54 protein-coding genes, 6 tRNA genes, 2 other RNA genes and 2 pseudogenes (1 of these 64 running past the window's edge) are annotated in these 56,633 nt (G+C 54.4%); 24 read left to right on the forward strand and 40 right to left on the reverse strand.

The window, feature by feature from the left end:
- Both ACLW56_RS06100 and ypdK read left to right on the forward strand, forming a co-directional pair.
- Positions 1-265, forward strand: a pseudogene (locus tag ACLW56_RS06100) (hypothetical protein); the annotation flags it as partial.
- A gap of 292 nt (positions 266-557) precedes the next feature.
- Complete coding sequence (ypdK, locus tag ACLW56_RS06105) at positions 558-629, forward strand: membrane protein YpdK (protein ID WP_077777854.1); 72 nt, start codon at positions 558-560, stop codon at positions 627-629.
- Positions 630-863: 234 nt separating this feature from the next.
- Here ypdK and alaC read toward each other — a convergent pair whose 3' ends face one another.
- From alaC to glk, 3 genes are all read right to left on the reverse strand, one after another.
- On the reverse strand, positions 864-2,102 hold the full coding sequence (gene alaC / locus ACLW56_RS06110; protein WP_330982916.1) for an alanine transaminase: 1,239 nt from the start codon (positions 2,100-2,102) through the stop codon (positions 864-866).
- A 305-nt stretch (positions 2,103-2,407) separates the two neighbouring features.
- Positions 2,408-2,530, reverse strand: coding sequence for a hypothetical protein (locus ACLW56_RS06115; RefSeq protein WP_330982917.1), 123 nt, complete (start codon positions 2,528-2,530; stop codon positions 2,408-2,410).
- Between the two features lie 55 nt (positions 2,531-2,585).
- On the reverse strand, positions 2,586-3,551 hold the full coding sequence (glk, locus tag ACLW56_RS06120; protein ID WP_330982918.1) for a glucokinase: 966 nt from the start codon (positions 3,549-3,551) through the stop codon (positions 2,586-2,588).
- 204 nt (positions 3,552-3,755) lie between these two features.
- Here glk and ACLW56_RS06125 point away from each other — a divergent pair, with 204 nt between their 5' ends.
- On the forward strand, positions 3,756-4,988 hold the full coding sequence (locus tag ACLW56_RS06125) for an ion channel protein (RefSeq protein WP_330982919.1): 1,233 nt from the start codon (positions 3,756-3,758) through the stop codon (positions 4,986-4,988).
- Here ACLW56_RS06125 and ACLW56_RS06130 read toward each other — a convergent pair.
- Positions 4,982-6,643: an alpha-keto acid decarboxylase family protein gene (locus ACLW56_RS06130; RefSeq protein WP_330982920.1), complete on the reverse strand. Its 1,662-nt coding sequence runs from the start codon at positions 6,641-6,643 to the stop codon at positions 4,982-4,984. The two genes, ACLW56_RS06125 and ACLW56_RS06130, sit on opposite strands and share 7 nt — an antisense overlap.
- 173 nt (positions 6,644-6,816) lie before the next feature.
- On the opposite strand from ACLW56_RS06130, the gene mgrA reads away from it, so the two are divergent.
- Positions 6,817-7,815, forward strand: a complete 999-nt coding sequence (gene mgrA, locus ACLW56_RS06135) for an L-glyceraldehyde 3-phosphate reductase (RefSeq protein WP_330982921.1) — start codon at positions 6,817-6,819, stop codon at positions 7,813-7,815.
- Between the two features lie 123 nt (positions 7,816-7,938).
- Entirely contained in the window at positions 7,939-8,289 is a 351-nt protein-coding gene (locus ACLW56_RS06140; RefSeq protein ID WP_330982922.1) for a DUF2502 domain-containing protein, read from the forward strand.
- A gap of 118 nt (positions 8,290-8,407) precedes the next feature.
- Here the strand turns inward: ACLW56_RS06140 and ACLW56_RS06145 are convergent, their stop codons facing one another.
- Positions 8,408-9,646, reverse strand: a complete 1,239-nt coding sequence (locus ACLW56_RS06145; protein WP_330982923.1) for an Nramp family divalent metal transporter — start codon at positions 9,644-9,646, stop codon at positions 8,408-8,410.
- A gap of 345 nt (positions 9,647-9,991) precedes the next feature.
- Here ACLW56_RS06145 and ACLW56_RS06150 point away from each other — a divergent pair, with 345 nt between their 5' ends.
- Positions 9,992-11,194, forward strand: a complete 1,203-nt coding sequence (locus ACLW56_RS06150; protein WP_330982924.1) for a NupC/NupG family nucleoside CNT transporter — start codon at positions 9,992-9,994, stop codon at positions 11,192-11,194.
- A 46-nt stretch (positions 11,195-11,240) separates the two neighbouring features.
- Here the strand turns inward: ACLW56_RS06150 and ACLW56_RS06155 are convergent, their stop codons facing one another.
- The 3 genes from ACLW56_RS06155 to ACLW56_RS06165 form a co-directional block, all read right to left on the reverse strand.
- Complete coding sequence (locus tag ACLW56_RS06155) at positions 11,241-13,421, reverse strand: EAL domain-containing protein (protein WP_330982925.1); 2,181 nt, start codon at positions 13,419-13,421, stop codon at positions 11,241-11,243.
- Positions 13,422-13,644: 223 nt separating this feature from the next.
- A tRNA-Ala gene (locus ACLW56_RS06160) sits at positions 13,645-13,720 on the reverse strand.
- 41 nt (positions 13,721-13,761) lie between these two features.
- Positions 13,762-13,837 (reverse strand) — tRNA-Ala (locus ACLW56_RS06165).
- Between the two features lie 218 nt (positions 13,838-14,055).
- Between ACLW56_RS06165 and ACLW56_RS06170 the strand changes: the two genes are divergently transcribed.
- Both ACLW56_RS06170 and ACLW56_RS06175 read left to right on the forward strand, forming a co-directional pair.
- Positions 14,056-14,409 (forward strand): YfeC-like transcriptional regulator, encoded by a 354-nt coding sequence (locus tag ACLW56_RS06170; protein ID WP_330982926.1) that lies wholly within the window; start codon positions 14,056-14,058, stop codon positions 14,407-14,409.
- Positions 14,406-14,801, forward strand: a complete 396-nt coding sequence (locus ACLW56_RS06175) for a YfeC-like transcriptional regulator (RefSeq protein WP_330982927.1) — start codon at positions 14,406-14,408, stop codon at positions 14,799-14,801. Before ACLW56_RS06170 ends, ACLW56_RS06175 begins: the two co-directional genes overlap by 4 nt.
- 210 nt (positions 14,802-15,011) lie before the next feature.
- On the opposite strand, the gene gltX is transcribed toward ACLW56_RS06175, so the two are convergent.
- Positions 15,012-16,427, reverse strand: a complete 1,416-nt coding sequence (gene gltX / locus ACLW56_RS06180; protein ID WP_330982928.1) for a glutamate--tRNA ligase — start codon at positions 16,425-16,427, stop codon at positions 15,012-15,014.
- Positions 16,428-16,685: 258 nt separating this feature from the next.
- Between gltX and ACLW56_RS06185 the strand changes: the two genes are divergently transcribed.
- From ACLW56_RS06185 to ACLW56_RS06215, 7 genes are all read left to right on the forward strand, one after another.
- A tRNA-Val gene (locus tag ACLW56_RS06185) sits at positions 16,686-16,761 on the forward strand.
- A 44-nt stretch (positions 16,762-16,805) separates the two neighbouring features.
- Positions 16,806-16,881: transfer RNA gene (locus ACLW56_RS06190), tRNA-Val, on the forward strand.
- Between the two features lie 52 nt (positions 16,882-16,933).
- Positions 16,934-17,009, forward strand: a tRNA-Val gene (locus tag ACLW56_RS06195).
- A 4-nt stretch (positions 17,010-17,013) separates the two neighbouring features.
- Positions 17,014-17,089 (forward strand) — tRNA-Lys (locus ACLW56_RS06200).
- Positions 17,090-17,120: 31 nt separating this feature from the next.
- A non-coding RNA gene (locus ACLW56_RS06205) (RtT sRNA) lies at positions 17,121-17,257 on the forward strand.
- 33 nt (positions 17,258-17,290) lie between these two features.
- Positions 17,291-17,427: non-coding RNA, RtT sRNA (locus ACLW56_RS06210), on the forward strand.
- An 89-nt stretch (positions 17,428-17,516) separates the two neighbouring features.
- Complete coding sequence (locus ACLW56_RS06215; protein ID WP_330982929.1) at positions 17,517-17,861, forward strand: FlxA-like family protein; 345 nt, start codon at positions 17,517-17,519, stop codon at positions 17,859-17,861.
- Positions 17,862-17,969: 108 nt separating this feature from the next.
- Here ACLW56_RS06215 and ACLW56_RS06220 read toward each other — a convergent pair.
- Positions 17,970-18,044 (reverse strand): annotated as a pseudogene (locus ACLW56_RS06220) (hypothetical protein); the annotation flags it as partial.
- An 89-nt stretch (positions 18,045-18,133) separates the two neighbouring features.
- Here ACLW56_RS06220 and ACLW56_RS06225 point away from each other — a divergent pair.
- A complete protein-coding gene (locus ACLW56_RS06225; RefSeq protein ID WP_330982930.1) occupies positions 18,134-19,132 on the forward strand; it encodes a bile acid:sodium symporter family protein in 999 nt (332 codons plus the stop codon).
- Here ACLW56_RS06225 and ACLW56_RS06230 read toward each other — a convergent pair.
- From ACLW56_RS06230 to zipA, 3 genes are all read right to left on the reverse strand, one after another.
- A complete protein-coding gene (locus ACLW56_RS06230; RefSeq protein WP_330982931.1) occupies positions 19,129-19,347 on the reverse strand; it encodes a DUF3820 family protein in 219 nt (72 codons plus the stop codon). The two genes, ACLW56_RS06225 and ACLW56_RS06230, sit on opposite strands and share 4 nt — an antisense overlap.
- A gap of 1 nt (position 19,348) precedes the next feature.
- A complete protein-coding gene (ligA, locus tag ACLW56_RS06235) occupies positions 19,349-21,364 on the reverse strand; it encodes an NAD-dependent DNA ligase LigA (protein WP_330982932.1) in 2,016 nt (671 codons plus the stop codon).
- A gap of 69 nt (positions 21,365-21,433) precedes the next feature.
- Positions 21,434-22,456, reverse strand: a complete 1,023-nt coding sequence (gene zipA / locus ACLW56_RS06240) for a cell division protein ZipA (RefSeq protein WP_330982933.1) — start codon at positions 22,454-22,456, stop codon at positions 21,434-21,436.
- Between the two features lie 231 nt (positions 22,457-22,687).
- Here zipA and cysZ point away from each other — a divergent pair, with 231 nt between their 5' ends.
- The 5 genes from cysZ to crr all read left to right on the forward strand — a co-directional run bounded on the left by cysZ (position 22,688) and on the right by crr (position 27,546).
- Positions 22,688-23,443 carry a sulfate transporter CysZ gene (cysZ, locus tag ACLW56_RS06245; protein WP_330982934.1) on the forward strand — a complete coding sequence of 252 codons (756 nt, stop codon included), beginning with the start codon at positions 22,688-22,690 and terminating at the stop codon, positions 23,441-23,443.
- Between the two features lie 171 nt (positions 23,444-23,614).
- Positions 23,615-24,586, forward strand: coding sequence for a cysteine synthase A (cysK, locus tag ACLW56_RS06250; protein ID WP_330982935.1), 972 nt, complete (start codon positions 23,615-23,617; stop codon positions 24,584-24,586).
- A gap of 380 nt (positions 24,587-24,966) precedes the next feature.
- Positions 24,967-25,224: a phosphocarrier protein Hpr gene (gene ptsH, locus ACLW56_RS06255; protein ID WP_004936458.1), complete on the forward strand. Its 258-nt coding sequence runs from the start codon at positions 24,967-24,969 to the stop codon at positions 25,222-25,224.
- Positions 25,225-25,268: 44 nt separating this feature from the next.
- On the forward strand, positions 25,269-26,996 hold the full coding sequence (ptsI, locus tag ACLW56_RS06260; protein ID WP_330982936.1) for a phosphoenolpyruvate-protein phosphotransferase PtsI: 1,728 nt from the start codon (positions 25,269-25,271) through the stop codon (positions 26,994-26,996).
- Positions 26,997-27,036: 40 nt separating this feature from the next.
- Positions 27,037-27,546 (forward strand): PTS glucose transporter subunit IIA, encoded by a 510-nt coding sequence (crr, locus tag ACLW56_RS06265; RefSeq protein WP_000522253.1) that lies wholly within the window; start codon positions 27,037-27,039, stop codon positions 27,544-27,546.
- A gap of 62 nt (positions 27,547-27,608) precedes the next feature.
- On the opposite strand, the gene pdxK is transcribed toward crr, so the two are convergent.
- The 9 genes from pdxK to ACLW56_RS06310 all read right to left on the reverse strand — a co-directional run bounded on the left by pdxK (position 27,609) and on the right by ACLW56_RS06310 (position 38,553).
- On the reverse strand, positions 27,609-28,445 hold the full coding sequence (gene pdxK, locus ACLW56_RS06270; RefSeq protein WP_330982937.1) for a pyridoxine/pyridoxal/pyridoxamine kinase: 837 nt from the start codon (positions 28,443-28,445) through the stop codon (positions 27,609-27,611).
- Between the two features lie 5 nt (positions 28,446-28,450).
- Positions 28,451-29,362, reverse strand: a complete 912-nt coding sequence (cysM, locus tag ACLW56_RS06275) for a cysteine synthase CysM (protein ID WP_330982938.1) — start codon at positions 29,360-29,362, stop codon at positions 28,451-28,453.
- Between the two features lie 121 nt (positions 29,363-29,483).
- A complete protein-coding gene (locus tag ACLW56_RS06280) occupies positions 29,484-32,165 on the reverse strand; it encodes a family 78 glycoside hydrolase catalytic domain (RefSeq protein ID WP_330982939.1) in 2,682 nt (893 codons plus the stop codon).
- A gap of 24 nt (positions 32,166-32,189) precedes the next feature.
- Positions 32,190-33,494, reverse strand: coding sequence for an MFS transporter (locus ACLW56_RS06285; RefSeq protein WP_330982940.1), 1,305 nt, complete (start codon positions 33,492-33,494; stop codon positions 32,190-32,192).
- Positions 33,495-33,640: 146 nt separating this feature from the next.
- Positions 33,641-34,501, reverse strand: coding sequence for a helix-turn-helix domain-containing protein (locus tag ACLW56_RS06290; RefSeq protein WP_330982941.1), 861 nt, complete (start codon positions 34,499-34,501; stop codon positions 33,641-33,643).
- Positions 34,502-34,738: 237 nt separating this feature from the next.
- Complete coding sequence (gene cysA / locus ACLW56_RS06295) at positions 34,739-35,842, reverse strand: sulfate/thiosulfate ABC transporter ATP-binding protein CysA (protein ID WP_330982942.1); 1,104 nt, start codon at positions 35,840-35,842, stop codon at positions 34,739-34,741.
- Complete coding sequence (gene cysW, locus ACLW56_RS06300; RefSeq protein WP_154159265.1) at positions 35,832-36,707, reverse strand: sulfate/thiosulfate ABC transporter permease CysW; 876 nt, start codon at positions 36,705-36,707, stop codon at positions 35,832-35,834. Before cysW ends, cysA begins: the two co-directional genes overlap by 11 nt.
- Positions 36,707-37,540, reverse strand: coding sequence for a sulfate/thiosulfate ABC transporter permease CysT (gene cysT, locus ACLW56_RS06305; RefSeq protein WP_330982943.1), 834 nt, complete (start codon positions 37,538-37,540; stop codon positions 36,707-36,709). The genes cysW and cysT overlap by 1 nt, the downstream gene beginning before the upstream one ends.
- Positions 37,540-38,553 (reverse strand): sulfate ABC transporter substrate-binding protein, encoded by a 1,014-nt coding sequence (locus ACLW56_RS06310; RefSeq protein WP_330982944.1) that lies wholly within the window; start codon positions 38,551-38,553, stop codon positions 37,540-37,542. Before ACLW56_RS06310 ends, cysT begins: the two co-directional genes overlap by 1 nt.
- A gap of 182 nt (positions 38,554-38,735) precedes the next feature.
- Between ACLW56_RS06310 and nudI the strand changes: the two genes are divergently transcribed.
- On the forward strand, positions 38,736-39,161 hold the full coding sequence (gene nudI / locus ACLW56_RS06315) for a nucleoside triphosphatase NudI (protein WP_330982945.1): 426 nt from the start codon (positions 38,736-38,738) through the stop codon (positions 39,159-39,161).
- A gap of 88 nt (positions 39,162-39,249) precedes the next feature.
- On the opposite strand, the gene ACLW56_RS06320 is transcribed toward nudI, so the two are convergent.
- The 4 genes from ACLW56_RS06320 to ACLW56_RS06335 form a co-directional block, all read right to left on the reverse strand.
- Entirely contained in the window at positions 39,250-40,149 is a 900-nt protein-coding gene (locus ACLW56_RS06320) for a Dyp-type peroxidase (RefSeq protein WP_330982946.1), read from the reverse strand.
- Between the two features lie 95 nt (positions 40,150-40,244).
- Positions 40,245-40,820 (reverse strand): RpoE-regulated lipoprotein, encoded by a 576-nt coding sequence (locus ACLW56_RS06325; protein WP_330982947.1) that lies wholly within the window; start codon positions 40,818-40,820, stop codon positions 40,245-40,247.
- A 61-nt stretch (positions 40,821-40,881) separates the two neighbouring features.
- Positions 40,882-41,331, reverse strand: coding sequence for a DUF2919 domain-containing protein (locus ACLW56_RS06330; protein WP_330982948.1), 450 nt, complete (start codon positions 41,329-41,331; stop codon positions 40,882-40,884).
- Positions 41,318-41,743 (reverse strand): GNAT family acetyltransferase, encoded by a 426-nt coding sequence (locus tag ACLW56_RS06335; RefSeq protein ID WP_330982949.1) that lies wholly within the window; start codon positions 41,741-41,743, stop codon positions 41,318-41,320. Before ACLW56_RS06335 ends, ACLW56_RS06330 begins: the two co-directional genes overlap by 14 nt.
- Before the next feature lie 214 nt (positions 41,744-41,957).
- Between ACLW56_RS06335 and amiA the strand changes: the two genes are divergently transcribed.
- Together amiA and hemF are read left to right on the forward strand one after the other, a co-directional pair.
- Complete coding sequence (gene amiA, locus ACLW56_RS06340; RefSeq protein ID WP_330982950.1) at positions 41,958-42,827, forward strand: N-acetylmuramoyl-L-alanine amidase AmiA; 870 nt, start codon at positions 41,958-41,960, stop codon at positions 42,825-42,827.
- On the forward strand, positions 42,827-43,726 hold the full coding sequence (gene hemF, locus ACLW56_RS06345) for an oxygen-dependent coproporphyrinogen oxidase (RefSeq protein ID WP_330982951.1): 900 nt from the start codon (positions 42,827-42,829) through the stop codon (positions 43,724-43,726). Before amiA ends, hemF begins: the two co-directional genes overlap by 1 nt.
- Before the next feature lie 25 nt (positions 43,727-43,751).
- Here hemF and ACLW56_RS06350 read toward each other — a convergent pair whose 3' ends face one another.
- From ACLW56_RS06350 to pta, 14 genes are all read right to left on the reverse strand, one after another.
- Entirely contained in the window at positions 43,752-44,123 is a 372-nt protein-coding gene (locus ACLW56_RS06350) for a hypothetical protein (protein ID WP_330982952.1), read from the reverse strand.
- Between the two features lie 60 nt (positions 44,124-44,183).
- Positions 44,184-45,230 (reverse strand): HTH-type transcriptional regulator EutR, encoded by a 1,047-nt coding sequence (gene eutR / locus ACLW56_RS06355; RefSeq protein WP_330982953.1) that lies wholly within the window; start codon positions 45,228-45,230, stop codon positions 44,184-44,186.
- Positions 45,231-45,277: 47 nt separating this feature from the next.
- A complete protein-coding gene (eutK, locus tag ACLW56_RS06360; protein ID WP_330982954.1) occupies positions 45,278-45,808 on the reverse strand; it encodes an ethanolamine utilization microcompartment protein EutK in 531 nt (176 codons plus the stop codon).
- An 11-nt stretch (positions 45,809-45,819) separates the two neighbouring features.
- Positions 45,820-46,479: an ethanolamine utilization microcompartment protein EutL gene (gene eutL, locus ACLW56_RS06365; RefSeq protein WP_330982955.1), complete on the reverse strand. Its 660-nt coding sequence runs from the start codon at positions 46,477-46,479 to the stop codon at positions 45,820-45,822.
- Positions 46,480-46,488: 9 nt separating this feature from the next.
- Positions 46,489-47,385: an ethanolamine ammonia-lyase subunit EutC gene (gene eutC, locus ACLW56_RS06370; RefSeq protein ID WP_330982956.1), complete on the reverse strand. Its 897-nt coding sequence runs from the start codon at positions 47,383-47,385 to the stop codon at positions 46,489-46,491.
- 20 nt (positions 47,386-47,405) lie between these two features.
- Positions 47,406-48,767, reverse strand: a complete 1,362-nt coding sequence (eutB, locus tag ACLW56_RS06375) for an ethanolamine ammonia-lyase subunit alpha (RefSeq protein WP_330982957.1) — start codon at positions 48,765-48,767, stop codon at positions 47,406-47,408.
- Between the two features lie 11 nt (positions 48,768-48,778).
- Positions 48,779-50,182, reverse strand: coding sequence for an ethanolamine ammonia-lyase reactivating factor EutA (gene eutA / locus ACLW56_RS06380; RefSeq protein WP_330982958.1), 1,404 nt, complete (start codon positions 50,180-50,182; stop codon positions 48,779-48,781).
- Positions 50,179-51,411, reverse strand: coding sequence for an ethanolamine utilization protein EutH (eutH, locus tag ACLW56_RS06385; protein WP_330982959.1), 1,233 nt, complete (start codon positions 51,409-51,411; stop codon positions 50,179-50,181). Before eutH ends, eutA begins: the two co-directional genes overlap by 4 nt.
- 119 nt (positions 51,412-51,530) lie before the next feature.
- On the reverse strand, positions 51,531-52,718 hold the full coding sequence (gene eutG / locus ACLW56_RS06390) for an ethanolamine utilization ethanol dehydrogenase EutG (protein ID WP_330982960.1): 1,188 nt from the start codon (positions 52,716-52,718) through the stop codon (positions 51,531-51,533).
- On the reverse strand, positions 52,708-53,547 hold the full coding sequence (eutJ, locus tag ACLW56_RS06395) for an ethanolamine utilization protein EutJ (RefSeq protein ID WP_330982961.1): 840 nt from the start codon (positions 53,545-53,547) through the stop codon (positions 52,708-52,710). The genes eutG and eutJ overlap by 11 nt, the downstream gene beginning before the upstream one ends.
- A gap of 12 nt (positions 53,548-53,559) precedes the next feature.
- Positions 53,560-54,963: an aldehyde dehydrogenase family protein gene (locus ACLW56_RS06400; protein ID WP_330982962.1), complete on the reverse strand. Its 1,404-nt coding sequence runs from the start codon at positions 54,961-54,963 to the stop codon at positions 53,560-53,562.
- 11 nt (positions 54,964-54,974) lie between these two features.
- Complete coding sequence (gene eutN / locus ACLW56_RS06405; RefSeq protein WP_330982963.1) at positions 54,975-55,262, reverse strand: ethanolamine utilization microcompartment protein EutN; 288 nt, start codon at positions 55,260-55,262, stop codon at positions 54,975-54,977.
- A 114-nt stretch (positions 55,263-55,376) separates the two neighbouring features.
- Positions 55,377-55,670: an ethanolamine utilization microcompartment protein EutM gene (eutM, locus tag ACLW56_RS06410; RefSeq protein ID WP_330982964.1), complete on the reverse strand. Its 294-nt coding sequence runs from the start codon at positions 55,668-55,670 to the stop codon at positions 55,377-55,379.
- Positions 55,671-55,704: 34 nt separating this feature from the next.
- A protein-coding gene (gene pta / locus ACLW56_RS06415; RefSeq protein WP_330982965.1) for a phosphate acetyltransferase crosses the window boundary here: on the reverse strand, positions 55,705-56,633 show its 3' portion. The gene runs 88 nt beyond the window's last position; 929 of the gene's 1,017 nt are visible here — the last part of the coding sequence; its start codon lies beyond the right edge, outside the window — the gene reads right to left on this strand; its stop codon occupies positions 55,705-55,707.

The raw sequence follows: 56,633 nt of genomic DNA on the forward strand, positions 1-56,633 counted from the left end.
GACAAAGGCGATAGCTACAAGGGCTACTTTGGCGGTATTGGTCTGGGGGTATTCGTTCGATAAGCACAATTCGGTGAGCGGGTTTACCTACCTTCAGGACAACAACACTTATCTGGATGAGGCTGAGAAGCGTTTCCTGTTCTCTTACAAATATCAGTTCTGGTCCTTCCTGAAAGACTCACTCAGCTCACCGCTCTGGTGGGCTGAGTGTTCTCTCTTCACTAAAAACCCTATAGTTTCAATAGGGTACTACTTCGTTTTTTGATGCTTCTCTGTGCGTCGCCAGGAACAGATTTATACCCCTTCGAAATTATTGTGTCGCCGTTTCACGACAGTTGTAAGTAACTAAAAATTAATAAAAAAATCTTACTTGTCACCCCCATTTTTTAAGCGTACATTAGCGCCGTCTGGAGCGCTTGAAGCACAGAATTTTGAGGTGATGCCGAAGAGTAAAAAGGGATAAATCCCCGTGTTTATTCGAGGCGGTGTCAGCTCTCTATACTCAGTCAGGATATTTTTTCATTTGGGCGTGGCAAGACTACGCGGAGTGATGAGACGTGAAATACTTTTTGATGGGCATCTCTTTCATGGTCATCGTATGGGCCGGTACTTTCGCCCTGATGATTTAGAGCTAGCTTGCGTATGACGAAAAACAGGAGCCGATTGGCTCCTGTTTCAGACTGCTGACAAAGAAGGAAAAAGCGTGGTTTTTCCTTCTTTGTGGTTATCAGCCGAAAATCAATAAATTGATTTTCCTTGTTTTTTATTCGGTACCCTATGACAGATCTCATTCGTTAGAGGTTTGTCATCACTCTCAAACAGGAGCCGATTGGCTCCTGTTTGCGTTTTTGTTGTAGCAAAAATTACTCGGCGTCTTCCGTGCTCGGCTTTGCCGCCGCCGGTAGCAGGCCATCTGCACGGAACATCGCTTTGATACCTCGCACGGCCTGGCGAATACGATCCCGGTTTTCAATCAGGGCAAAACGCACGTGAGTATCGCCGTAATCGCCAAAACCTATGCCCGGCGATACGCAAACTTTCGCGTCCTGCAGCAATTTCTTCGCGAATTCCAGCGAGCCCATCGCCGCATACTGCTCAGGAATTTTCGCCCAGACATACATGGATGCTTTTGGTATTTCCACCATCCAGCCCGCTTCATGCAGCCCTTTTACCAGCACATCACGGCGGCGCTTATACTGCTCTGCAATATCCCGCACACACTGCTGATCGCCTTCCAGGGCAGCAATCGCCGCGACCTGCAACGGAGTGAACGTCCCGTAATCGTGATAACTTTTGATGCGTGCCAGCGCGTTGACCAACTGCGGATTACCCACCATAAAGCCGATGCGCCAGCCCGCCATGTTGTAGCTCTTCGACAGGGTGAAAAACTCTACCGCCACGTCTTTAGCGCCGGGCACCTGCATGATCGAAGGGGCTTTCCAGCCGTCATACACGATATCGGCATACGCTAAATCATGTACTACCAGCACGCCATAACGCTTCGCCAGAGCAACAACTTTCTCGAAGAAATCGAGTTCAACGCACTGCGCTGTTGGGTTAGACGGGAAACCGAGGATCATCATTTTCGGTTTGGGGTAACTTTCGCGAATCGCGCGTTCCAGTTCATTGAAGAAATCGACGCCCTCAACCAGCGGAACCGAACGAACCTGCGCCCCGGCGATCACCGCGCCATAGATATGAATGGGATAACTTGGGTTCGGCACCAGCACGGTATCGCCATGTTCGAGAGTCGCCAGCATCAGATGCGCCAGCCCCTCTTTCGATCCGATCGACACGATCGCTTCTGTTTCCGGGTCGATCTCCACATCGTACCGATCCTGATACCAGCGAGAGATGGCACGACGTAAACGAGGAATGCCGCGAGACGTTGAATAGCCGTGTGTATCTGGCCGCTGAGCCACTGTGCAAAGTTTTTCCACAATGTGCGGTGGGGTCGCGCCATCCGGGTTACCCATGCTGAAGTCGATAATGTCTTCGCCGCGCCGACGCGCAGCCATCTTCAGTTCAGCCGTGATATTGAATACATAAGGGGGAAGTCTGTCGATACGGGTAAAACGGCGTTCAGGTTTGAACTCAGCCATAGGATCCTCGGATTACGTTAGCGCCCGGACCGTCCGAGCGACGCTGCCACTTGTGTGGCATGAATACTAAATAACCCGAAAGTTTTCCTGCTGTCGAGAGGCGAAATTAAAAATAGTTGGCGGGGTAAAAGAGGAAATGATGACCCAAAAGGAAAGAACAGAGTTTCCCTGATTCGATTATTCCGCGCAGATAAAAAAACAAGTTGATATCATTTAATTTACCAACATTTTCATCTGAAATGCTTAATCTGCTTAGGATTCAGGAAAAGGATATCAATCCCCTTTTAAAATCGTGGTTTTCCCTGTTATGCCGTTGACGGGATAGCTCCCTGCTTCACCACCAGCGTTATCGTCGGGCTGATGCCTGGCTGGATTTTCAGGTGCCGGTCAGCCGCAGCAAGGTGAAGGAATGTCGCCAGTGGATGCACTTGTAAAAAAAGCGCCTTACGGCGCCTTTTTCAGTTACAGACCGACAAGCGAAGCTTACAAAGTCTGCCCTAACGTTTGGCGCAGATGCGCCCCGGAACCAAGAAGACCAGGATTGTCGTGCACAATCAGGAACACCGGAATGTCCTGCACATAAGATTTGAAGCGCCCTTTATCCTCAAAGCCGCCACGGAAACCAGAAGCTTTAAAGAATTCCAGGAAACGTGGCACGATGCCACCGGCGATATACACCCCGCCAAAAGTGCCGAGCGTCAGCGCCAGGTTGCCGCCAAAACGCCCAAGGATCACACAGAACAGTGACAGCGCGCGGCGGCAGTCGATGCAGGTATCTTCCAGCGCACGTTCGGTGACATCTTTTGGCTGCAGATTCTCCGGCAGACGCCCGTCAGACTTAACAATCGCACGATAGAGATAGACCAGCCCCGGCCCGGAAAGCACACGTTCAGCAGAAACGTGCCCCAGCTCGGCTCGCAATTCTTGCAGGATAATCCCTTCTTCTTCACTGTTTGGCGCGTAATCAACATGACCACCCTCACCCGGCAGGCTGACCCAGCGTTTATCAACGTGGACCAAATGCGCTACGCCAAGCCCTGTGCCCGCGCCGTAAACAGCGATGGGTTTTCCTTCAACCGGCTCTGTCCCCCCGAACTGGATAAGATGCTCTTTTTTCAGCATCGGGATAGCCATCGACACGGCGGTAAAATCGTTGATGATTTCCAGGTGTGTGAAGCCCAAGTTTTTTCGCATTTCCTCGATGGAAAATGCCCAGGTATGGTTGGTCATCGCCACCCAGTCGCCGGTAATCGGGCAGGCAATGGCAATACACCCCTGCTTAACGTCAACCTTCTTTTCGTCGAGATAGACGCGAACAACGGCCTCAAGGCTTGGGTAATCCAGCCCGGAGTAAGTCTTCGCTTCGGAAATTTCACCGGTGACCAGATCGCACAGCGCCAGTCGTGCATTGGTCCCACCGACATCACCTGTTAATGCAAACTTTGTCATTCTGTAACGGCTCCACTAAAGTCAGAATAAATCTTTGGCACACTGTAAATTCATGAAGGCCTAACAACAATGACCAACACCGCGACGCCCGTGAATTGTCGATCCCGGTCACATAATAACTTTACCGTTTCAGCATCAATTGCAATGAAGGCTTTGTGGTTAATAGGCAAAGTATTGCGTGCTAAGCGTTAAAAGGAAATCACTATGCTCCACCCGCGAGCCAGAACCATGCTGATGTTATCGGTTCCCGCCCTGATTATTGGTATCGCCTCCAGTCTGATTCTGGTCGTGGTGATGAAATTTGCCGACCTGCTGCAGCAGATCTTATGGACCACGCTGCCCACTCAGTTTGGCATTAGTCTGGATTCCAGCGGCTGGATTCTGTTTATGCTGACCGCAACCGGCATCGCGGTCGGTTTGGTGATTCGCTACAGTCCTGGTCACGCGGGCCCGGACCCGTCGGCCGAACCGCTGATTGGCGCGCCGATCCCACCTTCTGCGCTGCCGGGTCTGATTCTGGCACTGATTCTGGGCCTGGCGGGCGGTGTGAGTCTCGGCCCTGAGCATCCCATCATGTCGGTGAATATTGCGCTCGCCGTGGCGTTGGGTTCCCGCATTTTGCCGCGGGTGAATAAGCTTGACTGGACGATTCTTGCCGCCTCGGGGACGATTGGCGCTCTGTTTGGCACGCCTGTTGCCGCGGCGCTGATTTTCTCAGGCAGGCTCAACAGCAGTGATGATACGCCGCTGTGGGACCGGCTGTTTGCACCGCTGCTCGCCGCCGCCTCAGGTGCACTGACCACCAGCCTGTTTTTTCATCCTCAGTTCTCGCTGCCGATTGCTCACTATCACCAGATGCAGCTGGTCGATATTTTCAGCGGCGCGGTGGTCGCAGCCATTGCGATTGCCGTCGGGATGGTGGCTGTCTGGTGCCTGCCACGCCTGCACGCGCTATTGCACAAGCTGCAACATCCGGTGCTGATTTTAGGTATGGGCGGTTTTCTGCTTGGCATCATCGGGGTGATTGGCGGCCACATTACGCTCTTTAAAGGGCTGACCGAAATGCAGCAAATCACTTTTAGTCAGACGCTCACCGCCTCCGATTTTCTGTTTATCGCGCTGATGAAACTGGCCGCATTGGTGGTCGCCACTTCAGCCGGTTTTCGTGGTGGCCGCATTTTCCCGGCGGTGTTTGTCGCCGTCGCACTTGGGCTGATGCTTCATGCTCATGTCGATGCCGTCCCGCTGGCGATTACCGTATCCTGCGCCATCCTTGGCCTGGTGTTGGTGGTGACTCGTGATGGCTGGCTGAGCCTGTTTATGGCCGCCGTCGTCGTGCCAGACACCACGCTGCTCCCGTTGTTGTGCATCGTGATGCTGCCCGCCTGGCTGCTGCTGGCGGGCAGACCGGTGATGATGGCGAAGCCGCCTCATTGAGTGTTGTTGCGGGCCTCCAGCGCCTGAGTGACCGCTCTGAGAAGCTCAGGGATTTCCTGTTTCGGCAGCACGACCTCGACAAAGGCTAAGTGCTGGCGCTGAGAGGCCAGCTCCAGCACTTCTCGAAGCTGCACCGTTTGCGTTACCCGCCAGCTTTGCGCCTGACATTCAAGACTTAGCGCCTGTGGAAGCTGCGCCCAGTTCCACAGCGCGATATCGTTGTAGCGCTGCTCCGGCCCATGTATCGCTCTTTCAACCGTATACCCTTCGTTGTTGAGCAACAAAATGAGCGGCCGCTGCCCATCCCGAAGCATCGACCCAAGCTCTTGCGCAGTTAGCTGCGCCGCACCGTCACCAATCATCAGTACCACTCGCCTGTCAGGCGCTGCGGTTTGTGCGCCAAAGGCCGCCGGGAAGGTATAGCCAATCGATCCCCATAACGGCTGTACGAGGAGTGAGGCATCAGACGGAAGCACCAGCGAAGCCGCTCCAAACGCCGCTGTACCCTGATCGGCAAGCACAATATCACCAGGCTGTAGCGCCTCCTGGAACGTCTGCCAGAAACTGCTTTGTGTCAGCGTACCGTTGGTTTTCACAGGCGTGACACGCGCACGGGATTCAGGCATCAACCAGTTGCCACTGAACGCTTCGCCCAGGCTTTTTAACACCTCAACCGCCTGCTGCATGGGTAACCCGCTAAACCAGCGGGTGCCAACACGTGCGGAAAAAGGTTGAAGTTCGATTGTTTTTTCCACCGCCAGGTGATGTGTGAAGCCTGCGGTGATGGTGTCAGTGAAACGCGTGCCGATGCATAACGTGACGTCGGCGTCTTCAATCGCGGCACGAGCGCTTTCATCACTGGCGGCCCCGCTGTAAGTGCCCACAAACCCCTGTTGATGTTCATCCAGCAGTCCTTTGCCCATCAGCAGCGTGGCGAAAGCGATGGGCTGAGAGGCGACCCACTCTCTGAGGTCAGACTGCAAACCATAACGTTGAGCCAGAAAATCAGCCAGCATCGCTACTCGCTTAGCGGGTTGCAATAATGCTCTGGCTGCCTCGGAAAACGCCTGCAGCACTCCCTCATCAACTGGCGCAGGCAAAAGTGTGAGAGCGTTTACAGGCTTGCTGGCCGGGCATTTCGCCACATCGGCAGGCAGCATCAGGTAGGCCGGACGGTGCCCGGTTAACATTTCCCGCAGCACCCGGTCAATTTCCTGACAGGCATTGCTGGCGGTGAGCTTGGCCTGGGCAACGCTGATGGGCCGGCTCATCTCATAAAAATGATCGAACTCGCCATCGCCCAATGTGTGGTGCAGCAATTCCCCACGCTGTTGGCTGCCGGTTCCTGGCGCTCCCACAATATGTAAAACAGGCACATATTCAGCGAAGCTCCCCGCTACGCCGTTAAGCGCGCTGAGTTCACCGACGCCGTAGGTCGTTAGCAGTACGCCTGCCCCGTGGACTCTGGCATAACCGTCGGCGGCATAGGCGGCATTCAGTTCATTTGCGCACCCGACCCAACATAACGAGGGGTGACTAATGACATGATCGAGAAACTGTAAGTTGTAATCCCCCGGTACGCCAAACATGTGGTCAATACCGCATCCGGCAAGACGATCCACCAGATAATCAGCAATAGTGTATTGAGATTGCATAGCCAACTTCCTTTCGCCGCATAGATATTCTGAGTATTAGAGATGCGCGCTGGCTGTCCAGAAGCATAAGAATTTCATAGTGGAAAGCAGAATTTACAGCGTTGGGGAGTATACGTCGGCGAGTGCATAGATTAGTGTAAACGTATACACACTCACCCCTGTTGGAGGTTTTAATGGTTTATCAGGCAAACCCAGAGCGTTATAAAACAATGGAATACCGACGCTGTGGCCAGAGTGGACTGAAGCTCCCGGCCATTTCATTGGGCCTGTGGCATAACTTCGGCGACGCAACATTGGTGGAAACCAGCCGTCAGCTGCTGCACCACGCTTTTGATCTCGGGATGACTCATTTCGACCTCGCGAATAACTATGGCCCACCGCCAGGTTCGGCTGAGAGCAATTTCGGGCGTATTTTGCGAGAGGACCTTCTGCCGTACCGCGATGAGCTGATCATCTCCAGCAAAGCAGGCTACACCATGTGGGATGGCCCTTACGGCGATTGGGGTTCGCGCAAATATCTCATTGCGAGTCTCGATCAAAGCCTGAAACGTATGGGGCTGGAGTATGTCGACATTTTCTATCACCACCGCCCGGACCCGGAAACGCCGCTGATTGAAACGATGCGTGCGCTAGACCACGTGGTACGTCAGGGGAAAGCACTGTACGTCGGGCTTTCCAATTACCCGGCCGACCGCGCGCGCGAAGCGCTGGCGATTTTGCAGGATCTCGGCACGCCTTGTCTTATCCATCAACCAAAATACTCCATGTTTGAACGCTGGGTAGAAGACGGCCTGCTCACCCTACTGCAAGAACAAGGCGTGGGCTCGATTGCCTTTTCACCTCTGGCAGGCGGGCAGTTGACCGACCGCTATCTCAATGGCATTCCAGCAGATTCTCGTGCCGCCAGCGGCAGTCAGTTCCTGAAGCCAGAGCAACTGACCGACGCGAAAATCGCGAAAATTCGCCAGTTGAATGACATCGCGTTAAGCCGTGGGCAAAAGCTGTCGCAAATGGCACTGGCCTGGGTTCTGCGTGACGACAAAGTGACGTCGGTGCTGATCGGTGCCAGCAAAACAGCGCAACTTGATGACGCCGTTGGCATGCTCAAACAACGCCAGTTTACGCCGCAGGAGTGCGCCGCCATTGATGTCATTCTGAATAGCGCAAATTAGCACCATTTTTAGCAAAAAGTGCTGTGACCAGTTATTTAGGAGTTGCTCCAATCTTACAGGGTTGTAACGCCCCGTAAGATTGCGTTAACAGGCCCACCGAGGCTTCGAACGTAGGAGAGAGAAATGTTCAGGTCACTGATTCTGGCTGCGATACTTCTGGCAAGCGCCCCACTAGTGGCGAATGCAGGCGAACTCACCCTGCTGCCATCTGTGAAATTACAGATTGGCGATCAGGATAATTACGGTAACTACTGGGACGGCGGTCGCTGGCGTGACCACGATGACTGGCGTCGCAATTACGAATGGCGTGATGCTCGCTGGCATCGCCATGATAACGGCTGGCACCGCGGCTGGGATAAACGCAAAGCCTATGAGCGCGGCTATCGCGAAGGCTGGAACGACCGCGACGATCACCGCGGCGGCTGGGGTCGTGGCCCAGGCCGGGGCGATCATGGGCACGGACATCGCCATTAATTCCTCAACGATTTTTGCCCGGTGACGAGTGCCCGGTGGCGGCTTCGCCTTACCGGGCCTACAAACGGCATCGAGCCATCGTAGGCCCGTGCAAGCGCAGCGCCGCCGGGCAATTACCCTACAAACCTAATAACGTGCCCACCAGCAACCAGCCATTCAGCGTGACCACCAGCACCACGATTGCCCAACCCGCCCGTTTCACCCATAGCGTGTTCACCAGGTCACCCATCAGCTTTTTATCACTGGTGAACAGCAGCAGCGGCACCAGCGCCAACGCAATCCCGAAGCTCAGCAAGACCTGGCTCATCACCAGAATACGCGTTGGGTCGAGCCCCATCAGAATCACAATAAACGACGGCAGCATGGTCACAACCCGGCGGAACCACAGCGGTATGTGGAAGCGGATAAACCCTTGCATCACCACCTGTCCGGCAAGCGTTCCTACCACCGTGGAGGAAAGACCGGCGGCAATCAGGCTCAGGCCGAAAATGGTCGCCGCCGCGTGATTCAGCAGCGGTTCAAGCGTCAGATAGGCTTCATCAAGATCGGCCACGCCGGTGTGACCGTTGAAATGGAAAGCAGCCGCTGCGGTTGCCATCATCGCCAGGTTCACAAAACCCGCAATGGTCATAGCAATCGCCACATCCCAGCGGGTCGCGTTATAGCGTTCCTGCCGCGTACCGTCATGCAAATGCTGTGTCAGCGAAGAATGGAGATAAATAACGTGCGGCATAATGGTGGCGCCCAGCACCCCGGCGGCGAGGAAAACCGCCTCAGAATTGGGTAGAGAAGGCAGCACCATCCCTTTCGCAAGCGGTGCAAGCGCTGGCTGGGAAAAGACAAGCTCGACAATATAGGCCGCAGCGACAAACAGCAGCAGCCCGCCAATCACTTTTTCCAGCGGCTTTTGCCCCCGGCGTTGCAGCATCAGGATCAGGAAGGTGGCAATCCCGGTCAGTACAGCACCCTGAAGGAGCGAAATCCCCAGAATCAGCTTGAAACCAATCGCGGCGCCAATAAATTCCGCCAAATCCGTCGCCATGGCGATGATTTCTGCCTGAACCCAGTAAAACCAGACCAGAGGACGCGGATAGTGATCGCGGATTTGCTCTGCCAGGTTTTTGCCCGTGGCAATGCCGAGTTTGGCGGAGAGAACCTGAATCAGCATCGCCATCAGGTTAGCCCACACGACGACCCACAGCAGCTGGTAGCCAAAGCTGGCTCCTGCCTGAATATTAGTGGCAAAATTGCCCGGATCGATATACCCGATGGCGGCAATGAACGCAGGCCCCATTAATGCAAGTCGCATCTTGTGCGCTGCGCGACTGCTGCTACTCTCAACGCGACTGTTTGTCATTTTCTGCCTCTGAAATATAGCCTTTGCTATGTTTTATGCTATCAAAATGAGAATGATTATCAAGTTCATTTGGTGAGGTGATAATGATTTCTCTGATAGACAGAAACGATAGCCGTATCCAGCCATGTTTGCGGGTAGGTGGAGCGCCGGGTTGCCCCTTAGTCAGACTAGTACAAAAAGATAACTTTTAACACCTTTACATAACATAACGGAAATGTCTGATGGATCACCTTTTTTGAGATTGCTCACAGGTTCTAACTATAGTGCGGCACAGATCTCGTTTTCTTTCACCTTGTTGCATAGAATGTGCACGGAAACTTAACCTGCCTCATATTTGGAGCAAATATGGACCGCGTTCTACACTTTGTCCTCGCGCTTGCGGTGGTTGCGATTCTGGCGTTGCTGGTCAGCCATAACCGTAAACAGATTCGCATTCGCTATGTTGTTCAACTACTTGTCATTGAAGTCCTGCTGGCCTGGTTCTTCCTGAACTCAGATATCGGCCTCGGATTTGTGAAAGGATTCTCCGAGATGTTCGAAAAACTTCTCGGTTTCGCCAATGAAGGGACAAATTTCGTCTTCGGTAAAATGAACGATGAAGGTCTGGCATTCTTCTTCCTGAAAGTGCTTTGCCCTATCGTGTTCATCTCTGCACTGATTGGTATTCTGCAACATATCCGTATTCTGCCGATTGTTATCCGTGCTATCGGTACCGTGCTCTCCAAAGTCAACGGTATGGGTAAACTGGAGTCATTCAACGCGGTAAGCTCCCTGATCCTCGGTCAGTCTGAAAACTTCATCGCCTACAAAGATATTCTCGGCAAGATGTCCCGCAACCGCATGTACACCATGGCGGCGACGGCGATGTCTACCGTGTCGATGTCTATCGTCGGTGCTTACATGACGATGCTGGACCCGAAATATGTGGTTGCGGCGCTGGTTCTGAACATGTTCAGCACCTTTATCGTTCTGTCCATCATTAACCCGTATCGCGTTGAGCAGAGCGAAGAGAACCTGCAGATGTCTAATCTGCACGAAGGTCAGAGCTTCTTTGAAATGCTGGGTGAATACATCCTGGCAGGCTTTAAAGTGGCAATTATCGTCTCAGCAATGCTGATCGGCTTCATCGCGCTGATCGCGGCCCTGAATGCCCTGTTCGCGACCGTGACCGGCTGGTTCGGCCACAGCATCTCCTTCCAGGGGATTCTGGGCTACATCTTCTGGCCAGTGGCCTGGGTGATGGGTGTTCCTGCCGCTGAAGCGCTGCAGGTCGGCAGTATCATGGCCACCAAAATGGTCTCCAACGAATTCGTTGCGATGATGGATCTGCAGAAAATCGCCAGCACGCTTTCCCCGCGCGCAGAAGGCATTCTGTCCATCTTCCTGGTGTCCTTCGCCAACTTCTCTTCCATCGGTATCATCGCCGGTGCGATTAAAGGTCTGAACGAAGAACAAGGCAACGTGGTTTCTCGCTTCGGCCTGAAGCTGGTCTACGGTTCTACGCTGGTGAGCGTGCTTTCAGCGTCTATCGCCGCACTGGTTCTGTAAGCCAGGCAGAGGTGAAAAGCCGGGAGTGAATAGCTCCCGGCTTTTTTTATTTTACCAGCTCACTGAGCGGGCGAGGTATACCAATCAAATAGCCTTGCAGATAATCCACCCCGAGCCGGTACAACAACTCGCGCTGCGCTTCCGTTTCGACATACTCTGCTACCAGAGTGAAATTCTTGACCTTCGCCAGTTCGCATATCGATTTGACGATCATTTCATCCACCACGTCCGTGGTGATGTTACGCACGAAACTGCCGTCGATTTTAACGATATCCGCCTCAAGGCGCTTCAGCCGCTCGTAGTTCGCGTAGCCCGTGCCAAAATCATCAATCGCTATCTGGCAACCAAATTCCCGCAGACGCTGAATGTTCAGCACGCTGTTTTCAGACCCCGCAAACGCCTGCTGCTCGGTTATCTCGATAGTCACATTTTTCGGCGAAATGGCGTATTGGTCGAAGAGATCGATAATCTTGTTGGCACTCTCTTTTTGCATCAGCGTGAACGGCATCAGGTTCACAGAAAAATGCTCGCCGGGTAACGCTTGCATCGCTTTGAATAAGGTCTCAACCACCAGCAGATCGAAGCGTTTGCTCAGGTTGAATTGCGCAATAATGGGGATGAATTTATCCGGGGTCACTAACTGCCCGTCAAAACGCATACGCGCCAAGATCTCGTGGTAGCGCTCGCCCAGCTGGTTGACTATCGGCTGAGCAAAGAGCTCAATTCCCCCTTCTGCCAGCGCCTTTTTCACCCGGCTGAGCTGCATCACTCGTTCGGTAGTGTTGTCAGATACCGTCGCCAGACTGTTATCCAGCGCCAGCACGCGGCGAGCCGCACACGCTTGTTCCGACAGCCAACTCAACTGCCCGAGCGTATGGTGCAGAGCTTCCCCCTCGCCTTCAATCACGCCCCAGGCTGCACCAAACTCCACATCCAGAGAATCGCCTTGCCAGCTGAATCTATGATTGTTCAGGAAATCGACTATCGATGAGAGTCTCGCCGCGGTTTCTGCGCCCTGCAGCACTAACAACAGTTCACTGCCCGGGAGCTGGAAAAGCTTCTCACCCTGGCACAATAAAGGCTGCAGTTCGCGGGTCACGCTGCGTTTGCAATGCACTCGCATCATCATGCCGTAATGGCGGCTTAAAAATTCCAGATTATCCATTCTCAGGCAGCACACACTGACTTGCGGATGCTCAGCCAGATAGTGTTCAAAAGCGCGCAAATTCGGGAGCCCGGTCAACGGGTCCTGGTTGGCCTGTGTGTGCAGTTTCTGCTTTATCGCATCGCTTCGGCCATAGATTTGCGCGATATAAAGCATGCAAACGGTGAAGGAAATAAGCACCGACAGCACAAAGGAGAACGCATATTCCGTGCTCACGCCCTGCAGGAAATTGCGGTTATACACCACAAGGAAAAACGCACTGATGCCCCACAACAGGCTGATCAGAGGATAGCTGAAGCGGTTGATGGCGACAAAGAACAGAATGAAGATCAGCGGGACGAGATACCCGGCGATGTATCGCGATTCAAACGGCACGCACAATATCAACAGGAATGCCGTCAGCCCAAGCAGCCAGGGAAGTGTGAACAACCACTTCCGGTGACGAAACGCCGGGGCGATATTCCGCCGCCAGAACTTTTTGGCATAGCGTGGGTTGAGGATCATTCGTAGTGGATAGTAAAACAGCAGGGTGAAAATCAGCGCCGAACAGATCAGGCTCTGAATGTCGACAATGCTGTAAATCACAGAGGAAGAAACAAAAAAGCCTGCCACTGACAGCGGGAAATCAAAAAAACGCCCGGCAAGATACATCGTGCCTTTCAGCGCAAACGGCGCGAAAAAGCCCCCCCAAAAAATACGCACGCCCATATTCTGATTAGGCAATCCAAACCGCCAGCGCTTGCCCAGCATCCAGCGCAGAATGCCGCAGGAAACAAACACCGCAAAGAGCTGACAAAATAACAGCACACCGCCCTGAAGCCACGGCAGCGGGAGCAGCCAGGCATTGGTCAGCGCGAAGCCGACGATCAGCGCAAGAATGGCATGGCGCCCGAACAGCAAGAGCATCGACAGCATGACGCTTATCGGCAGCCAGGCGAGATAAATCGCGTGACCGTCAATTTGCGTGACGGGAGAAAGGAAGCGTGCAATCGGAATAGCAAACAGGCTAAGGCTCAGCGCCAGCACAAATTTTTTCACTGCGGGAGGGCGTGTTAACTTCATTTTATCAGAGCAATATTCCGGCTGGCACAGGACTGCAACGGCGGAATAGTATGTTTTTTAATCGCGCGAAGCAAGTAAAGGTGGAGCGAAAAATCCTATTCTTACTGGGGTTTTTCACGGCCCTACATTAACTGACATTATTCAACTGACATTCTTCGCGGATTTCTGACGAAACGGGAAGGCTAAAAAGCAAAAACCCCCGCCGAGGCGAGGGTTTGAATGTTGGTGGAGCTAAGCGGGATCGAACCGCTGACCTCTTGCATGCCATGCAAGCGCTCTCCCAGCTGAGCTATAGCCCCACAATGTTGTTTACGTTCCAAACTCTGATGGGTGCAGAATTTGGTGGAGCTAAGCGGGATCGAACCGCTGACCTCTTGCATGCCATGCAAGCGCTCTCCCAGCTGAGCTATAGCCCCGTAACGTAAAACGTGTCGTGTTGACGGGCGGCATAATATGAATTCCCTTGCCAGGTGTCAACGGCAAAATAGTCCCCCCTCTTTCAATCGATGAAAAAGCATGCAACTGAATGACATTGCGAGGTTTCTCGCATTCATGAGTTAAACCCGTCACGTTTTCAACTAAAAGGATGCTATAAGATGAACCACTAAGTCCACACAGGCACTCAGGAAATAGCATGATCAAGGAACGAATGACGCCGGAGGAACTCGCCCATCTGACCGGTTATAGCCGCCAAACTATCAACAAATGGGTGCGTAAAGAGGGATGGAAAACATCACCTCGTCCCGGTGTACAGGGGGGGAAAGCCCGCCTGGTGCATGTCAATGAACAGGTTCGTGACTTTATTCACAGCGCGCAACGCGCGGCAGATGTTCCAAACCCGACAGAAGACAGTTTCGATGCTTTGCTGCTGTCACTGGCAAAAGAGATGTCACACAGCGAACAAAAGCAGCTCACCAGCCTGTTGCTTCGTGAAGGGATCACTGGTTTGTTGCTTCGTCTGGGCATTCGTATGCAAGAGCCGCAATGAATATACTCCATAGCAAAATGACCACGCAGGAGCTCGCGCGCTGCGTTGGCATGGCCAACCAAACGATCAATCGCTGGATCCGCGAGCAAAACTGGATAACCGAACCGGTGCCAGGCGTAAAAGGCGGAAGGGCGAGGTTGATTCATATCACGCCAGATGTCAGAGAGTTTCTGGCCTCAACCCCTAAACTCCGGCATCTCTCGCTTTCATTACGCGTAGCGGAATCCCCTCATCCTTATCACGAGCAGGATAAAGACCCTGTCTGGCAGCAGATTTTTGGCATTATGGTGATGATGTCGCCGACGGAGAAAGAACGTCTGCATAAGGTGTTAGTGCGGGAAGGATTGAGTGAATTACTGGAACGTTTGCAGATAGCAGACGAGAGCGAGTAAAAAAACGGCAGGTGAAAAACCTGCCGTTTAGATTGCTGACAAAGAAGGAAAAAGCGTGGTTTTTCCTTCTTTGTGGTTAGCAGCCGAAAATCAATAAATTGATTTTCCTTATTTTTTATTCAGTGACCTATGACAAATCTTCATTCGTTGGAAGTTTGTCATCAGTCTCAGCGGCAGGTGAAAAACCTGCCGTTTCTCATTGAAGCTTAATTATTGCTGATTTTCACGTTCAGCAATGAACGCCAGTGCTTTGTTGATACGCGCTACGCTGCGGCTTTTACCAATCGCGTGTACGGTAACATCCAGGGCAGGAGACTGGCCTGCGCCGGTCACCGCTACGCGCAGTGGCATGCCCACTTTGCCCATGCCCACTTCCAGCTCATCAGCCGTTGCCTGAATTGCGTGATGGACGTCTTCTGCCGTCCAGTCAGTGATGGCATCCAGCTTATCACGCACCCCTTCCAGCGGTTGACGAGCGACAGGACGCAGGTGTTTTTTCGCCGCGTCGGCATCAAACTCGTCAAACTCTTCATAGAAATAACGGCAGCTTGCCGCCATCTCTTTCAATGTTTTGCAACGCTCGCCCAGCAGTTTCACCAGTTCAGCCAGCTCAGGGCCGTTGCGGGTGTCGATTTTTTCCTGCTCGATATGCCATTGCAGATGAGTAGCCACATACTCCGGTGCCATGGAGTTGATGTAGTGGTGGTTCAGCCACTGCAATTTCTCGGTATTGAAAGCACTGGCAGATTTGCTTACCGCCCCCAGTGAGAACAGCTTGATCATCTCTTCACGAGAGAAAATCTCCTGGTCACCGCTGGACCAGCCCAGACGCACCAGATAGTTCAGCAGCGCTTCCGGCAGATAGCCATCATCACGATACTGCATGACGCTCACCGCACCGTGACGTTTGGAGAGTTTTTTACCATCGTCGCCGTTAATCATGGAAACGTGAGCATAAACCGGCACTGGCGCGTTCAGCGCTTTCAGAATGTTAATCTGACGCGGGGTGTTGTTGATATGGTCTTCACCGCGGATAACGTGAGTGATTTCCATATCCCAGTCATCCACGACAACACAGAAGTTATAGGTTGGGGAACCATCAGTACGGCGGATGATCAGATCGTCGAGTTCCTGGTTGCTGAACTCGATCGGGCCACGAATCTGGTCGTCGAAAATCACGGAACCGTCTTGCGGGTTAGCAAAACGCACCACGCAAGGTTCATCAGCAGCGTGCTCGATGTGATCGTGGCGGCAGCGGCCGTCATAACGTGGCTTTTCATTGTTAGCCATCTGCTCTTCGCGCAGCGCATCCAGGCGTTCTTTGGAGCAATAGCATTTATACGCCGTCCCCGCGACCAGCATGTCGTCGATAACAGCGTTATAGCGATCAAAACGTTTGGTCTGGAAATAAGGGCCTTCATCCCACTCCAGGCTCAGCCAGTTCATCCCGTCCATAATGGCTTCGATAGCTTCCGGCGTAGAACGCTCAAGATCGGTGTCTTCAATACGCAGCACAAACTCACCGTCGTGGTGACGTGCAAAAAGCCAGGAATAGAGAGCTGTACGAGCACCGCCGACGTGCAGATAGCCTGTCGGGCTTGGCGCGAAGCGAGTTTTGATTTTCATGAAATGGCCTTACGTTTGGAAAGATGCCGACCACCGGCAAATCCAGGGAAAAAACAGTGGGCAATATTCTATCACTCCCATCTGAATCCTCAATGTTGTTCCCTGCGAAACGCTGCGCTTAGCCGATTTTGTTTATAAATCATGCGCAATGGTGTGATTTGCGATCGTTTTGTTTAATTTTACGACGAACAAACAAAATCTTTGGAAAAGGCGTTGACTCATTTTCAACTCTCCCTATAATGCGACTCCACACAGCGGGGGTGATTAGCTCAGCTGGGAGAGCACCTCCCTTACAAGGAGGGGGTCGGCGGTTCGATCCCGTCATCACCCACCACTACTCAGGTAGTCTCCGCCGTGTAAAGTAAGAAATTGAGAAGTGGGTGATTAGCTCAGCTGGGAGAGCACCTCCCTTACAAGGAGGGGGTCGGCGGTTCGATCCCGTCATCACCCACCACTTTCTCGCCAGCTGGATTTCTTACTGTAAGTGAATTGTGAAGTACCGAAGTGGGTGATTAGCTCAGCTGGGAGAGCACCTCCCTTACAAGGAGGGGGTCGGCGGTTCGATCCCGTCATCACCCACCACTTCGGGTCGTTAGCTCAGTTGGTAGAGCAGTTGACTTTTAATCAATTGGTCGCAGGTTCGAATCCTGCACGACCCACCAATGTAGAAAGGCGCCCTAAAGGCGCCTTTTTGCTATGTCCGATTCGTGCTGGATGAGAACCTGCCGCAGGTTCGACAAAATTGTCGGGAACAATTTTGCATCACCGCTTGCGGTGACCCGCAGGGCGAGTCTCAGGATGAGACGAGTGATATCCTGCACGACCCACCAAATTTAGACAAAAGCGCCTATCGGCGCCTTTTTGCTATATCCGATTCGTGCAGGATGAGAACCTGCTGCAGGTTCGACAAAATTGTCGGGAACAATTTTGCATCACCGCTTGCGGTGACCCGAAGGGTGAGTCTCAGGATGAGACGAGTGATATCCTGCACGACTTATCACATCGACCAACTGTTCCCCTCTAACTTTCCCTCAAGCCTTTACCGCTAATTGCCGATAACTCCATTTTCCCCTTTAAAAGGAGTGAATGATGGCCGCCATCTCAATGCCCTCTTCGTCTGCCCCTGGTCTTCAAACGACAACCGTCAATGCCTCACCGCAGGGTAACGACACCTCTTCGCAAATCACTCGTATCACGCAGCAAATCACCAAACTGACTCAACAACTGAAAACCATTGCCGACGGCGCCGGTGATGCGGATGAAAAACAAAAACAGGCCGAGCTGATTCAGGAACAAATCACTATGCTCGAAGCGCAACTGGCCCAGCTTCAGCGCCAGCAAGCGGAGAAAGAGATGGCACAACAGCAACCAGTCACACAGGTTACTGGCGTGAACAATCCCTCTGACGATCACCAAATAGATATTTACGTCTGATACAATGGATCGTGCATTCGGGCAGCCGTCAGTGCAGCATCAATCAGCGGGCGGCTTCCGGAGACATAATCCTGCAAAACGGGCCTGGCCCCCTCTACAGCGCCTGCTTTCCCCTGCCCGGCTAAAGCTTCTGGCCTGAGCGACGGTAATAAAGACCTTCAGTTGACGCAGAGAATAATTCATCTGTTTTATTCATCAATGGATGCAATAAATCAATTTTATTTCTCAAAGTGAAAAAAGCACAATAGCGTCATTCACTTTCAGGAGCGTTTATGAAACTTTTTCGTATTCTTGACCCTTTTACGTTGACGCTGATCTGCACCGTTTTGCTGGCTTCTCTCTTTCCCGCTCGCGGGGGATTCGTGCCGTTTTTCGAAGGGTTAACCACCGCCGCCATCGCGTTGCTGTTCTTTATGCATGGTGCAAAGCTCTCGCGTGAAGCCATCATCGCGGGCGGCAGTCACTGGCGTTTACACCTGTGGGTGATGTGCAGCACCTTCGTGCTGTTCCCGGTGTTAGGCGTGCTCTTCGCCCGCTGGGCACCCGTCGATGTCGATCCCGCGCTGTATAACGGTTTCCTGTATCTCTGCATCCTGCCAGCAACCGTTCAGTCCGCTATCGCCTTTACGTCCATGGCGGGCGGAAACGTCGCGGCCGCAGTGTGTTCAGCTTCGGCTTCAAGCCTGCTTGGGATATTTGTTTCTCCCTTGCTGGTTGGCCTGCTGATGAACCTTCACGGCGCGGAAGGCAGTCTGGAGCAGGTCGGCAAGATTATGCTGCAACTGTTACTGCCCTTCGTGCTGGGTCATCTCTCCCGCCCCTGGACTGGCGCATGGGTCGCTCGCAATAAGAAATGGATTTCCAAAACTGACCAGACGTCGATTCTGTTAGTGGTGTACTCCGCCTTCAGTGAAGCGGTGGTCAACGGCATCTGGCATAAAGTCGGCGTGGGTTCGCTGCTGTTTATTGTGGTGGTGAGTATTGTGCTGTTGGCGATTGTTATCGTGGTGAATACCGTGGTGGCGCGCAAATGCGACTTCAATAAAGCAGATGAAATTACGATTGTGTTCTGCGGGTCGAAAAAGAGCCTGGCCAACGGCATTCCGATGGCCAATATTCTCTTCCCTACCGCCATGATCGGCATGATGGTATTGCCGCTAATGATTTTCCATCAGATTCAGTTGATGGTCTGCGCCGTGCTGGCTCGTCGCTATAAACGTCAGGCAGACGAGCTACAGGCTAAAAATGCCGCCAATGAGGCGAAATCCTAACGCTGGCGTTTGAGGGGCTGAACCAGATGCGTCAGCCCTTCGGTTTTAATCAGCAACGCAATCGCCATCAGTTCGCCCAGTCGTCCGGCAGGAAATTCATCCTTGCGGGCGAACCACAGCAGATACTCTTCCGGCAAATCAATCAGCATTCTGCCTTTGTATTTGCCGAAGGGCATTTCGGTGTTAGCAATCTCAATCAGTTGCTCTTTTTCCACATCAGGCTCCCAACAGACGTAACATCTCAGCTTCGTCGATAACCTCAATGCCCAACTCCTGGGCTTTGGCAAGCTTCGAACCCGCCGCTTCCCCGGCAATCACTAAATCCGTTTTCTTCGATACGCTGCCCGCTACCTTCGCACCCAGTTCCACCAGGCGTGCTTTCGCGTCATCACGAGACATTTGACTCAGGCTGCCAGTGAGCACAACCGTTTTCCCGGCAAACGGGCTGTCAATCTCTTCGGCATTGATGACCACCGGCGCAGGCCAGTGCACGCCTTCCTGCTGAAGTTGCTGAATGACTTCACGGTTGCTCTCTTCAGCAAAGAAGTTGAAGACGTGAGTCGCAACCACGATGCCCACATCCTGCACTTTCTGCAGGTCTTCAATGGAGGCAGCAAGCAGAGCGTCCAATGTTCCGTAATGCGCGGCAAGCCCGGCGGCTGTTGCTTCACCGACTTCACGGATGCCCAGCGCATAAAGGAAACGAGCAAAGGTTGTCTCTTTGGACTTTTCGAGAGCACTCACCACATTTTGCGCGGATTTCGGCCCCATGCGATCCAGACCGGTGAGTTTGCCAGCCGTCAGGCGGAACAGATCTGCCGGGGTATGCACGTATTCTTTCTCAACCAGCTGATCGATAATTTTATCGCCCATGCCGTCAACATCCATCGCGCGACGCGAAACGAAGTGCTTCAGCGCTTCTTTACGCTGTGCGCCGCAAATCAAGCCGCCGGTACAGCGCGCCACAGCTTCACCTTCAACGCGTTCCACATCGGAACCGCATATCGGGCAATGCGTCGGAAACTCAACGGCACGTGTCTCATCAGGACGCTCAGACAACACCACATTGACCACTTGTGGAATAACATCACCTGCACGACGAATCACAACTTTATCGCCAATACGCAGGCCGAGGCGTTCGATTTCATCGGCATTGTGCAGCGTGGCGTTACTGACCAACACACCTGCGACCTGAACAGGCTCCAGACGTGCTACTGGTGTAATCGCCCCGGTGCGGCCGACCTGGAACTCAACATCACGAACAAACGTCATCTGTTCCTGAGCCGGGAATTTGAAGGCAACGGCCCAACGTGGTGCGCGCGCCACAAACCCGAGTTGTTCTTGTAACGTAAGGGAGTCAACTTTAATGACCACGCCGTCGATATCAAACCCAAGATGTGGGCGGTCTTCTTCAACCTTGTGATAGTAAGCGAGTACTTCCTCCGGGGAGTTGCAGAGCTTCACTCGATTACTGACCGGCAGCCCCCACTCTTTGAACTGCTGCAGGCGGCCCAGATGGCTGGCTGGCAATTCGCCACCTTCCAGAATACCCACGCCGTAGCAGAAGAACGTCAGGGGGCGCTTCGCGGTAATTCTTGGGTCAAGCTGGCGCAAAGACCCCGCCGCTGCGTTACGTGGGTTAGCGAAAAGCTTTCCACCGGTACGACGCGCATCTTCATTAATTTTTTCAAAGCCCGCCTGAGGCAGGAACACTTCTCCACGCACTTCCAGACGTGCAGGAATATTATCGCCCCTCAATTTCAGCGGAATGGCGCGGATGGTTCGCACGTTAGCGGTGATATCTTCCCCCGTGGTGCCATCCCCACGAGTCGCAGCCTGCATCAATACCCCGTTTTCATACAGAATACTGACGGCCAGCCCATCCAGCTTCAGCTCGCAGCAGTAAGTCAGCGCATCGGTGCTTTTCAGTCTGTCCTGAACACGCTTGTTGAACGCGACAAAGCTTTCTTCGTCAAAGACGTTATCCAGCGAAAGCATCGGAACTTCATGACGGATCTGGCTGAAGGAAGTGAGCGGTGCGGCCCCCACACGCTGGGTTGGGGAATCCGGCGTAATCAGCTCGGGGTGCTTCTCTTCCAGCTCGCGCAGTTCGCGCATCAGCCGATCATACTCTGCGTCCGGTACTTCCGGCGCATCCATAACGTGGTACAGGTATTCGTGATGGCGAAGCGTGGTTCGCAGTGCTGTCAGTTGTTGTTCGATTGGTTCCATATCCCACCATCAATGATAAAAAACCCCCGACAGGCGGGGGTTCAGTAAGGGTGCGGTACGCCTGACTTATCAGGCGTTGGCTTCTTTCACTTCGCGAATGCGATCCTGATAATCACGCACTTTCTGTGGCGTTATCATCCGACGCTGGTCGTCCAGCACCACACCGCCGACTTCGTCCGCAATGTACTGGGCAGACTGAAGCATCAGTTTGAAGTTTTGCAGTTCGTCACCATAGGACGGCACTTGCATAAAGATAGTGACCCCCGGGGTCTGCATGTCGGCCATGTTTTCCGGGTCGAAGGTGCCAGGCTTCACCATATTAGCAAGGCTGAACAAGGCCGGACCGCCGCCGCCAGGATTGAGATGGCGGTGATAAATATTCATATCGCCGAACACAAACCCTGTTTGCTCAATGCTGTTGCGCAACAGTTCGCCGTTGATATGCGAGCCTTGATGGGCTGCAACGCTGAGCACAATAACGGTCTCTTTGCGTTCCTGTTTCACCGACTGCGGTTCTTCTACAGCAGCGGGTTGCGGTTCAGGCGCTGACGGCTGTGCAACAGGCTGAGGTTCAGCCACAACAGGTTGTACCGGCTGTGGCGGAGCAACATGAGGCTGCGACACAGGCTGCTGATACTGCGGTGCAGGCTGCTGTGGTGTGACCTGCGGCTGAACCGGTGGACGTTGTTCCACGGGCTGCTGCACAGGTGCCTGATGAACCGGCTGCTGACGCACTGGCTGCTGAGGCGACGCTGGCTGACGAGCGGGTTCCTCATGGCGTACTGGCGGCTGCACCTGACGCTCATAAGGCGGCTGGTACTGGTGTTGCGGCGCCTGGTGGGCAGCATCATGCTCCCCGGCGTGCATATCCTGGGCAGGGTTCACCCGATGAACACGAACTTCACCTATGCCATCGTCATCAAAGTCGCCATCATCCGACGCTTCGTCGCCACGCGATTTCATGCGTTTCATTGGGCGATCGCGGAACATCGAAGAACGTTCTTTGCGGCTGGTCCAGAAACCGTGAACCAGCAGTGCAATTATGGCGATCGCGCCAACGATGATTAATATCAGACGCAAATCCTGCATCATTATATTCTCTGTTGTTCTAACACCTTGCCACCACGGCAAACATTTACTCACTAAGAGTATTTGCCCATCACGTCAAGTGCAAGTGTGTACCCGGAAATCGGACAATAAAGATGAACCAAATCGTGCTTTTTGCTGTTTTTTCGACCATTTCTTAACTGGTTATCATCCGCTAACCCGATAAAATAGCTTCGCAATTGCCAGGACTTTTTATAAAAGGAGTATCGCCTGACCATGGTTTCCTCATCTGCACCCCGTAGCGGGGTCTACTATTTTTCTCAGGGCTGGAAACTGATCCGCCTGCCCGGCATTCGTCGTTACGTTTTTCTGCCACTGCTGGTGAACATCATTTTGATGGGCGGCGCCTTCTGGTGGCTGTTTAGCGAACTGGGCAACTGGCTCCCCTCGCTGATGAGCCGCGTGCCAGACTGGCTGCAGTGGCTGAGCTACCTGCTATGGCCGATCGTGGTTATCTCAGTGCTGCTGGTGTTTGGTTATTTCTTCTCAACCATCACCAACTGGATAGCCGCCCCGTTTAGCGGATTACTGGCAGAGCAACTCGAAGCGCGACTCACTGGCGCCACACCACCAGACACCGGCGTGTTTGGCGTGATGAAAGATGTCCCGCGAATCATGAAGCGTGAATGGCAAAAGCTGGCCTGGTATCTGCCACGCGCGCTGGTTCTGCTGATTTTGTACTTCATTCCGGGGATTGGCCAAACCGTCGCGCCGGTGCTGTGGTTTTTGTTCAGCGCCTGGATGATGGCTATTCAATATTGCGACTACCCGTTTGATAACCACAAAGTGCCTTTCAAAACGATGCGTGAAGCACTTCGATCACGCAAAGTGACCAACATGCAGTTTGGCGCGCTCACCAGCCTTTTCACCATGATCCCGATTTTGAACCTGGTCATTCTGCCCGTCGCGATTTGTGGTGCCACCGCCATGTGGGTTGACTGTTATCGCGATAAGCACGCGCTCTGGAAGTGATCCTCTTGTGTATATAAAGGTAAAGCTGGGGCGACGAATGTCGCCCCTTATTCCATACTGATAACCTTTATTTCACATCAGCATATCGTTATACGAAAACTTTCCTTCCCCATCACGCCCAACTGCGTATGCTGGAGTCGTTCCCAAATTTCAAACAGTTAAGGACTGGCTATGAGCAAGATTTTTGAAGATAACTCGCTGACAATCGGTCATACGCCGCTGGTTCGACTGAACCGAATCGGTAATGGACGCATCCTCGCGAAAGTGGAATCCCGCAACCCGAGCTTCAGCGTCAAATGCCGCATCGGTGCCAATATGATTTGGGATGCCGAAAAACGTGGCGTGCTGAAACCGGGCGTCGAACTGGTTGAGCCAACCAGCGGCAACACCGGTATCGCGCTGGCTTATGTGGCCGCAGCGCGTGGCTACAAGCTGACGCTGACCATGCCAGAAACCATGAGCGTGGAGCGCCGCAAGCTGCTGAAAGCGCTGGGTGCCAACCTGGTGCTGACCGAAGGCGCAAAAGGCATGAAAGGCGCTATTCAGAAAGCAGAAGAAATTGTTGCAAGCGATCCAGAAAAATTCCTGCTGCTGCAGCAATTCAGCAACCCGGCGAACCCGGAAATTCACGAAAAGACCACTGGCCCAGAAATCTGGGAAGATACAGACGGTCAGGTTGACGTGTTTATCGCAGGCGTGGGCACCGGCGGTACGCTAACAGGTGTCACTCGCTATATTAAAGGCACAAAAGGCAAAACCGATCTGATAAGCGTCGCAGTTGAACCGACAGATTCCCCGGTGATTACCCAGGCACTGGCTGGTGAAGAGATCAAACCCGGCCCACACAAGATTCAGGGCATTGGCGCAGGCTTCATTCCGGGTAACCTGGATCTGAAGATTATCGACAAAGTCATCACTATCACCAATGATGAAGCGATTTCGACCGCACGTCGTTTGATGGAAGAAGAAGGCATTTTGGCGGGGATCTCTTCGGGTGCAGCCGTCGCTGCCGCGCTGAAACTGCAAGAAGATGAAATCTTTACCAACAAGAATATAGTGGTTATCCTACCTTCTTCGGGAGAACGTTATCTGAGCACCGCATTGTTTGCCGATCTTTTCACTGAGAAAGAACTGCAACAGTAATGCCAAATGTAAAAAGATGACTAAAAAAGCACCCGCCGGGGTGCTTTTTTGTGGCACACGTCATACTTTTGGCCCACCTGGCATTGCTTCCCCCTGTTGGGTCTGGTATTTAACCATCACATTTATTTTGAAGCGCGAAATTATTCAAATATCGATTTCAGCGTGCTGAATCGATTTTATGATTTGGTTCAAATCTTGCTTTCGCGGCATAATGTTTAATGACGAGCTAAACGTCATCGGCCAGAAGTGCCTGCCAGGATTGCGTTAGACCTTCTGTGTCGTTTTCGTGTCCGCCGGCGCTAAATCTATACAGGCTAAAGTGTAGCCGCCAGGCTAGACTTTAGTTCCACAACACTAAACCTATAAGTTGGGGAAATATAATGTTCCAGCAAGAAGTTACCATTACCGCTCCGAACGGTCTGCACACCCGCCCTGCTGCTCAGTTTGTTAAAGAAGCGAAAGGCTTCACTTCTGACATCACTGTGACCTCCAACGGCAAAAGCGCCAGCGCAAAAAGCCTGTTCAAACTGCAGACTCTTGGTCTGACTCAGGGCACCGTTGTGACCATCTCTGCAGAAGGCGAAGACGAGCAGAAAGCAGTTGAGCATCTGGTTAAGCTGATGGCTGAACTCGAGTAAGTTCACGAGTTCTTTTAAAAATCAGTCACAAGTAAGGTAGGGTTATGATTTCAGGCATTTTAGCATCCCCGGGTATCGCTTTCGGCAAAGCACTTCTGCTGATTGAAGATGAGATTGTCATCGACCGGAAGAAAATTTCTGCCGACAGCGTCGACCAGGAAGTCCAACGCTTTCTGAGTGGCCGCACCAAGGCGTCCGTGCAGCTGGAAGCTATCAAGACAAAAGCTGGCGAAACGTTCGGCGAAGAGAAAGAAGCCATCTTCGAAGGCCACATTATGTTGCTGGAAGATGAGGAGCTGGAGCAGGAAATCATAGCCCTGATTAAAGATAAGCACATGACTGCTGATGCAGCAGCCAATGAGGTTATCGAAGGTCAGGCAACTGCCCTGGAAGAGCTGGACGATGAATACCTGAAAGAGCGTGCGGCCGACGTACGTGACATCGGTAAGCGTCTGCTGCGTAACATCCTCGGTCTGGCCATTATTGATCTGAGCGCAATTCAGGACGAAGTTATCCTGGTAGCAAAAGATTTGACCCCGTCAGAAACCGCACAGCTGAACCTGAACAGGGTGCTCGGTTTCATCACTGACATCGGCGGCCGTACCTCCCACACCTCCATCATGGCGCGTTCCCTGGAACTGCCAGCGATTGTGGGCACCGGTAGCGTCACCAATGAAGTGAAAAACGGCGACTATCTGATCCTCGATGCGGTTAACAACCAGGTGTACGTTAACCCGACTAACGACGAGATCGAAGCGCTGCGCAAAATTCAGACTCAGGTTGCTGAAGAGAAAGCTGAACTGGCAAAACTGAAAGACCTGCCAGCCATCACGCTTGACGGCCACCAGGTCGAAGTGTGTGCCAACATCGGTACCGTTCGTGATATCGACGGTGCAGAGCGCAATGGCGCTGAAGGTGTGGGTCTGTATCGTACAGAATTCCTGTTCATGGACCGTGACTCGCTGCCAACTGAAGAAGAACAGTTTGCTGCGTACAAAGCCGTTGCTGAAGCGTGTGGCTCTCAGGCAGTTATCGTCCGTACCATGGACATCGGTGGCGACAAAGAGCTACCGTACATGAACTTCCCGAAAGAAGAGAACCCGTTCCTGGGCTGGCGCGCCGTGCGTATCGCTATGGATCGCAAAGAGATCCTGCGTGATCAGGTTCGTGCCATTCTGCGTGCCTCTGCTTTCGGCAAACTGCGCATTATGTTCCCGATGATCATCTCTGTTGAAGAAGTGCGTGCACTGAAGAAAGAGATCGAAATCTACAAACAGGAACTGCGTGACGAAGGTAAAGCCTTTGACGAAACGATTGAGATTGGCGTGATGGTGGAAACACCGGCGGCGGCAACCATCGCTCGCCATCTGGCGAAAGAAGTAGACTTCTTTAGTATCGGAACCAATGATTTAACACAGTATACTCTGGCAGTTGACCGTGGTAATGATATGATTTCGCATCTTTACCAGCCCATGTCGCCATCTGTTCTGACGCTGATCAAGCAAGTTATTGATGCTTCTCATGCTGAAGGCAAGTGGACTGGCATGTGTGGTGAGCTTGCAGGCGACGAACGTGCTACACTTCTGTTGCTGGGTATGGGTCTGGACGAATTCTCTATGAGCGCCATTTCCATCCCGCGCATTAAGAAGATTATCCGTAACACGAACTTCGAAGATGCGAAGGTTTTAGCAGAGCAGGCTCTTGCTCAACCGACAACGGACGAGTTAATGACGCTGGTTAACAAGTTCATTGAAGAAAAAACAATCTGCTAATCCACGAGATGCGACCCAAATTACTGCTTAGGAGAAGATCATGGGTTTGTTCGATAAACTGAAATCTCTGGTTTCTGATGATAAGAAAGACACCGGAACTATTGAGATTGTTGCGCCACTCTCTGGCGAGATCGTCAACATCGAAGACGTGCCGGATGTTGTTTTTGCTGAGAAAATCGTAGGCGATGGCATTGCTATCAAACCGACCGGCAACAAAATGGTTGCGCCGGTTGACGGGACTATCGGTAAAATCTTTGAAACCAACCATGCGTTCTCTATTGAGTCCGACAGTGGTATCGAGCTGTTCGTTCACTTCGGCATCGACACCGTTGAACTGAAAGGCGAAGGTTTCAAACGTATCGCGGAAGAAGGCCAGCGTGTGAAAGTTGGCGATCCGGTTATCGAGTTCGATCTGCCTCTGCTGGAAGAGAAAGCCAAGTCTACCCTGACCCCGGTTGTTATCTCCAACATGGACGAGATCAAAGAGCTGATCAAACTGTCTGGTAGCGTGACTGTGGGCGAGACCCCGGTTATCCGCATCAAGAAATAATGATGCCGCGTGGATAGCAAAATGGCGCCTTCGGGCGCCATTTTTGTTTGTGCAACTAGCGATTAACGTGGCGGCAGGATCAGCTCGTCGTAGCCTTTTTCCAGGGTATAGCTCATCACTTCCACCACCCAGCTTCCGGCTGCCCGCAGGGCTTCCTGTAACGTTTTGCCCTGCACGACGGCGCTTATCAACTCTGAGCAGAACAGATCGCCGGTACCTTTCAAATCGGTTGCCACTCGCGGCCAGCCGCTGATGTCTACGCTCTCTTTGGTCACCAGCACCACGTGAATATCGTTATCACCAGGAACGGGTGCGCTGGTAATAGCCACCCATTGAAGCGTGTCTGACAGCAGCCCTTTTGCCGCATTGATGGCTTCATCCAGCGTGTCACAAGGTTTACCGCTCAGCACGCCAAGTTCGAAAACGTTCGGCGTTATCCCCTGAGCCAATGGCAACAGGTGATCGCAATAAGCCTGAGGAATTTCTGGTTTCACATACACGCCGCTGTCGGTATCGCCGATCACCGGATCGACCAGAATCATCATCTGCGGATGCTTTACCCGCATGACCTTCAGCCACTCTGCCAACAGCGCAATCTGGCTCGCGCTTCCCATATAGCCTGTGGTGACGGCTTTCAGCTCACGCAGCGCGTCACGCTCTTCCAGCGCCTGTAAATACCCGCTGAACCACTCATCAGGGATCACACCGCCATAAAAAGTGTCGTAATGCGGCGTGTTGCTGAACAGAACCGTTGGCACCGCCAGCACATTCAAATGATGCTGTTTGATGTTCGGCACCGCCACGCTGTTGCCTACGCTTCCGTACACCACCTGAGATTGCACAGCCACAATGTCTGCCTGCTGCGCTCGGGTCTTGTCCCGAAAAAGAATCATTTCCATGGCTGTTAAATCCCCGCCCCTTGACTGTAACTCTCTTCACCAAACACGCCGGTCGACAGATAACGGTCGCCGCGATCGCAAATGATCGCCACCACCACTGCGCCCGGATTCGCCTGCGCCACGCGTAGCGCCCCGGCTACCGCGCCACCTGAACTCACGCCACAGAAGATCCCTTCACGCACCGCCAGTTCGCGCATGGTATTTTCCGCGTCACGCTGATGAATATCCATGACTTCATCCACCAGCGCGGCATTAAAGATCCCCGGCATATATTCCGCTGGCCAGCGGCGAATGCCTGGAATGCTGCTGCCCTCTTCCGGCTGCAAGCCCACAATGGTGACTTTTTTGCTTTGTTCGCGCAGGAAACGAGAAACGCCGGTGATGGTGCCGGTGGTGCCCATACTGGACACAAAATGGGTGAGGCGTTCCGCCGTCTGTTGCCAGATTTCTGGGCCGGTTGTGGTGTAATGCGCGTACGGGTTATCAGGATTATTAAACTGATCGAGCAGCTTGCCTTCACCGCGTTCCGCCATTGCCAGCGCTAAATCACGCGCACCTTCCATACCCTGCTCTTTGCTGACCAGAATCAGCTCTGCGCCATACGCACGCATGGCAGCCCGGCGTTCCTGGCTCATGTTGTCGGGCATCAGCAGCTTCATGCGATAGCCTTTCAGCGCCGCAATCATCGCCAACGCGATGCCGGTATTGCCGCTGGTCGCTTCGATTAATACGTCGCCCGGCGAGATTTCACCGCGTTTTTCAGCCTGGACAATCATCGACAATGCCGCGCGATCTTTGACGGAACCGGCAGGATTATTCCCTTCGAGTTTGACCCACACTTCACTGCCGTTGTCGGGAGCCATGCGCTGGAGTTTCACTAACGGGGTGTTGCCGATGGTGTTTTCTAATGTCGTCACTTCTGCATTCCAATAAAAAAGCCCGGTCGCGCTGTGCTTACCGGGCCTACAAAACCATGCGTTTTCTTGTAGGCCGGGTAAACGAAACGCCACCCGGCAACATCAGGATGCAATAAAACTATCAGTCTGAGTAAGTCAGGTCTACTGAATCATCGGGCAAATAGTCGATACGGTATTCCCCCGACCCTGCGGTCGCAGACCAACCCAATTCAGAATGGCTAAATTCCAGCCCCTCTGACTGCCCAATCTCTTTAACAGCCTGCAATTTCACCGTTGCCGTGGTGTTCGCCGGAATGCGGAAAGACAGGACAACCTTGCCCTCAATGGCTTGCCACTTCACCGCAATCTCGCCATACATTGACTCGTAGCTTGCATCTATCCAATTCAGCCGGCCACCGGGCAGCGGCGAAATGATCACATGCTTAAAGCCTGGTGCTGATTCATCGGCCTCAATTCCCGCGACAGTTCGATACAACCATTCCCCCACCGCGCCATAAGCGTAATGGTTAAACGAGTTCATGTCCGGGCTCCACATAGAACCGTCTGGCTTAATGCCATCCCAGTGCTCCCACACCGTCGTTGCTCCGGCTTTTACCTGATACAGCCAGGACGGAAAATCGTCTTTCAGCAACAATGCCCAGGCCTCTTTCGCCTTCCCGTTCTGGCTAAGCGCGTGGCAGAAATAAGGTGTGCCGAGAAAACCTGTCACCAGATGCCCGTCATGCTCATGGAGCAGCGCCACTAACCGATCTGCCGTACGTAGCCGTAAGCCAGCAGGCGTCAGATCGAAACAGAGCGCGACAATGTGCGCAGTTTGGGTCTGAGCCGTCAAATCGCCTTCTGCAGTGAAGAAACGCTCCTGGAAGCGCTTCACTATTCTGGCCTGCAGCGCACTGTAATACTGATGATCTTCCTCGTTGCCCAATACCTTTGCCGTTTTAGCCAACAGCGACGTTGATAAGGCGTAATAGGCCGTGCAGAGCAAGTCTTCAGGCGTGGCACCGAAGTAGCTTCCTTCCTGGGCATCCAGCGCCACCCAGTCGCCAAACTGTAGCTTGTAGCGCCAGATGTCATTGTCCGCATGAGCCTGCATAAAATCGACCCAGCCTTTCATGCTGACATACTGGTTTTGCAGGATGCGCTTATCGCCATACATCAGGTACATCGTCCACGGATTGATCACCGCAGCGTCCGCCCAGCCCGTCGCCGAGTGCGTTCCACCTTCCGCAAGGAATTTATCGTGATCGCAATGCCCGGTCAGAATATCAGGGATCACATGCGGCACGCCGCCCTCTGGCGTCTGATCATGTTTGAGGTCCGTCAGCCATTTGGCAAAAAAGGTGCGGGTTTGCATCAGGTAGCTGGCTGTGCGGCAGAAAATTTGCGCATCGCCCGTCCAGCCCAGACGTTCGTCACGCTGCGGGCAATCGGTCGGGACATCGACAAAATTGCCTTTCAGTCCCCAAAGAATGTTGTGGTGTAGCTGATTCAACTCCAGATTTGAGCAGGCAAACTGCCCGGTAGATTCCATCGCAGAGTGGATGGCAATCGCCGTAAAATGGTTCGGATTGAGTTCGCCAGGGAAACGCTCAACTTTCACATAACGAAAGCCCTGCCAGCTAAAGCGAGGATGCCAGATTTCCTCCTCTTCACCTTTTAGCGTGTATTCCACGAGCTGCTTCGCACTGCGCAGATTGTCGAGATAGACATTGCCGCTGGCATCCAGCGCTTCAAAATGGCGTAACACCACTTTGTCGCCAGGTTTCCCCTGCACCCGGAATTCCACCCAGCCGCTCATGTTCTGGCCGAAATCCAGCACCTGGTCGCCCTGCGGCGTCACAATCAGGGCCGCAACGGGAAGACGCTCAATCTGTTTGACGGTGCCAGCGCCCTGCGCAACCAGCGTTTTTTTATCCCAGTGGATCAGGGAAACCTTACGCCAGTCCGAATCATTAAAACCCGACTGTTGCCAGCCCGGCTGGGCCAAAGTGGCGTCATAGCGTTCGCCATCGTAGATTTCAGCAAACTGGCGTGCGGAGTCGCTGCTACGCCAGGAAACGTCGCTAACCACGCAGTGTTCGCTGCCGTCTTCGTACTGAATGACCAGCTGGCACAGCAGCGCGGTTTGCTCTCCGTAGTAGTTGCGATGACGGCTGAATCCCATATCCCCTTTGAACCAACCCGCCCCCAGTTCAGCCCCCACAACGTTATCGCCGCTGTTCAGCAACGCTGTCACGTCGTAAGTCTGGTACAAAAGGTGGTGGTGATAGCTGGTCCAGCCCGGTGTCAGTTCATCCGTGCCGACCCGCTCCCCATTAAGGAATAACTGATAAATGCCTAACGCCGTGGCATGCACAAACGCCGAAGCCACCTTCTTTTCCGCTGCCACTGAAAACGCTTTTCGCAGCAAGGTGCCTTTCGAAATCGCCTTATCCTGCGGCGTTTCCGCTGAGATAAATTCGCCCTTCCAGGCACAATTCATCACCCCGGTGACAAACTGTGCTTCCGGGCTCCACCCGCTGCTTTCACCGTGGTTGTCGGTAATGCGCACCCGCAAAAAATAACGGGTAGAAGGCTGAAGGGGGAATTCGCTCAGCTCAATATTATTGGATTCCTCACTGTTGACGACGCCACTATCAAAAACCAGCGTTGAGAAATCGGCGCGAGTGCTGCACTGCAACTGCCACGATTGCTGCAACACGTTGCGGCGAGTGCTCTCTATTTTCCAGCCGATGAGCGGCAGCCTTTCCACACCGGTTAACACCGGTTCACCATTCAGAGTAAGTTGACTGACTGACAGCATGATTCAATTCTCCTTGCGGGTACATTAATGGGGTGAAGAGGGCTGAGCCGATACCGGCATGATGTCTGCGGTGGCTTCCTCAATCGTCTGCGATTCGCTCAAAAATTCGTTACGTGATTTGCCATGGAAACAGAGCCAGCCAATCAACATGCCGAAGGCCACAATGGCTGAAAGAAGGGTGTAGAGAATGACTGGGCCTGCATCGAGCAGTACCGGAGTGACAAAGGCCAGAATGCCGCAGGTCAGGCGTGCCAGACCGACAATGGCACCCTGAGCGGTGGCACGCAGCATGGTAGGGAAGGATTCCTGCGACCAGACCTTCATGATGCCTTCAAATGCCATCCCGCTGCCTATCGCGGTAAAGAGCAAAAAGCAGAACCACGACACCGGCGAAAAGTGCAGCAGCACAGGCATAAAGAACCCCCCGGAGAAAAAGCAGGCGCCGATAATAAACACCAGCATTCTTTTTTCGGTGTCGACCATTTTCATAAACAACAGCCCGGACAGCACGCCCACGGGCATCAGCAGTAAATTCCACAGCGCATTCTTTTCAACGCTAATGCCGACCACATTCACCGCCACATAGGCACCAAATTGGCCTCCTGTGTTGGCGGCAAGATTGGTAAACATGTAGAACAAACAGAGCGCCACCAGCGGCCACAGGTACTTTCCGCGCAGCAAATCCGCATAGGAATTCTTTTGCGCGCGCACCGTCGCTTTCCCGCTCAGGCGTTCCTGGCGGGCGATTAACCAGACAGAAGATTCCGGCAGCGACCAGCGCAGCACCAACAAAATAGCGGCCACAACGCCGACATGCAGATACAGAATTTGCGCGCCCATTTTCCCCCAACCGCCCACTAACGCGGATATCGCCATGGTTGAACAAATACCGGCAAACCAAAGTAAGTTCGACAAGCCCAGTATTTTGCCGCGATTTTTCTCCGTCGCGGCTTCAGAGATGGTCGCCAGTGACACAGGGAGATCGGCCCCAGTGGCGAGCCCCACCAGAAGGGTGCCGACAAGCAATAAAGGGAACGAGGCGCTAAACGCTAATAACAAAGAGCCCGCGAGGACCATTGCCATGGTGATAATAAAAACGTTTCGTCGCCCATAATAATCGCCCAGTCGGCCGCCTAAAAACGCGCCCAGCGCAATGCAAAGTGTCAGCACTCCGGAAAGAATACCAATTTCAGCCGATGTGGTTCCCAGCGCTTTTTGATAAATAACCAGAGCCGTCCCGTTCGAAACAATTGCCGCCGAGTCAATATAAGAAGCCATCCCGGAAACTACACCAATATACCAGGGGTTAGGCTGTTTTATCTTAGGCATAATCATTACTCCATTTATGTTATGTAATAAATAAACAGACTCCTGAATGAAAAAACCGAACATCACTTTCGATACAAAAAACAACATTAAGCCAACTCAAAGCCGGAATAGCGTTAAGTGGTTTAAAGCAAGAATTCGTTAACCCCTCATGTATCAGGCTGAACGGATAAACTCAGCTGTCGCTCCTGCGAGGGGGTGCGCTGGAAATGGCGGCGATAAGCTTCGGTCAATCGTGGAGGATTAGAAAATCCACACGACGTCGCAATACGGCTCACCGGGATATCCGTGGTTCGCAATAATTCCTGGGCTTTCAACAAGCGATACAGCTGCTGAAATTTCTCAGGCGTCTGCCCGGTCATTTCATGGAAAAAACGGTACAGCGTGCGGATGGCAATCCCGCCCTCTTCACAAACACTTTTCCAGTTGATCTCCTGAGCATAATTCTGCCGCACCTGATCCAGCAGATAGACTTTGCCTTTCGGCTCAACCTGAGACGGCTTTGGCGCCGCTATGCTTTCGCTCAGGATCGTGAGTATTTGTAAGAATGAAGACTCGGTGCTGGAGAAATACAGCGCATCAAACGCGTCATCCCGACGCTGACTGATATTTTCTGCAAGGCTAACTATCGCATTTAACGGCACGTCAGCCAGAGGTTGATAGTTATCAGAAAAGGGATGCGTATGGCTGCTGATGCACTCAATCATTCCATCGATATTTTTGATATATTTAAAATCACGCTGGCGATGAATCAATATATTGATAAGCGAGAGCTCACTGGTCGACTCATAATAATGAACGTCATTTGCCGTCACAAAAAAGAAATCGCCACGGCGGATCATTTCAGCATGATCGTTAACAATATGAAACCCGCTGCCGCTACGCACAATAACCAGTTCATCAAATTCATGACCATGCAAATCAGCCATGGCTTGATTGTTGAGCATAAACACACAAAAGGCATGGTCTTCAGAGGGAAAGAAATCTTCGCATTGTTTGATGTCGACCATTATTCCCTCCGCAAGTTGTGGTTTATATCCTTACCCTTAACACCTATTTTTCCTTTGTGGCATTGTTTTATTAGACAGGAATAGTTATGCCAAGTCATTACGCGACAATGGCATTACGGCGTAATTCCTTGTGACGTTACCATCATTTTTCTTCATTACTCGCAAGCTTCATCACAATAAGTCCCCATAAAAAAACCCACGCTATACGTGGGTTTAAATGCAGAGTCAGAAAAAGAATCAGGCTGTTTCTGCCAGAGCCAGACTGTCTATCCCTTCAAGACCTTCGATTCTTTCTTTGCCGTTATACAAACGTGCATGCTGCAAGCCCACAAACAGGCGTTCGCCGCGTGACGGAGCCTCTTCATCACGCATCACCACCGTCAGCGGTTCGTCATACCAGCCAAGCGGCTGGACAACCAGCTGGGTGTAGTGACCTTTCGGGCTGGCTTCCAGCACCTGTACCGGCAACGGGGAGTCCAGGCTGGTGCGACGGCTGACATCCACTTCCCATGGGCGCAGGAAAAGATCTACCGGGCCTTGATGAGCAGGCGTATAGCCAAGCGGCCAGCGATGCGCGCCAACGTGGAACTGGCCGCCGCGAATCGTGCCTTTCAGACGGTTCACTTCACCCATAAACTCCAGCACAAAGCGGGTCGCGGGTTCGCGCCAGACTTGCTCTGGCGCATCCACCTGTTCGATATTGCCCTGGCTCATCACCACCACGCGGTCGGCAACTTCCATTGCTTCTTCCTGATCGTGGGTGACGAAGACGCTGGTAAACTTCAGCTCTTCATGCAGTTGACGCAACCAGCGACGCAGCTCTTTACGCACCTGCGCATCGAGCGCGCCAAACGGTTCGTCGAGCAGCAGAATTTGCGGTTCAACGGCCAACGCACGCGCCAGCGCCACACGCTGTTTCTGACCACCAGAAAGCTGCGCCGGGTAACGATCGGCCAGATGCGCCAGCTGCACCATCTCCAGCAGTTTGGTGACTTTCGCTTTGATTTCCGCGGCATTTGGGCGTTCACGACGCGGCAGCACTGTCAGGCCAAAGGCGATGTTGTCGAAGACCGTCATATGGCGGAACAACGCATAGTGCTGGAACACGAAACCGACTTTGCGATCGCGTGCATGCAGGCGACTCACGTCGGTGCCGTGAAAACGAATATGCCCGCTGGTCTGGTGCTCCAGCCCGGCAATAATGCGCAGCAGCGTGGTTTTGCCTGAACCCGATGGGCCAAGCAGCGCCACCATCTGACCCGATGGAATATCCAGAGAGATTTCATTCAGCACCTGGGTGCGCCCGAACGACTTCTTAATACTGGCAATCTCAATGCTCATGATGCTTCTCCTGCTGCGCGCGTTTTTCCTGATTCTCCAGGCGCCACTGCAGCATACTCTTTAAAAACAGGGTCAAAATAGCCAATAACGTCAGCAGGGCCGCGGCGGTAAACGAACCGACGGTGTTGTAATCCTGCTCAAGTAACTCAATCTGCAACGGTAGCGACAGCGTCTCGCCGCGAATCGAACCGGACACCACCGACACCGCGCCGAATTCGCCGATGGCGCGCGCGTTCGTCAGCACCACGCCGTACAGCAGCGCCCAACGAATGTTCGGCAACGTCACACGGCGGAACATCTGCCAGCCGGATGCGCCCAGCAAAATGGCCGCTTCGTCTTCGTGACTGCCCTGGCTCAGCATCACCGGTACCAGTTCGCGAACCACAAACGGACAGGTGACGAAGATAGTCGCCAGCACCATGCCCGGCCAGGCAAACATAATTTGCAGGTTATGCTCATCAAGCCAGCCGCCCAATGGGCCGTTGGAGCCGTAGAACAGCAAATAAACCAGGCCCGCCACCACTGGCGAAACGGCGAAAGGAATATCCAGCAGCGTTAACAGCAACTGGCGACCCGGGAAGTTAAAGCGCGTCACCAGCCATGCCAGCAGCGTGCCGAAAACCAGGTTCACCGGAACGGTGATCAGGGCAATCATCAGCGTCAGCCAGATGGCGTGCAGCATGTCCGGATCGGCCAGATTGTGCAGGACAGGCATCAGCCCTTTACTGAACGCCTGCACAAAGATATAAATCATCGGCACCAGCAGAATGAAGGCGGATACCAGCATTCCAGCACCGATCAGAAACCATTTGCCCCAGTTGATGCGGGGCGCGTCATAGCGTTTCAATTGCGTAACTTCCGCCATCAGTGACCTACCACACGTCGACCAAAGCGACTCTGCAAGGTGTTAATTGAGAACAGCAGCAGCAGCGAAGCACCCAGAATCACTGAGGCAATCGCGCTCGCCGCCGGATAATCAAACTCCTGCAAACGCACGAAAATCATCAGCGAGGTGACTTCTGTTTTCCACGCGATGTTCCCGGCGATAAAAATCACGGCACCAAACTCGCCCAGACTGCGGGTGAAAGAGAGCGCGACGCCTGCCAGCAGCGCTGGAGAAAGTTCCGGCAACACCACCTTGCAGAAGCTTTGAATACGCGTTGCGCCCAGCGTTTCCGCAGCTTCTTCGTATTCCGGCCCTAATTCTTCCAGCACTGGCTGAACGGTACGCACCACAAACGGAATGCTGGTGAACGCCATCGCCACCGCGATACCCAGCCAGGTGTAGGTGACTTTGATATCAAATTTCGCCAGCCATTCGCCGTAAAAGCCGTTCACGGAAAAGAGCGATGCAAGCGTTAAACCCGCCACAGCTGTGGGCAATGCGAAGGGCAAATCCATCAGCGCATCCAGCAGCGTACGCCCCGGGAAGCGATAGCGAGTCAGTATCCACGCCATCAGCAGGCCAAACACGCCATTAAAAATCGAAGCCACAAACGCAGACAGCAGCGTCACTTTATAGGCTGCAACCACCTGTGGGTTGGTGATGACATCCCAATACTGTGCCCAGCTCATCTGCGCCAGCTGCATCACCAGCGCACTGAGCGGCAGCAGTAAAATCAGGCATACAAACAGCAGACTGGTGCCGAGGCTTAAGGTAAAGCCCGGCAGCACGCGTCTGGAAGAGACAGCAAACATTACTTACGCCCCGCCGCTAACAACTTGTCCAGCTCGCCGCCGCTGGCGAAGTGGGTTTTCATCACCTCCGGCCACGAGCCGAACTGGTCTTCCACACGGAACAGGTCTGTTTGCGGGAATTTATCTTTCAGTTTGTCCATCACCTGCGGGTTGTTCACGCGGTAGTAATAGTCGGTGATGATGGTCTGCGCCTGCGGGCTATAGAGCCAGGTCAGATACGCTTTTGCTGCTTTTTCGGTGCCGTTGGCTTTGACGTTTTTGTCGACCCACGTCACCGGGAACTCGGCCAGGATATTGGTTTTCGGCACGATGACTTCGAAGCCCTGATCTTCATACTGCTTACGAATGTTGTTCACTTCAGATTCAAAGGTGATCAACACATCGCCCAGACCACGCTCGACGAAGGTGGTGGTCGCCCCGCGGCCGCCGGTATCGAACACTTCAACGTTTTTCAGGAACTGGGTCATGAACTGTTCGGTTTTGGCCTGATCGTTGCCGTCAGCTTTCGCCGCAGCCCCCCACGCAGCCAGATAGGTGTAACGCGCGTTACCCGAAGTTTTTGGATTCGGGAAAATCAGCTTAACGTCTGAACGAACCAGATCGTTCCAGTCATGGATATTCTTTGGGTTGCCCTTGCGCACCAGGAACGCCATGGTCGAATAGAAAGGCGAGCTGTTGTTCGGCAAACGGCTTTGCCAGTCGGCCGGGATAAGCTTGCCTCGGTCATGCAGAATTTGTACGTCGGTCACCTGGTTGTAGGTCACCACATCGGCTTTCAGCCCCTGCAAAATCGCCAGCGCCTGCTTGGATGACCCCGCATGAGACTGCTTGATGGTCAGCTTATCGCCGCCGTTATCCTTCGCCCACTGCTGCTCAAACGGCGGATTAAGGGCCGCAAACAGCTCACGGGACACGTCATAGGAGCTGTTAAGCAGTTCGGTCGCCTGCGCTTGTGCCGCCAGCAGCAACACGCCCAGCGCCAGTGTTCCTTTCTTCAGTGATGTAACGGCCATTGCGAACCCTTATCAATGTGATGACTCTCTTAGGGTCATAATATTTATAACGAGGATGAAAGCTGTAACGGTTTTATATACCGTTTGGTGATTTGGAAGTTGAAAAGAGAATAAGGCATCGGCGTGATTCTTCCCGCGACCGATTTGTTACAGTAAGCAAAACCCTAATGAGGAACGTTAAAATGCGCCAAAGGACGATTGTCTGCCCCATCATTCAGAACAACGGCGAGTACCTGCTGTGCAAAATGGCTGACGATCGGGGAGTCTTCCCCGGTCAATGGGCGCTTTCCGGGGGAGGCATGGAGCCCGGCGAAACCCTGGAACAGGCGCTGCTGCGCGAAATCGGTGAAGAGCTCGGTGACAAGCTTGAAATAACCCGCATTACCCCCTGGCATTTCCGCGATGACACCCGCATCAAAACCTATGCCGACGGCAGCAAAGAAGAAATCTACATGATCTACCTGATGTTTGACTGCATCAGCGCGAACCGCGAGGTGACCTTTAACGAAGAGTTTCAGGCAGTGGCGTGGGTCAGCCCGGAGAAACTGGGCGAGTATGATTTGAACGTGGCGACACGCCAGACGTTTGTGGATAAAGGGTTGTTGTAATCAGGCATTGCCCGGTGGCGGCGTTGCCTTACCGGGCCTACGGTTTTGTAGGCCGGAGCAAGCGCAGCGCCGCCCGGCACCACAAAGTTTAAAGCGCCATTAACTTATCCAGTGAAGGCGCGAAGTAGTAGCCGCCGGTCACCGGTTTGGTAAAGCGCAGCATGGCGTCTCGCTTACCGTCGGTATCACCAAACATGCTCAGCAATTGCTGCTCAATGTTGTACAAACGCGCGCAGTAAGCGCAGAAGTACAGGCCATGAGTGCCGCTGGCGGTGCCGTACGGCAGGCTCTGACGCACAATCTTCAGCCCTTTGCCGTTCTCTTTCAGATCAACACGGGTCAGATGCGAAGTTTCAGGCCGGTCGTCGCCGTCAATCTCTTCGTTGGCTTCTTTGGTGCGGCCAATCATCATTTCCTGATCGTGCACGCTCATGCGGTTGAGCTGCTTCAGATTGTGTTCCCAACGCTGCACGAACACGTAGCTGCCGCCCGCATCCACGCCATCAGCAATTACCGCAACCTCGCGGCGCGTTTCTTCACCCGCCGGGTTTTCAGTGCCATCCACAAAACCGCTGAGGTCACGCTCTTCCACCCAACGGAAACCGTGAATTTCTTCTTTCACTTCAATGGCATCACCAAACGCTGCCATTGCAGCCTGAGCGACCGAGAAGTTCACATCATGGCGAAGGGAAAGAATGTGAATCAATACATCGTATTGCGTCGCTGGTGCGAGGCCTTTGCCATAAGGGACAAAATCCTTCAGCTCTTCAGCCCCGACGCCGCCGCTCAGGCTGCGCCAGGTGTCATGACCAAAAGCCACCACCGCGCCCAAATGCGCGTCGGGGAATGTTGCTTCGAAAGAAACCAGTTTGTCCGCGAAGATTTTGCTGCACTCGCGCAGGGCATTCACATCCCCTTTAACATTGGCTTCAATCCAAATCGCCGCACGGCAATGTTCCGGCAAAATGCCGCTCTGAACCTGAGACATCGCTCCTCCTGGAAAATAAAGATGCCACGACGTCGTGGCATTGATGGCGGCTATTGTACCCGCTTTTTCATTACAGCGGCTTGCTCAGACGCAAATTAACGGCGCCAGATTATCTTGCTGACTTTCCAGTTTTTCAGGGAGTCGTCAGGCGGCATCAGATCCTGCGGGCCACTCCAGCTCCCGCTGAATAAGTAGCTGATATGCTGACTGTCTTTGGCCTTACACTCGACGCCAGCCGCATCATCCCCGCTGCCTTTCTGGCAATGTTCATACGCTTTGCTGTACAGGTCACTGAACGGGGTGCCGACTTTCGCGCCGCCCGAAACCGCGATGTCGCTGTCCATCACATCGATACGGCTAATGGTTCCAGCATCGCCATTCACGATCAGCGCCACCTTGTCGTCTTTCAGCGCTTCAAAATACTTCACGATGCTGCCGTTGTCGGTTTTCATCCCGCTGCGCAGGCGATAGTCGCCATTCAGCGCATCATTGATGGCTTCTTCATCCAGCGGCGTGCTGGCGGTGAGCTTGCCCACGCCCTGCTCGGTGACTTCTGTTGAGGAACCAAACCAGTTCCATGGATAGGCGGCTGACCAGTGTACAGAACTGAGCGTAGAACAACCGGTCAACGCCAGAGGAAGCGCACAGAGCAATAAACGCATTGATTTCATTCCAGGTCCTTTCTATGTCAAAGCAACGCCTGTTGGAGTGCAGAATGGCAGAAAAGTGCCATTAATCCTCATGTGGGGAAAAACAGGCGCGTAAACGGCGGTTGGCAAGCAGCCACCAGAGGGCGAAACCATCAAGAATAACCAGCGCCAGACCCGTTCCGGAGAGAGGCTCACCCTGAAGCCACAAAACAGGCTGCCAGAACAGCAGTGCCGTTTGTGCGAGGATCAGCATCCAGCGCATCAGCGCCCAAAAACGAGGAAGCTGGAAACGGCGGCCACTGACTAAAAAAGCCACCACCGCAGGGACGCCCGGCAGCAAACCCAGCCAGAAGTTATCGTGATCGGGATAAAACAAATTGAGCAGCGTATCGCCCTGTTGACGCGAGGCGGCGGCCATCACGAACAGCACCCAGGTTCGCGCCTGTAGCAGCAGGATGCACCAGAACAGAAAGGGAAGCTTCAGCCGACCGTGAGCATCATAGGCCGACAGAGGAAAATCAATATTCTTCATCTTCAATCAGGCGCTTGCCGAGCACCACCACATCAGCATGCTCGTAGCCCAGGCGTTCGTACATGCCTTGCACCATGTCGTTGTCTTCGCGCACCATAATTTGCAGTTTCGGGCAACCGCGGGCAATCAGCTTCTTTTCGAGGCGATTGAGCAGCGCGTTAGCAATGCCGCGACCGCGGTATTCAGGATGCACGCCGAGATAATAAGCAGAGCCGCGATGGCCGTCATAGCCGCCCATCACCGAACCGACCACTTCCCCGTTGACCTCCGCCACCAGAAACAGGCTCACATCATGGTTAAGTTTTCGCTCAATATCCATTTCAGGATCGTTCCACGGGCGTAGCAGGTCACAACGCTCCCAGAGCGTAATAACCTCTTCGAAATCGGACTGGCGAAAAACGCGTATCTCCATGGTATTGCCCATCTTTTTGAACGAGTAAACAGTGATTATGGCGTGATCATCTGAATTATCCAAGATCTGGCCAATCGAGGTCAAAAAAATGGCATAATAAGCGTTTGTCACGTATTGAAATGAAAAGTAAAACAATTCTCAATACGGGCTGTCGTAACGGAAAAGACGATACGATATAACACATAGACTCATTATTTTTTACCACTCAGGCCGCATGAGCACTTTTAAACCTTTAAAAACACTGGCTTCACGCCGTCAGGTGTTGAAAGCCGGGCTGGCCGCACTGACCTTGTCAGGCATGTCCAAAGCCATCGCTAAAGAAGAAACGCTGAAAACCAGCAACGGTCACAGTAAGCCTGCTGCCAAAAAAGCCGGAGCAAAGCGTATCGTAATGCTTGATCCAGGCCACGGCGGTATTGATACCGGCGCGATTGGTCACAACGGGTCAAAAGAGAAACACGTGGTGCTGGCGATTGCCAAAAACGTGCGTTCGATTTTACGCGGGCACGGCATTGATGCCCGTCTGACTCGCAGCGGCGATACGTTCATCCCACTTTACGATCGCGTTGAAATCGCCCACAAGCATGGCGCAGACTTGTTTATGTCCATCCACGCCGATGGCTTCACGAACCCAAGTGCCGCCGGGGCTTCTGTCTTTGCTTTATCGAACCGTGGTGCCAGTAGCGCCATGGCGAAATATCTCTCCGACAAAGAGAACGCCGCCGATGAACTGGCCGGGAAAAAAGCGCTGGATAAAGATCACTTACTCCAGCAAGTGCTGTTTGATCTGGTGCAAACCGACACCATTAAAAACAGCCTGACGCTGGGATCGCATATCCTTAAGCAGATAAAGCCGGTGCATAAACTGCACAGCCGCAGCACGGAACAGGCCGCTTTCGTGGTGCTGAAGTCTCCGTCTGTTCCTTCGGTGTTGGTGGAAACCTCGTTTATCACTAACCCTGGTGAAGAAAAGTTGTTGGGTACGCCGGCCTTCCGCCAGAAGATTGCTAACGCGATTGCTTCCGGTATCGTGAGCTATTTCAACTGGTTCGATAATCAGAAAGCGCATGTGAAGAGACGTTAATGAAACCCGATGTCGAGCAGGTAAAAGCCTTTTTACTTTCCCTTCAGGACGCGATTTGCCAGCAGCTTGAAGCCGTAGACGGTCACAGCTTTGTCGAAGATAACTGGCAGCGCGAAGCAGGCGGCGGCGGACGTAGCCGTGTGTTACGCGAAGGCAACGTGTTCGAACAAGCTGGCGTTAACTTTTCCCATGTGCATGGGGATGCCATGCCAGCCTCCGCAACAGCGCATCGCCCGGAACTGGCCGGTCGCAGCTTTGAGGCGATGGGCGTTTCGCTGGTTGTGCATCCACGCAATCCGTACGTTCCCACCAGCCACGCCAACGTGCGTTTCTTCATCGCGGAGAAACCCGGTGCCGATCCGGTGTGGTGGTTTGGCGGCGGCTTTGACCTCACGCCGTATTACGGTTTTAAGGAAGACGCCGTGCACTGGCATACCGTGGCGCGAGATCTCTGCCAGCCGTTTGGTGAAGACGTCTATCCGCGCTACAAAAAATGGTGTGACGACTACTTCTTCCTCAAACATCGCAACGAGCAGCGCGGCATCGGCGGCCTGTTCTTTGACGACCTGAATACGCCAGATTTCGACCACTGCTTCGCCTTTATGCAGGCAGTGGGCCAGGGCTATACAGAGGCTTATCTGCCGATTGTTGAGCGCCGTAAAGAGATGCCGTATGGCGAGCGCGAGAGAGATTTCCAGCTCTATCGTCGCGGACGCTATGTGGAATTCAATCTGGTGTGGGATCGCGGCACGCTGTTTGGCCTGCAAACCGGCGGGCGCACGGAGTCGATTTTAATGTCGATGCCGCCACTGGTGCGCTGGGAATACAATTTCCAGCCAGAAGAAGGCAGCCCGGAGGCTGCCTTGAGTGAGTTTATCCAAGTCCGGGAATGGGTGTAAAGTCCCTCCGGCCACGGAGCTGTGTTTATTGCCGGGCGGTACTGCGTTTGCCCGGCCTACAAGACCCGTAAGTCGGGTAAGCGTAAGCGCCACCCGACAACACAGACACCGCCCCGTTGGCCGGGTAAGCATAAGCGCCACCCGACAACACAGACACCGCCCCGTAGGTCGGGTAAGCGTAAGCGCCACCCGACAACACAGACACAGCCCCGTAGGTCGGGTAAGCGTAAGCGCCGCCCGACAACACAGACATCGCCCCGTAGGTCGGGTAAGCATAAGCGCCACCCGACAACACAGACATCGCCCCGTAGGTCGGGTAAGCGTAAGCGCCACCCGACAACACAGACACCGCCCCGTAGGTCGGGTAAGCGTAAGCGCCACCCGACAACACAGACATCGCCCCATAGGCCGGATATGACGCGTTAGCGTCGCATCCGGCACAATAATTCCATTACGCTCACTGGCGCATACGCTGATGCAGCGTTAACGACGGTTTCTCCGCAAACAATTGCTGGTAGTCGGTGGCAAACTGCCCTAAATGCCAGAATCCCCACTGCATGGCAGCCTCTTTGACCGTCGGGTTTTGCGACCACGGGCTTATCAGCTCGCGACGCACGGCGTTCAGACGAATACGTTTTAACCAGGCATTCGGACCAATACCAAGTATCGTATGAAAGGCGTTCTGCAACGTCCGGCGGCTGACGTACAGCTGATTACACAGGTCGAGTACGGTCAGCGGCTCAGACATATTTTCCAGCACATATTCGTGCGCTCGCGACAGCAAGCGGCGATAGCTCTGATGACTGATGCTCTCGGCCGTGATCATCGGCTGCGCTTCTTCCAGCATGGTGCCCATCGCCACCAGCAGATTATCGCCCAGCACTTTGCGTACCGCGGGTTGATGGAGGTGTTCCGGGTTCTCGCTAAAGGTCGCCAGCGCCTGCTGCACAAAGCCCCATAGCGCGGCTTTATGCTGTTCTTTCACTTCCAGCGCCGACTGGTTACGCAGCATATGCAGCACCTTGTCCGGGTTATGCAGGAAATTGGCCTGACGGGCAATGGCCTCTTCTGAAATAACGACCCCCAGAATGGTGTAATCATCCGGCGTACTCAGTTCAAACTCCGTCCCGCCCGGGCGGGTGGCAATTTCAGCGTTACCCAGACACTGGGTGCCAATAAATCCCTGTTCGCCGCGCGTGGCCGGAATACCAAACCAGAAGGAGTTCGGCCAGACCAGACACGACTGACGCAGCGCCAGTCCGGTGTATTCACGGAACACCTGAATATCGTCGAGCAGGATTTCCGTGAACTCGCCATGAAATTTTCCCGGATGCAGCTGGTCGTAGATCTGCTGCCATGCGGTAATCGTCAGCGCATGCTCATACACATCCGTTGTTCGCCGCTGGTGAACGTTGTCCACCTCCACTTTCGGCGTAAGTTTAACGTTTTCGGGTAATGCTTCATGATAAAGATGGTGCAGGTCGGCAGTACGGTTCTTTTTCATGATCTTTTAAGCCGGAAGCTTCAACGAAGCCCCGGCCCTCCGACTGATTAATTTTTTAAGCGGTAGCGACTACTGCGTTTACGCAACACTCCGTCAGAAAAGAGCTGTTCCAGCGCCTTTCTGGCTTCATCAAGTGACCAGCCAACGTGGGCAGCCACTTCCCCTGCCGTCATTCCTTGACGGACCGATGCCAACAGCGTCAGAAGTTGCCCGGAGGATTCAGGCGTCAACGGGACATCCTGCGTCTTCTCTGCTTTAGCGTCTGCTTTCACGTCTGGCTTCTGTTCTGGTTTCTTCGGCTGGCGCTTAAAACCGCCGATCAGCCACTGGGTGTCCTCGTCCGGCCGGCCTATTTCCTTACGGCTGATAACACGGCCTGTACGCGCTGCGGCGGCGCTGCCAGCATCAAGCGCTGCGCGGCACGCCGCCAGATCGCCTTCCACCACCAGCGTTAACCGGCCAGGATCGAGCACTTCGTGGCTGAGCAGACGCACGTTCGCGGCTTTCAGCATGGCATCCGCCGCATCCACGGCAGCCACCATGCCATCCACTTCCAGTAATCCCAGTGCATTGATCATCACAACCTCTCTTACGCGCGCTGGACTGGATGACGGGCAATCTCCAGAACGGCGTCGGCAAAGGCGTTACATGCGGCTTTACACGCGGCCTGGCTCCCGGTCAAAAACGCAGCTGAATAGTTGGTTTCTGACGGCGGCGGGACATAGGTGACCAGTTGAACATCGGCAGATTTCAGTGCTGCATCAATGCCCACTGTCGCTTCCAGTGGCGGTGCCACCAGATACGCCATCGGATCGCCAGGTCGGCATCCTGCGCTAGCCGAGAGATAGGACCCGGTACGCGAAACGACATGCGCCAGGAAAGCGGTATCCTCGGCATCATTCGCCCACTGGAACGCCGCACCGCTTTCAATATGGGCTACCATCGCGTCCAGACCTGCGCGAACTTCGGCCGGGTTTGGCCCTCCGAGCATAATCAGGACTTCGCCGGAGGTTGGAGAGGGACTGTGCGCCGCACCGGCATACAGCGAGCGGCCATAAACCACCTCGACCATGGCCTGTTTTGTCGCTTCGTCTGCGGCAATGTACGCCACGTCATCAGAATCGACTGTGATGAGTCCGAGGCTGCGTATCTGTGGCGGTAGTTTAAGTTCACGGGCAAAACCGTCATTTACCGAGGCAATCACGCGCATGGCGGTGACGGAAGGTCTGATCAAATCTAATGCTGGCATGATGCCTCCTTAACGGGTCATATTGATGCCGGATGCTTTTTGCTCCAGCATGCGCCTGGCCAAATCCACAATCACCGCCGCCGCTTCAACCGGTGGCGTCCCGCCCTGGTGAATGTTCGAGATACAGGTACGGTCAGCTTCAACGGTCGTCGCCACACGTGGTGAATAGATGGCGTAGCAGGAAAGGCTTTCAGACTGGCCAAGGCCCGGACGTTCCCCAACCAGCAGGATCACCGCTTTCGCGCCCAGCAATTCGCCAATCTGATCTTCGATTTTCACGCGACCATAGCGAACAAAGAACGGCGTCCCGACCTTCAGTCCGGCCTGTTTTAAGCCCGACAACAGCGGCGGCAGGATCTCTTCGTAGTTGGCGGTGATAGCGTCAGTCGACAGGCCATCAGAGATAATCACCTGCACATCCGGGTTCATTACACACTGTGATTTCAGCGCTTCAATGGCTTCCGCACTCAGACGACGCCCCAGATCCGGACGTGTCAGATACAAGTTTTTGTTACTGATTTCCGAGCGCACTTCCAGCAGCCCCTGGGCTTTTACCCACTCTTCCGGCACTTCTTTCAACACGGTATCTTTCGAACGCGAGTGGTCCGCCAGGAAACGCAGGAGCGCCTGGGTGCGCGGACGTGGACCGGCACGGCCAGTACAGACACGCGCGGCGGTGCTGCGACGCAACTCGGTCAAGACCTCTGGACGGTGCGGATCCTCAACGCCAATCCATGCTTTGGCTTCTGCTGAGCCTAAGTCCATCGCACAGCTTTCATCCGTCGGCGCGGCGCTTTGAGTGGTGCTGGATTTTGCTTGTTCTGACGGCGTCTGAGCCTGCGGCTGCGGCTCCCCCATCGATGCCATCACGCTACGTACAATGTCTTCAATCTGCTTTTGATCCATGATGTGTCATCCCCGCGTCATCAAAAGAACAGTGACGGATCGCCCGCCCGTTTGGTCAGGCGACCGTTTGCCATAATGCCCATGGTTTCCAGCCAGCGTTCAAACTCCGGCGACGGCCGTAAATTCAGCAACTGACGGACGGTGGCGGTATCGTGAAACGCGGTGGTCTGATAGTTGAGCATGATGTCGTCACCGAGCGGCATGCCCATGATGTAGTTGCAGCCAGCGGTGGCGAGCAGAATCATCAGGTTTTCGTTGAGGTTCTGGTCAGCATCAGCATGGTTGGTGTAGCAGCAGTCGCAGCCCATTGAAATACCGCTCAGCTTACCCATAAAGTGATCTTCCAGACCCGCGCGAATAATCTGACGGTCGTTGTAGAGATACTCCGGCCCGATAAAGCCCACCACGGTGTTCACCAGGAACGGATCGTAGTGCCGCGCCAGCCCATAGTTACGTGCTTCCATCGTCACCTGATCGGCACCGAAGTTCGCACCTGCCGAGAGCGCAGACCCCTGCCCGGTTTCGAAGTACAGGCAGTTTTCCCCGGCGATGCGGTTGAACTCAGCGCCCACTGCGCGTGCTTCATCCAGCATAGCCAGCTCAACGCCGAACTCTTTTAAGCCTTTCTCGCTACCGCAGATACTCTGGAAAATCAGTCCGCCCGGCGCGCCGCGACGAATCGCTTCGATCTGGGTGGTCACGTGTGCCAGCACGCAGCCCTGGGTCGGGATGTTGAATTTGTCGATGACGCCATACACGGTATCGAGGACGCGGCTTAAGTTGTCCACGTCATCCGTTACCGGGTTAACGCCGATCACCGCATCGCCCGCCCCAAAGGACAGCCCTTCGTAGATTTGTGCGGCAATACTCTGCACGTCATCACGGGTGTCGTTCGGCTGTAAACGGCAGCTGAAGGTGCCCGGCAGACCGATGGTGGTGTTGGCCTTTTTGATCACCGGCATTTTCTTACCGCCGTAGATCAGGTCCGCGTTAGAGCAGATTTTTGCTACCGCAGCGACCACTTCTGACGTTAACCCTTTGCGCGTAAACGCAATATCATCAACGGAGGTTTCATCGCTCAGCACGTACTCGCGCAGTTCGCTGATGCTCCAGTTTTTGATGCGGTTATAGGCCGTTTCGTTGACGTCATCCTGAATCAGACGCGTCACGCAGTCCTCTTCATAGGCAATCACCGGGTTATTGCGGATATCCGCCACCGTCATTTCCGACAGCACCTGCTTGGCCGCCACGCGCTCCTGCGAACTGGTTGCAGCAACCCCTGCCAGCACATCCCCCGAACGCAGTTCGTTGGCTTTTGCCAGCACCTCTTTAACATCCTTAAACTGATAAACATTGCCGAACAATGTGGTCTTTAGTTTCATAAGTCGTTCCTTCAGGAAGGAAATGCGAGTGATTTCACCGTAACCGGCACAACCGATCCGCCAAAAAGAGGCGTACCTATGTCGATATAGTCCCCCGCCCGGACAACCACCTCATCGATGACCGCCAGCGGGTGTTGCTGTAAATGCGGGCGTAACAGCATGCCCAGGGCTTTACCAAAATCCTGCTCGGCGACCACCAGCAGGGGATGCGGATTCGGATAGCGCGCGACAAAGGCCAGCAGCGCATCAATCACGGTTAACAACGCGGCATAGCGCACCGGCAGCGAACCGGGCAATGCCAGCACGTAAGCGTCCGTTTGCGGATCCAGATCGAGTTGCATCAGCGCTTGCTGCCAGGCGGCGACCAAATCAGCCTCATCAACCGGGATCGCCACCGGCAGATTGCGCAGCGGAAGCGCCACGCCTTCTAACCAGATAGTGCTGCCCGAAAGCGACAGCGTATGCGCACCAGCGCCAATCACCGTGGCGCGCACGGTTTGCGCCGGGAACTGCACGTTCATCTCACGCAGGCGCGGATGTTCATGCAGCGCCGTCGCTAACAGCGGCCCGATATCGGAAAAACAGAAAGGATCGGCAGGTTGGTTGCGGTAGCACTCGCCCACCCCACCGGACAACGTAATCACATCCGGCTTCACGCCAGTTGGCAGCAGACCGGTTTGCATCAGCGCCTGCGCCAGCGGTGACAGCGTGCCGTCAATCACCTCCACAATCAGCGCCGCCATCCGTCGGGCCACCTCAACAAGTTGCGCCGCATTGAGGGTTCGGGCATCAGTGCCCGGACCCCATACGTCATCAACAATCCTCTGTCCCGGCGGATGCGCATGCGCCACTCGCCCCTGACCGTCCGTTTCAAGCAGCCGTCCGCCAACGTTCAGGCAGGCCGAACCGCTGACCTTTCCGGCATCGAACAGAACGTAGTTCGACGTACCGCCACCGATGTCGATATTCAGTACGCGGCACACCTTCTGCTCCGAGAGGGTTTGAGCCCCCGCGCCGTGACCGGCAATCACCGATTCCAGATGCGGACCGGCGCTGGCAACCACAAAATCCCCCAGCGACTGGGAGAGCGCCATCACCGCCGGTCGCGCATTGCGGGTTTTGGCACTTTCTCCGGTAATGATGATGGCACCGGAATCGACGGCCTCAGGTTTGATCCCCGCCGCCTGATACTGGGCGAGGATCAGCGCCTTAAGTTCGGTCTCTTTCAACCCGCCCTGCTTATCAACGGGGGTAAAGAACACCGGGCTTTGCCAGCTAATTTCGCGTTTGATGAATTCGTAGCGCGGCACCTGCGACACTGCCGCACGGTTGACCAGTTCAAGGCGCGAGAAGATCACCTGAGTGGTGGTGGTGCCGATATCGATACCGACGCTCAGTAGCTGGCGAGTATTCACGATTGCGTCTCCAGGTTGGTTTCTACGTCTGCTGGCACATCTTCATCTTTCGGTACCAACAGCATAGCCACCCCAATCGCCGTCACGCCGCCAATCAGCTTGCCGACAATCATCGGGAAGATCATCGCGTTCATGTTGGCAGCGGCGAAACCTAAGTGGTCACCCAGTGCGAAGGCCGCGGAGACCGCAAAGGCGCAGTTGATCACTTTGCCGCGGGTATCCATATGCTTCATCATGCCGAACATGGGGATGTTGTTTGCCAGCGTCGCGACCATGCCCGCAGCCGCAATGTTATTGACTTTTAACAGGTTACCGACGCTCATCAGCGGTTTTTCAAACCAGCGAGTCAGCAGCAGTACCATGGGGTACGCACCGAGCAGCACACAGGAGATAGAGCCGATCACTTCGATGGCGCGCATCACTTCACCCGGCTTGTCTCCCGGTGCCATGAAGATAGGATCAAGACCTGGAATCAGCTCCCAGCCGAGCAGGAATTTGACAACCGCTGCCGCCAGGCCGAGGGTGATCAGCGCCACCAGACATTTCGCGAAGATCTGGAAACCGTTGATCATTTTTTCCGGGATGAATTTCAATCCCAGCGCCACCAGCACGGCCACGATCAGCACCGGGATCATGTTCATCAGGATCAGCGCAAAGGTGAACTCCACCGGTTGCCCGTTGATTTCGACGCCGGAGTACATCGCGACCAATCCCCCCGCAATGCAGCCAACTGGAATGGTGACAATACCGGCCAGCACGCCCAGCGCCAGATAACGACGGTCAGACGGTTCAATAATCCCCAGCGCAACCGGAATGGAGAAGACCAGCGTCGGCCCCATCATCGCGCCGAGGATCAGGCCAGAATACAGCCACGCCGCAACGTCGCCGCCCGCCAGCTCTTTCGCCAGGAAGAAGCCGCCCATATCGCACGCCAGCAGCGTTCCGGCAAACATCGACGGGTTCGCGCCCAGCATTTCGTACAGCGGAATAATCACCGGCCCGAGCACATGCGCCAGTACCGGTGCCAGCGCGGTCATACCGACCATCGCCAGGCCCAGCGCGCCCATCGCCATAAAACCTTCTTCAAACTGGCCGCCCGCCCCCTCAATGCTCTTACCGAACTTACCGAGGAAGCGCGCCGAACCGCCGAACTGCGACAGGATCCTGTCCACGGCGGCAATCAGCATAAAGAACATCATGATGTACATGATGATTTCGTTAATTCCCATAGCCCCTACTCCCTGTCATTTGTGATTTGTAGGCCGAATAAGACGTTTACGTCGCCTCCGGCACTCACGCCGTGCTATTGCCGGATGGCGGTGCGAGCACCTTATCCGGCCTACAGGCATTACCCGGCAGCCAGGTACAGGTCGATAATCTGTGCCTGCGTGGCGGTGCGTGGGTTACTGCGTATACAAATATCCTCCAGCGCGGCCTGAGCCCATGCGCTGTAATGCTCGGGTTTTGCCCCAACGTCAGAGAGTCGTTTGGTCTGGCCCACTTCGCTAATCAGCTCGCTGACAGCATGGATGGCATCGCGGTCGTCCGACTTTTTGTTGGTTAACGCCCGTCCGATATGGCTGAAGCGCTCACGACACACCAGGCGGTTGAACCCCATTACCGTGGGCAGCAGCATGGCGTTAGCCTGTCCGTGCGGGATGTGCAGCGCAGCACCCGGCTGGTGCGCCATCGCATGACACAAACCCAGTCCCGCACTGGAAAACGCCATCCCGGCCATACAGGAAGCCAGCAGCATACTTTCCCGCGCCGCCAGATCCTGTCCGTAGCCGACGGCCTTCGGCAGCGATTGACCGATCATCGCCATCGCGCCGATCGCCAGGCTGTCGGTAAACGGCGTCGCGTTCAGTGCGCTATACGCTTCAACGGCGTGCGTCAGCGCATCGATCCCGGTCATCGCCGTGACGTGTGCAGGCACACCTTCCGTCAGCGCGGCGTCAAGGATCGCGACATCCGGCATCAGTGTTGCATGGGCCAGCACTTGTTTGAGTCCGGTCGCGGCGTCGATAATCACCGTGACGTTAGTGGTTTCTGAACCGGTTCCGGCAGTAGTCGGTACGGCAATCAGCGGCAGACGCGGGCGTAACGCGCTGCGCTCGTCCATGTCAGCCAGCGTCTGGGTGGGGTTGGTCACCAGCAGCGCCACTGCCTTTGCGGCATCCAGTACCGAACCGCCGCCGAAGGCCACAACGCCATCGCACTTCGCTTCACACAATTGCGCGACCGCCGCGCAGACGTCCGTGATGCACGGTTCGCCCACCGGACAGGGCCACAGCGTCATCGCCACGCCTTTCATCGCCAGGCTGCGCTCCAGTGCGGCGGTCATCCCCGCCTGATGCAGGAAGCTGTCAACCATGACGAACATATGCGTCAGTCCGCGCGTTTGTGCTTCCTGTCCGCAGGTACTGAGCGCTCCCAGTCCACATAACGTCACCGGGGGAACGCTAAACGTTTTTACGCGTTGCAGATTCAGGGTATCGAATGCCTGAAAGAGCGCGGTCTGCAATTCAGCTTGCATAGATTCCTTCCGCTTTTTCTTTTCCGCTATTAGCAATCGCCAGCGGGGTCATAAACAGGCTGTGCTGGGGTAAATGCACCTGCAGGTCCGGGAAACGATGACGGAACAGTTCATCAACGCCCGGCTGCATACAGGAGCCACCGGCCAGCCACAAGTCAGCGACGCCCTGTCCGGCAATATGGTGAGCCACGATTTCCGCCATCTTTTCGTAGACCGGCTTAACCACCGGCCAGATTTCTTTGCCGTTGCTACGCTTGTACTGCTCGGCTTCCTCCAGTTGAATGCGACGGTTCCCGGCCAGCGTCAGAGAAATGTGATGCCCGCCGGTCGCTTCATCGGCGGAATAGGTCACCTTGCCCCGCTTCACAATCGCAATCCCGGTGGTACCGCCACCGATATCCACCACGCCAGCGTTATCGAGCTGCAACAGGTCTGCCACCGCGGTCGGTTCGTCGAGCGCATGACTCACTTCAAGCCCGGCAGTCTCCAGCACGTTGATCGAAATTCGCGGGTCCGTTCCCGGTGGAAACGAGGTTGCCGCATGGGTAAAGCGGCAACCCAGCTGTTGTTCGAGCGTATCGAGATGGCGGCGAACGAGGGTCACCGCACCGAAGAAATCCCAGACGATGCCATCGCGCACGACATCGGCCCAGTCCAGGCAAACCGCAACCGGCTGTCCGTCGCTGTCGACAACCATCGACACCACATCACAGGTTCCCAAATCAACGCCCAGCCACAGCGGTGAATCGCTGGTAGCAGGGGTCTGGTTACAGAGCGTGGCCGCTTTTAGCAGCCTGGGTGTCAGCCAACGTTGTTCGTCGTGCGCCATCTCTTTGACTCCTTATACAATTCTGAAGGCGTCCACCAACACACAGCGACGCAGACGCACAAACGTACGCGCGCTGGTCACTCCTTCCCCGGTTGGCGTGGTTATGGTCATCGTGGTCCAGCCTTCGCCGCCGAGTCCCAGACCGGCAATACACGGTCCGTTCTTGACGAAAATGCTGGTATCAATGGCATTTGCCATGCGGTTCATGTTGTCGATATTGCGCGAATGCATCGCCGCCGTATGGTGGCAGCCGCCTTCAAGCCTGACCGCCAGTTCAATGGCTTCATCGACGTTGGCAACCCGTACGACTGGTAGCACCGGCATCATCAGTTCGGTGACGGCAAACGGATGCGTCGCTGAGGTTTCGACGAATAACAGCCGGGTTTGCTCCGGCACATTCAGCCCTATCGCCGCAGCGATTTTTCCTGCGTCGCGGCCTACCCAGTCGCGATTGACCGTGCCTTTACCGCGCTCATCGATATTTTTCAGCAGCACCGGTTGCACCTGTTCGGCCTGAGCCGCAGTCAGCTTCACCGCATGCTGGCTTTCCATCAGACGCATCAGTTCATCCGCGACGCTATCGACCACGATCAGCACTTTTTCGTCGGCGCAGATGATGTTGTTGTCAAACGAAGCGCCTTTGACGATCGACTGCGCCGCGCGCGCCAGGTCGGCCGTTTCATCAACCACCACCGGCGGATTACCTGCCCCGGCGGCAATCAGACGTTTGTTGGTGTGCTTACGCGCGGCATCCACTACGGCTTCACCGCCGGTCACTACCAGCAAGCCGATGCCTGGGTACTTAAACAGACGCTGGGCGGTCTCGATATCCGGATTGGCCACGGTCACCAGCAGGTTTGCCGGGCCACCTGCAGCAACCACCGCCTGGTTGAGCAGAGTGATAGCGCGCTGAGACACACTTTTAGCAGCCGGATGCGGTGCGAAGACCACGCTGTTGCCAGCGGCAATCAGGCTGATGGCGTTGTTAATGACGGTCGCGGCCGGGTTGGTGGACGGCGTCACCGAGGCCACCACGCCCCACGGCGCATTTTCAATCAGTGTCAGGCCGTTATCGCCGGTCAGGACCTGTGGAGACAGGCATTCCACCCCCGGCGTGCCGCGCGCCTGCGCCACGTTTTTGGCAACTTTATCTTCAACTCGTCCCATGCCGGTTTCTGTGACGGCAAGTTCCGCTAATTCTCTGGCGTGCTTTACGCCCGCCTCACGCACAGCCGCGATAGCCAGTTGGCGCATGGCGACGCTTTTCAGCGCCTGCTGAGCCAGTTTTGCTGCCGCCACTGCGTCATCCAGGGAGGCAAAAACGCCCATTTCTTGAACGGCACTGACGGGTTGGCTGCTGTCTTTCATTTTCAGCAGCACCGCTTTCACAACCTGTTCAATATCCTGTTGATTCATGATTTTCTGCCTTATTTATGGAAGATCACCTGACCACCCGCCACCACTTCATCGACAATGCCAATCACGCACAGATCGACAGGTGATGATTCGTTACGGTGCGCCTGGCGGGCTGAGCTGCCGCTGACCAACAGCACCCACTCGCCGTTTCCCGCCCCGATGCTGTCGATAGCAACAGCACATTGCCCATCGGGATTTCCGCATTCATCAATCATTTCCACCATCAGCAACTTGTCGTGTGCGAGCCCCTGATGACGTACGGTACAAACAATTTGTCCTGTGACGATGGCCAGTTTCATACGCGCCTCCGTGGCCTGTTTCAGGTAAAACCTCCCCCTGCCTTCCGCAGAAGGTCATGTGAAAAGGAGAGAGGATGACGCCAGCAATGAAGGTTGTGGCGTCACATCGACGACTTATATGTCGTTGCTGTCGCCTTTAAAGCCGATCGGGAACACGTCTTCCAGATCGCCATGCGGACGCGGGATCACGTGTACAGAAACCAGCTCGCCAAGACGCTGTGCTGCCGCAGCACCTGCGTCCGTTGCGGCTTTGCATGCCGCTACGTCGCCACGGACCATCGCAGTGACCAGACCGCCACCAATCTGCTTCACGCCAACCAGTTTCACGCGTGCCGCTTTAACCATTGCGTCAGAAGCCTCAATCAGTGCAACCAGGCCCCGGGTTTCAATCATTCCTAATGCTTCCATTGTGTTTTCCTCATAAAAGGGTCCAGAACGGGACCTAAACAACCAGTGTTTGCGAGGCGTTTTCACGACTCACATCAGTCTGGCGCGGCACGGCTGCCACTAACGCCAGCTCGATAATTTCCTGTACGCTACAACCGCGAGAAAGATCATGAAGCGGGGCAGCCAGCCCTTGAATCAACGGACCCACTGCACGATACCCTCCCAGACGCTGAGCGATTTTGTAGCCAATATTGCCGGCCTCCAGCGACGGGAAGACCATCACATTGGCATGGCCCTTTAACGGACTGGCGGGCGCTTTTAGTGCGGCGACCTCCGGAACAAAGGCGGCATCAAATTGCAGTTCGCCATCCACACTAAGCTGCGGGGCACGTTCACGAACAATCTCGGTTGCCTGCTGCACGTTTGCGACGTTGGGATGGCGAGCGCTGCCATTGCTTGAAAACGACAGCATCGCCACGCGCGGCGCTTCACCTGTGATCGCCTGCCATGTCTGCGCGCTGGCAATCGCAATATCCGCCAGCTGTGCGGCGGTGGGCTGCGGCACGACGCTGCAATCCGCAAACCCTAATGACGGCCCGAGGTACTGCGGCAGCATCAGGAAAATTGACGACAGCGTTTTACAGCCCGGCTGTAGCCCAATAATGCGTAATCCGGCGCGCAGCACATTTGCCGTCGACGACAGATTGCCCGCAATACAGACGTCAGCTTTGCCCGCGCTGACCATTGCCGCGGCGAACATCAGCGGATCGTTGAGTTTTTCCAGCGCATCCTCAGGCGTTTTATCTCCCGCACGGGCCCGCCAACGCAGCGCAAATTCTTCACGCATTGGCAGGTTGCTTTGCGGATCGATAACCTGAATGCCATCCATCGCCACCCGGTGGCTGAGGGCAAACTGGCGCAGCGTAAACGGACTGGCGACGAGAATGGGATGTGCCAGGCCCTGCTGGTGCAGGTAATTTGCCG

This window comes from Pantoea sp. sgz302252, assembly GCF_047713085.1.
Lineage (GTDB): Bacteria > Pseudomonadota > Gammaproteobacteria > Enterobacterales > Enterobacteriaceae > Scandinavium.

Coding starts and splice junctions, on each gene's coding strand:
- ACLW56_RS06140 (WP_330982922.1), top strand. CDS start 7,939: ATGTTCAGGTCACTGATTCTGGCTGCGATACTTCTGGCAAGCGCCCCA.
- ACLW56_RS06225 (WP_330982930.1), top strand. CDS start 18,134: ATGAAACTTTTTCGTATTCTTGACCCTTTTACGTTGACGCTGATCTGC.
- crr (WP_000522253.1), top strand. CDS start 27,037: ATGGGTTTGTTCGATAAACTGAAATCTCTGGTTTCTGATGATAAGAAA.
- ACLW56_RS06280 (WP_330982939.1), bottom strand. CDS start 32,165: ATGCTGTCAGTCAGTCAACTTACTCTGAATGGTGAACCGGTGTTAACC.
- eutN (WP_330982963.1), bottom strand. CDS start 55,262: ATGAAACTGGCCATCGTCACAGGACAAATTGTTTGTACCGTACGTCAT.
- eutC (WP_330982956.1), bottom strand. CDS start 47,385: ATGGATCAAAAGCAGATTGAAGACATTGTACGTAGCGTGATGGCATCG.
- alaC (WP_330982916.1), bottom strand. CDS start 2,102: ATGGCTGAGTTCAAACCTGAACGCCGTTTTACCCGTATCGACAGACTT.
- gltX (WP_330982928.1), bottom strand. CDS start 16,427: ATGAAAATCAAAACTCGCTTCGCGCCAAGCCCGACAGGCTATCTGCAC.
- eutJ (WP_330982961.1), bottom strand. CDS start 53,547: ATGGCGCACGACGAACAACGTTGGCTGACACCCAGGCTGCTAAAAGCG.
- cysZ (WP_330982934.1), top strand. CDS start 22,688: ATGGTTTCCTCATCTGCACCCCGTAGCGGGGTCTACTATTTTTCTCAG.
- ACLW56_RS06290 (WP_330982941.1), bottom strand. CDS start 34,501: ATGGTCGACATCAAACAATGCGAAGATTTCTTTCCCTCTGAAGACCAT.
- zipA (WP_330982933.1), bottom strand. CDS start 22,456: ATGATGCAGGATTTGCGTCTGATATTAATCATCGTTGGCGCGATCGCC.
- ptsI (WP_330982936.1), top strand. CDS start 25,269: ATGATTTCAGGCATTTTAGCATCCCCGGGTATCGCTTTCGGCAAAGCA.
- ACLW56_RS06310 (WP_330982944.1), bottom strand. CDS start 38,553: ATGGCCGTTACATCACTGAAGAAAGGAACACTGGCGCTGGGCGTGTTG.
- ACLW56_RS06125 (WP_330982919.1), top strand. CDS start 3,756: ATGCTCCACCCGCGAGCCAGAACCATGCTGATGTTATCGGTTCCCGCC.
- eutM (WP_330982964.1), bottom strand. CDS start 55,670: ATGGAAGCATTAGGAATGATTGAAACCCGGGGCCTGGTTGCACTGATT.
- cysW (WP_154159265.1), bottom strand. CDS start 36,707: ATGGCGGAAGTTACGCAATTGAAACGCTATGACGCGCCCCGCATCAAC.
- ACLW56_RS06215 (WP_330982929.1), top strand. CDS start 17,517: ATGGCCGCCATCTCAATGCCCTCTTCGTCTGCCCCTGGTCTTCAAACG.
- ligA (WP_330982932.1), bottom strand. CDS start 21,364: ATGGAACCAATCGAACAACAACTGACAGCACTGCGAACCACGCTTCGC.
- ACLW56_RS06150 (WP_330982924.1), top strand. CDS start 9,992: ATGGACCGCGTTCTACACTTTGTCCTCGCGCTTGCGGTGGTTGCGATT.
- hemF (WP_330982951.1), top strand. CDS start 42,827: ATGAAACCCGATGTCGAGCAGGTAAAAGCCTTTTTACTTTCCCTTCAG.
- ACLW56_RS06145 (WP_330982923.1), bottom strand. CDS start 9,646: ATGACAAACAGTCGCGTTGAGAGTAGCAGCAGTCGCGCAGCGCACAAG.
- ACLW56_RS06175 (WP_330982927.1), top strand. CDS start 14,406: ATGAATATACTCCATAGCAAAATGACCACGCAGGAGCTCGCGCGCTGC.
- ptsH (WP_004936458.1), top strand. CDS start 24,967: ATGTTCCAGCAAGAAGTTACCATTACCGCTCCGAACGGTCTGCACACC.
- eutH (WP_330982959.1), bottom strand. CDS start 51,411: ATGGGAATTAACGAAATCATCATGTACATCATGATGTTCTTTATGCTG.
- ACLW56_RS06320 (WP_330982946.1), bottom strand. CDS start 40,149: ATGTCTCAGGTTCAGAGCGGCATTTTGCCGGAACATTGCCGTGCGGCG.
- ACLW56_RS06285 (WP_330982940.1), bottom strand. CDS start 33,494: ATGCCTAAGATAAAACAGCCTAACCCCTGGTATATTGGTGTAGTTTCC.
- nudI (WP_330982945.1), top strand. CDS start 38,736: ATGCGCCAAAGGACGATTGTCTGCCCCATCATTCAGAACAACGGCGAG.
- cysA (WP_330982942.1), bottom strand. CDS start 35,842: ATGAGCATTGAGATTGCCAGTATTAAGAAGTCGTTCGGGCGCACCCAG.
- eutR (WP_330982953.1), bottom strand. CDS start 45,230: ATGAAAAAGAACCGTACTGCCGACCTGCACCATCTTTATCATGAAGCA.
- eutB (WP_330982957.1), bottom strand. CDS start 48,767: ATGAAACTAAAGACCACATTGTTCGGCAATGTTTATCAGTTTAAGGAT.
- ACLW56_RS06155 (WP_330982925.1), bottom strand. CDS start 13,421: ATGAAGTTAACACGCCCTCCCGCAGTGAAAAAATTTGTGCTGGCGCTG.
- eutK (WP_330982954.1), bottom strand. CDS start 45,808: ATGATCAATGCACTGGGATTACTGGAAGTGGATGGCATGGTGGCTGCC.
- eutG (WP_330982960.1), bottom strand. CDS start 52,718: ATGCAAGCTGAATTGCAGACCGCGCTCTTTCAGGCATTCGATACCCTG.
- ACLW56_RS06130 (WP_330982920.1), bottom strand. CDS start 6,643: ATGCAATCTCAATACACTATTGCTGATTATCTGGTGGATCGTCTTGCC.
- cysK (WP_330982935.1), top strand. CDS start 23,615: ATGAGCAAGATTTTTGAAGATAACTCGCTGACAATCGGTCATACGCCG.
- ACLW56_RS06170 (WP_330982926.1), top strand. CDS start 14,056: ATGATCAAGGAACGAATGACGCCGGAGGAACTCGCCCATCTGACCGGT.
- ACLW56_RS06325 (WP_330982947.1), bottom strand. CDS start 40,820: ATGAAATCAATGCGTTTATTGCTCTGTGCGCTTCCTCTGGCGTTGACC.
- amiA (WP_330982950.1), top strand. CDS start 41,958: ATGAGCACTTTTAAACCTTTAAAAACACTGGCTTCACGCCGTCAGGTG.
- eutL (WP_330982955.1), bottom strand. CDS start 46,479: ATGCCAGCATTAGATTTGATCAGACCTTCCGTCACCGCCATGCGCGTG.
- pdxK (WP_330982937.1), bottom strand. CDS start 28,445: ATGGAAATGATTCTTTTTCGGGACAAGACCCGAGCGCAGCAGGCAGAC.
- ACLW56_RS06330 (WP_330982948.1), bottom strand. CDS start 41,331: ATGAAGAATATTGATTTTCCTCTGTCGGCCTATGATGCTCACGGTCGG.
- ACLW56_RS06350 (WP_330982952.1), bottom strand. CDS start 44,123: ATGTCTGTGTTGTCGGGTGGCGCTTACGCTTACCCGACCTACGGGGCG.
- glk (WP_330982918.1), bottom strand. CDS start 3,551: ATGACAAAGTTTGCATTAACAGGTGATGTCGGTGGGACCAATGCACGA.
- mgrA (WP_330982921.1), top strand. CDS start 6,817: ATGGTTTATCAGGCAAACCCAGAGCGTTATAAAACAATGGAATACCGA.
- cysT (WP_330982943.1), bottom strand. CDS start 37,540: ATGTTTGCTGTCTCTTCCAGACGCGTGCTGCCGGGCTTTACCTTAAGC.
- ACLW56_RS06400 (WP_330982962.1), bottom strand. CDS start 54,963: ATGAATCAACAGGATATTGAACAGGTTGTGAAAGCGGTGCTGCTGAAA.
- ACLW56_RS06335 (WP_330982949.1), bottom strand. CDS start 41,743: ATGGAGATACGCGTTTTTCGCCAGTCCGATTTCGAAGAGGTTATTACG.